This window comes from Pseudomonas sp. JL2 (assembly GCF_031570495.1).
In the GTDB taxonomy this organism is placed as follows: domain Bacteria; phylum Pseudomonadota; class Gammaproteobacteria; order Pseudomonadales; family Pseudomonadaceae; genus Aquipseudomonas; species Aquipseudomonas rhizophila.
Map to the genome: position 1 here is coordinate 285,302 of NZ_JAKUDH010000003.1, position 57,671 is coordinate 342,972.

At 62.1% G+C, this 57,671-nt stretch carries 39 protein-coding genes (2 of these 39 running past the window's edge); 20 read left to right on the forward strand and 19 right to left on the reverse strand.

Annotated features, from left to right (window positions below; translation table 11 throughout):
* Positions 1–9,410, forward strand: partial view of a non-ribosomal peptide synthetase gene (locus tag MKS85_RS07045; RefSeq protein ID WP_310662780.1) — the 3' portion only. Its footprint begins 3,577 nt before the window's first position; the window shows 9,410 of its 12,987 coding nt (coding positions 3,578–12,987); its start codon lies off the left edge, out of view; it ends in the stop codon at positions 9,408–9,410.
* A 199-nt stretch (positions 9,411–9,609) separates the two neighbouring features.
* A complete protein-coding gene (locus MKS85_RS07050) occupies positions 9,610–10,416 on the forward strand; it encodes an alpha/beta fold hydrolase (protein ID WP_310662781.1) in 807 nt (268 codons plus the stop codon).
* Positions 10,417–10,538: 122 nt separating this feature from the next.
* Here the strand turns inward: MKS85_RS07050 and dsbG are convergent, their stop codons facing one another.
* From dsbG to dsbD, 3 genes are read right to left on the reverse strand one after another with little or no spacing between them, the layout of a single operon-like run.
* Positions 10,539–11,306, reverse strand: a complete 768-nt coding sequence (gene dsbG / locus MKS85_RS07055) for a thiol:disulfide interchange protein DsbG (RefSeq protein WP_310662782.1) — start codon at positions 11,304–11,306, stop codon at positions 10,539–10,541.
* Positions 11,282–12,151: a TlpA disulfide reductase family protein gene (locus MKS85_RS07060; RefSeq protein WP_310662783.1), complete on the reverse strand. Its 870-nt coding sequence runs from the start codon at positions 12,149–12,151 to the stop codon at positions 11,282–11,284. The genes dsbG and MKS85_RS07060 overlap by 25 nt, the downstream gene beginning before the upstream one ends.
* Complete coding sequence (gene dsbD / locus MKS85_RS07065) at positions 12,151–13,878, reverse strand: protein-disulfide reductase DsbD (protein ID WP_310662784.1); 1,728 nt, start codon at positions 13,876–13,878, stop codon at positions 12,151–12,153. The genes MKS85_RS07060 and dsbD overlap by 1 nt, the downstream gene beginning before the upstream one ends.
* Before the next feature lie 175 nt (positions 13,879–14,053).
* Here dsbD and MKS85_RS07070 point away from each other — a divergent pair, with 175 nt between their 5' ends.
* The 5 genes from MKS85_RS07070 to MKS85_RS07090 all read left to right on the forward strand — a co-directional run bounded on the left by MKS85_RS07070 (position 14,054) and on the right by MKS85_RS07090 (position 18,522).
* Positions 14,054–14,734 (forward strand): response regulator, encoded by a 681-nt coding sequence (locus tag MKS85_RS07070; protein WP_047227135.1) that lies wholly within the window; start codon positions 14,054–14,056, stop codon positions 14,732–14,734.
* Entirely contained in the window at positions 14,731–16,056 is a 1,326-nt protein-coding gene (locus tag MKS85_RS07075) for an ATP-binding protein (protein ID WP_047227136.1), read from the forward strand. Before MKS85_RS07070 ends, MKS85_RS07075 begins: the two co-directional genes overlap by 4 nt.
* Positions 16,057–16,172: 116 nt before the next feature.
* Complete coding sequence (locus MKS85_RS07080; protein WP_310662785.1) at positions 16,173–16,679, forward strand: GNAT family N-acetyltransferase; 507 nt, start codon at positions 16,173–16,175, stop codon at positions 16,677–16,679.
* A gap of 118 nt (positions 16,680–16,797) precedes the next feature.
* The gene (locus tag MKS85_RS07085; protein ID WP_047227280.1) at positions 16,798–18,210 is read left to right on the forward strand and encodes an aspartate aminotransferase family protein; all 1,413 of its coding nucleotides are present in this window, start codon (positions 16,798–16,800) and stop codon (positions 18,208–18,210) included.
* Between the two features lie 84 nt (positions 18,211–18,294).
* A complete protein-coding gene (locus MKS85_RS07090; protein WP_310662786.1) occupies positions 18,295–18,522 on the forward strand; it encodes an MbtH family protein in 228 nt (75 codons plus the stop codon).
* 199 nt (positions 18,523–18,721) lie between these two features.
* On the opposite strand, the gene MKS85_RS07095 is transcribed toward MKS85_RS07090, so the two are convergent.
* Complete coding sequence (locus MKS85_RS07095; RefSeq protein WP_003199510.1) at positions 18,722–19,540, reverse strand: pyruvate, water dikinase regulatory protein; 819 nt, start codon at positions 19,538–19,540, stop codon at positions 18,722–18,724.
* Positions 19,541–19,719: 179 nt separating this feature from the next.
* Between MKS85_RS07095 and ppsA the strand changes: the two genes are divergently transcribed.
* The 8 genes from ppsA (at position 19,720) to MKS85_RS07135 (ending at position 27,843) form a co-directional block, all read left to right on the forward strand.
* Entirely contained in the window at positions 19,720–22,095 is a 2,376-nt protein-coding gene (ppsA, locus tag MKS85_RS07100; protein WP_047227140.1) for a phosphoenolpyruvate synthase, read from the forward strand.
* Between the two features lie 158 nt (positions 22,096–22,253).
* Positions 22,254–23,243 carry an alpha/beta fold hydrolase gene (locus tag MKS85_RS07105; RefSeq protein WP_310662787.1) on the forward strand — a complete coding sequence of 330 codons (990 nt, stop codon included), beginning with the start codon at positions 22,254–22,256 and terminating at the stop codon, positions 23,241–23,243.
* Between the two features lie 127 nt (positions 23,244–23,370).
* Entirely contained in the window at positions 23,371–23,862 is a 492-nt protein-coding gene (rraA, locus tag MKS85_RS07110; RefSeq protein ID WP_047227142.1) for a ribonuclease E activity regulator RraA, read from the forward strand.
* A gap of 25 nt (positions 23,863–23,887) precedes the next feature.
* Entirely contained in the window at positions 23,888–24,883 is a 996-nt protein-coding gene (locus MKS85_RS07115; RefSeq protein WP_047227143.1) for a zinc transporter ZntB, read from the forward strand.
* Between the two features lie 63 nt (positions 24,884–24,946).
* Entirely contained in the window at positions 24,947–25,192 is a 246-nt protein-coding gene (locus MKS85_RS07120; RefSeq protein ID WP_014337331.1) for a hypothetical protein, read from the forward strand.
* A 2-nt stretch (positions 25,193–25,194) separates the two neighbouring features.
* A complete protein-coding gene (locus MKS85_RS07125; RefSeq protein WP_047227144.1) occupies positions 25,195–26,019 on the forward strand; it encodes a mechanosensitive ion channel family protein in 825 nt (274 codons plus the stop codon).
* A 91-nt stretch (positions 26,020–26,110) separates the two neighbouring features.
* Entirely contained in the window at positions 26,111–26,701 is a 591-nt protein-coding gene (sigX, locus tag MKS85_RS07130; RefSeq protein ID WP_042729583.1) for an RNA polymerase sigma factor SigX, read from the forward strand.
* Positions 26,702–26,808: 107 nt separating this feature from the next.
* Positions 26,809–27,843, forward strand: coding sequence for an OmpA family protein (locus tag MKS85_RS07135; protein ID WP_047227145.1), 1,035 nt, complete (start codon positions 26,809–26,811; stop codon positions 27,841–27,843).
* 203 nt (positions 27,844–28,046) lie between these two features.
* Here the strand turns inward: MKS85_RS07135 and cobA are convergent, their stop codons facing one another.
* The 8 genes from cobA to MKS85_RS07175 form a co-directional block, all read right to left on the reverse strand.
* Complete coding sequence (cobA, locus tag MKS85_RS07140) at positions 28,047–28,802, reverse strand: uroporphyrinogen-III C-methyltransferase (protein ID WP_047227146.1); 756 nt, start codon at positions 28,800–28,802, stop codon at positions 28,047–28,049.
* A gap of 10 nt (positions 28,803–28,812) precedes the next feature.
* Positions 28,813–31,530 carry a molybdopterin-dependent oxidoreductase gene (locus tag MKS85_RS07145; RefSeq protein WP_310662788.1) on the reverse strand — a complete coding sequence of 906 codons (2,718 nt, stop codon included), beginning with the start codon at positions 31,528–31,530 and terminating at the stop codon, positions 28,813–28,815.
* Positions 31,530–31,847, reverse strand: coding sequence for a nitrite reductase small subunit NirD (gene nirD, locus MKS85_RS07150; protein WP_047227148.1), 318 nt, complete (start codon positions 31,845–31,847; stop codon positions 31,530–31,532). The genes MKS85_RS07145 and nirD overlap by 1 nt, the downstream gene beginning before the upstream one ends.
* The gene (gene nirB, locus MKS85_RS07155) at positions 31,844–34,297 is read right to left on the reverse strand and encodes a nitrite reductase large subunit NirB (protein ID WP_310662789.1); all 2,454 of its coding nucleotides are present in this window, start codon (positions 34,295–34,297) and stop codon (positions 31,844–31,846) included. The genes nirD and nirB overlap by 4 nt, the downstream gene beginning before the upstream one ends.
* Positions 34,298–34,723: 426 nt before the next feature.
* Positions 34,724–36,394, reverse strand: coding sequence for a bifunctional protein-serine/threonine kinase/phosphatase (locus MKS85_RS07160; protein WP_139050741.1), 1,671 nt, complete (start codon positions 36,392–36,394; stop codon positions 34,724–34,726).
* 9 nt (positions 36,395–36,403) lie between these two features.
* Positions 36,404–37,615 (reverse strand): NarK/NasA family nitrate transporter, encoded by a 1,212-nt coding sequence (locus tag MKS85_RS07165; protein WP_047227151.1) that lies wholly within the window; start codon positions 37,613–37,615, stop codon positions 36,404–36,406.
* Positions 37,616–38,002: 387 nt separating this feature from the next.
* Positions 38,003–38,578 (reverse strand): ANTAR domain-containing response regulator, encoded by a 576-nt coding sequence (locus MKS85_RS07170; protein WP_025212689.1) that lies wholly within the window; start codon positions 38,576–38,578, stop codon positions 38,003–38,005.
* Positions 38,579–38,592: 14 nt separating this feature from the next.
* Positions 38,593–39,804 carry a CmpA/NrtA family ABC transporter substrate-binding protein gene (locus tag MKS85_RS07175; protein ID WP_310662790.1) on the reverse strand — a complete coding sequence of 404 codons (1,212 nt, stop codon included), beginning with the start codon at positions 39,802–39,804 and terminating at the stop codon, positions 38,593–38,595.
* A gap of 238 nt (positions 39,805–40,042) precedes the next feature.
* Between MKS85_RS07175 and MKS85_RS07180 the strand changes: the two genes are divergently transcribed.
* Positions 40,043–41,062, forward strand: a complete 1,020-nt coding sequence (locus MKS85_RS07180; RefSeq protein WP_047227154.1) for a quinone-dependent dihydroorotate dehydrogenase — start codon at positions 40,043–40,045, stop codon at positions 41,060–41,062.
* A gap of 307 nt (positions 41,063–41,369) precedes the next feature.
* Here the strand turns inward: MKS85_RS07180 and rmf are convergent, their stop codons facing one another.
* Positions 41,370–41,585, reverse strand: a complete 216-nt coding sequence (gene rmf, locus MKS85_RS07185; RefSeq protein WP_003223300.1) for a ribosome modulation factor — start codon at positions 41,583–41,585, stop codon at positions 41,370–41,372.
* A gap of 531 nt (positions 41,586–42,116) precedes the next feature.
* Between rmf and rlmKL the strand changes: the two genes are divergently transcribed.
* Positions 42,117–44,387: a bifunctional 23S rRNA (guanine(2069)-N(7))-methyltransferase RlmK/23S rRNA (guanine(2445)-N(2))-methyltransferase RlmL gene (gene rlmKL, locus MKS85_RS07190; protein WP_076385654.1), complete on the forward strand. Its 2,271-nt coding sequence runs from the start codon at positions 42,117–42,119 to the stop codon at positions 44,385–44,387.
* Positions 44,388–44,530: 143 nt separating this feature from the next.
* Entirely contained in the window at positions 44,531–46,915 is a 2,385-nt protein-coding gene (locus MKS85_RS07195) for a GGDEF domain-containing protein (RefSeq protein WP_047227156.1), read from the forward strand.
* 125 nt (positions 46,916–47,040) lie between these two features.
* Here MKS85_RS07195 and dacB read toward each other — a convergent pair whose 3' ends face one another.
* The gene (dacB, locus tag MKS85_RS07200) at positions 47,041–48,507 is read right to left on the reverse strand and encodes a D-alanyl-D-alanine carboxypeptidase/D-alanyl-D-alanine-endopeptidase (protein WP_076385650.1); all 1,467 of its coding nucleotides are present in this window, start codon (positions 48,505–48,507) and stop codon (positions 47,041–47,043) included.
* Between the two features lie 232 nt (positions 48,508–48,739).
* Between dacB and MKS85_RS07205 the strand changes: the two genes are divergently transcribed.
* Complete coding sequence (locus tag MKS85_RS07205; RefSeq protein WP_047227158.1) at positions 48,740–49,084, forward strand: YggL family protein; 345 nt, start codon at positions 48,740–48,742, stop codon at positions 49,082–49,084.
* 159 nt (positions 49,085–49,243) lie between these two features.
* Here MKS85_RS07205 and MKS85_RS07210 read toward each other — a convergent pair whose 3' ends face one another.
* On the reverse strand, positions 49,244–50,434 hold the full coding sequence (locus MKS85_RS07210) for a benzoate/H(+) symporter BenE family transporter (protein ID WP_047227159.1): 1,191 nt from the start codon (positions 50,432–50,434) through the stop codon (positions 49,244–49,246).
* A gap of 240 nt (positions 50,435–50,674) precedes the next feature.
* Between MKS85_RS07210 and MKS85_RS07215 the strand changes: the two genes are divergently transcribed.
* The gene (locus tag MKS85_RS07215; protein WP_003183531.1) at positions 50,675–51,439 is read left to right on the forward strand and encodes a GntR family transcriptional regulator; all 765 of its coding nucleotides are present in this window, start codon (positions 50,675–50,677) and stop codon (positions 51,437–51,439) included.
* Between the two features lie 131 nt (positions 51,440–51,570).
* Here the strand turns inward: MKS85_RS07215 and guaD are convergent, their stop codons facing one another.
* The 4 genes from guaD to xdhA form a co-directional block, all read right to left on the reverse strand.
* The gene (gene guaD, locus MKS85_RS07220; RefSeq protein ID WP_076385648.1) at positions 51,571–52,875 is read right to left on the reverse strand and encodes a guanine deaminase; all 1,305 of its coding nucleotides are present in this window, start codon (positions 52,873–52,875) and stop codon (positions 51,571–51,573) included.
* Between the two features lie 19 nt (positions 52,876–52,894).
* Positions 52,895–53,737 (reverse strand): xanthine dehydrogenase accessory protein XdhC, encoded by an 843-nt coding sequence (xdhC, locus tag MKS85_RS07225; RefSeq protein WP_310662791.1) that lies wholly within the window; start codon positions 53,735–53,737, stop codon positions 52,895–52,897.
* A 124-nt stretch (positions 53,738–53,861) separates the two neighbouring features.
* Positions 53,862–56,261, reverse strand: coding sequence for a xanthine dehydrogenase molybdopterin binding subunit (gene xdhB, locus MKS85_RS07230; protein ID WP_310662792.1), 2,400 nt, complete (start codon positions 56,259–56,261; stop codon positions 53,862–53,864).
* Positions 56,254–57,671 carry the 3' portion of a xanthine dehydrogenase small subunit gene (gene xdhA, locus MKS85_RS07235; RefSeq protein WP_310662793.1) on the reverse strand. The gene runs 37 nt beyond the window's last position, so 1,418 of the gene's 1,455 nt are visible here — the last part of the coding sequence; the start codon falls outside the window, past its right edge; it ends in the stop codon at positions 56,254–56,256. Before xdhA ends, xdhB begins: the two co-directional genes overlap by 8 nt.

The following is a 57,671-nucleotide window of genomic DNA, read 5'->3' on the forward strand; positions in this document are numbered from 1 at the left end:
TGGCGATCCTCAAGGCCGGCGGCGCCTACGTGCCGCTGGATGCCGATTACCCGGCCGAGCGTTTGGCCTACATGCTCAAGGACAGCGGCGTCGATCTGCTGCTGACGCAAACTGCATTGCTTGAACGCTTGCCCCTCTGCGAGGGCGTCAGCGTCATCGCCATGGATGCCTTGCACCTGGAGCAATGGCCGAGCAACCCGCCGGGCTTGCACCTGGATGGCGATCACCTGGCCTACGTGATTTACACGTCCGGCTCCACCGGCCAACCCAAAGGCGTCGGCAACACCCATGGCGCCCTGGCCGAGCGACTGCAATGGATGCAGGACACTTACGGGCTGGACGAAACCGATGTGTTGATGCAAAAGGCGCCGATCAGTTTCGACGTGTCGGTGTGGGAGTGTTTCTGGCCGCTGATCACCGGTTGCCAACTGGTGCTGGCCGGCCCTGGCGAACACCGTGACCCGCACCGCATCGCGCAGTTGGTCCAACAATTTGGCGTGACCACGCTGCACTTCGTGCCGCCGCTGCTCAGCCTGTTTATCGACGAGCCCCTGAGCGCCCGCTGCACCAGCCTGCGCCGGGTCTTCTGTGGCGGTGAGGCCTTGCCGGCCGAACTGCGCAACCGCGTGCTGGCGCAGCTGCCGTCGGCGCAATTGCACAACCGTTATGGCCCGACCGAAACCGCCATCAACGTCACCCACTGGCATTGCAGCGTCGCCGACGGCGAGCGCTCGCCCATCGGCCGGCCGCTGAGCAATGTGGTGTGCCGCGTGCTCGACAGTGAACTCAACCCCGTGCCCGCCGGTGTGCCGGGTGAATTGTGTATCGGCGGCCTGGGGCTGGCTCGGGGTTACCTCGGGCGTCCGGGTTTGAGCGCCGAGCGCTTTATCGCCGACCCGCTGGGCGTGGCGGGCACGCGGTTGTATCGCAGCGGTGACCGGGTGCGCTGGAGCGCCGATGGCGTGATCGAATACCTTGGCCGTCTCGACCAACAGGTCAAGCTGCGCGGCTTCAGGGTCGAACCACAGGAAATCGAAGCGCGGCTGCTGGCCCAGGACGGCGTGGCCCAAGTGGCGGTGCTGGTACGCGAGACCTCGGCCGGCCCGCAACTGATCGGCTATTACACCGCTTGCGATGTCGGGCAAGATCAGGACCTCCAAAACGCCCGACTCAACGCCGCCCTGGCCGCCGAACTGCCGGACTACATGGTGCCCGCGCAATTGCTGCGCCTGGACGCCATGCCCCTGAGCCCCAGCGGCAAACTCGACCGTCGTGCCTTGCCCGAACCGCACTGGCAAGTACGTGAACACGTCGAGCCGGTCAGTGCCCTCGAGCAGCAGGTCGCTGGCATTTGGCGCGACGTGCTGGGGCTCGACCGCATCGGTCTGCGGGACGACTTTTTTGCACTGGGCGGTCATTCGCTGCTGGCGACCCAGATCATTTCCCGCACCCGCCAGGCCTGCGATATCGAGCTGCCGTTGCGCACCTTGTTCGAGGCCAGCGAGTTGGGTGCGTTCGCCGAACAGGTGCGCTTGATAAAGGCCAGCGGCCAGACCAACCGGCAACCGCCGATCGAGAAGGTCGATCGCAGCCAACCGGTGCCGTTGTCTTATTCCCAGCAGCGCATGTGGTTCCTCTGGCAAATGGAGCCCGACAGCCCGGCCTACAACGTCGGCGGCATGGCGCGGTTGCGCGGGGTGCTGGATGTCGGGCGTTTCGAGGCGGCGTTGCAGGCGTTGGTCCTGCGCCATGAAACCCTGCGCACCACTTTCCCCAGCGTCGATGGCGTGCCCCGGCAACAGGTGCACGCCAACACCGGCCTGCGCATGGACTGGCAAGATTTCTCGACGTTGGCCGTCGATATTCGCCAACAGCGGGTGCAGCAACTGGCCGACAGCGAAGCCCACAAACCCTTCGACCTGGAAACCGGGCCATTGCTGCGGGTCTGTCTGGTCAAGACCGCCGAGCAGGAACATTACCTGGTGCTGACCCTGCACCACATCGTCACCGAAGGCTGGGCAATGGATATTTTTGCCCGGGAACTGAGTGCGCTGTACGAAGCCTTTATCGACGACCGTGAATCGCCACTGGAACCCTTGCCGGTGCAGTACCTGGACTACAGCGTCTGGCAGCGCCAGTGGCTGGAGTCTGGCGAGCGTCAACGGCAACTGGACTACTGGACCACACAACTGGGTCGCGAACACCCGTTGCTCGAATTGCCGGGCGACCGTCCGCGTCCGCTGGTGCAAAGCCATTGCGGTGAATTGTTCCGATTCGACCTCAGTGATGATCTCGCCTCCCGAGTCCGCGCCTTCAACGCGCAACAGGGCTTAACCCTGTTCATGACCATGACCGCCGCCCTGGCCGTGCTGCTTTATCGCTACAGCGGCCAGACCGACCTGCGCATCGGCGCGCCGGTGGCCAACCGCATCCGTCCGGAAAGCGAAGGGCTGATCGGTGCGTTCCTCAATACCCAGGTACTGCGCTGCCAGCTCGATGGGCAAATGTCGGTGGCTGAGTTGTTCGAGCAAGTGCGTCAGACGGTGATCGAAGGCCAGTCCCATCAGGATTTGCCGTTCGATCATCTGGTCGAAGCCCTGCAACCACCGCGCAGTGCCGCGTACAACCCGCTGTTCCAGGTGATGTGCAACGTGCAGCGCTGGGAGTTTCAGCAGAGCCGCACGCTGGCCGGGATGAGCGTCGAATACCTGGCCAACGACGCCCGGGCCACCAAGTTCGACCTGAATCTGGAAGTCACCGACCTGGACCATCGCCTGGGTTGTTGCCTGACCTACAGCACCGACCTGTTCGACGAACCGCGCATCGCCCGCATGGCCGGACACTGGCGCAATCTGCTGGAGGCACTGCTGGCCGGTCCGACCCAGCGGCTAAGCGAATTGCCGTTGCTCGATGCCCGCGAGCAGCAACAGATGCTCGACAGCCTCGGCGTCGAACCCGGCGAACACCGCCTGGATCAATGCATCCATCAACTGTTCAGCGAACAGGCCCTGGCGCGCCCCGACGCACCGGCCCTGACCTTTGCCGGGCAGACCCTGACTTACGCCGAACTCGAACGCCGTGCCAACCGCCTGGCCTGGATGCTGCGCGAGCGCGGCGTCGGGCCGCAGGTGCGGGTGGGCCTGGCCCTGGAACGGTCGCTGGAGATGGTCGTTGGCCTGTTGGCGATCCTCAAGGCCGGCGGCGCCTACGTGCCGCTGGACCCGGAATACCCGCTGGACCGTTTGCATTACATGATCCAAGACAGTGGTCTCGGTCTGCTGCTCAGCGACCGGGCGATGTTCCAGGCCCTGGGCCCATTGCCGGCCGGTGTAGAGGGCTGGTGCCTGGAGGACGATAGCCCGGCCCTGGCCGGCTACCCGGACCAGGCACCGCCGCTGATCAACCTGCCGCAGCATCAGGCCTACCTGATCTACACCTCAGGTTCCACTGGCAAGCCCAAGGGCGTGGTGGTGTCCCACGGTGAAATCGCCATGCACTGCCAGGCGGTGATCCAGCGTTTCGGCATGCGCCCGGACGATTGCGAGCTGCATTTCTATTCCATCAACTTCGACGCCGCCACCGAGCGCCTGCTGGTGCCGCTGCTCAGCGGTGCCCAGGTGGTGCTGCGCGCACAAGGGCAGTGGGACGCCGAACAGATCTGCGGGCTGATTCGCGAACAGCGCATCAACATCCTCGGCTTCACCCCCAGCTACGGCAGCCAGTTGGCGCAATGGCTGGCGACCCAGGGACAAACCCTGCCGGTGCGCATGTGCATCACCGGTGGCGAAGCCCTGACCGGCGAGCATTTGCAACGCATCCGGGCGGCGTTCAAGCCGCGCCTGTTCTTCAACGCCTATGGCCCGACCGAAACCGTGGTCATGCCACTGGCGAGTCTGGCCCCTGAGCAACTGGAAGAGGGCGCGGCGAGTGTGCCGATTGGCAGCGTGGTCGGCGCGCGGGTGGCCTATATCCTCGATGCCGACCTGGCCCTGGTGCCCCAAGGCGCTACCGGGGAGTTGTACGTCGGCGGCGCGGGATTGGCCCAGGGCTATCACCAGCGTCCGGGCATGACCGCCGAACGCTTCGTCGCCGATCCGTTTGCCGCCGATGGTGGACGGCTGTACCGCACCGGTGACCTGGTGCGCCAGCGCGTCGATGGTCAGGTGGAGTATTTGGGGCGGATCGACCATCAGGTGAAGATCCGCGGTTTCCGCATCGAACTGGGGGAAATCGAAAGCCGCCTGCTGGAACATGACGCCGTGCGCGAGGCGGTGGTATTGGCGCTCGATATGCCAGGCGGCAAGCAACTGGCCGGCTACCTAGTGACCGACGTCGTTGAACAGGACACCGAGCAACAAGCGGCCCTGCGCGAAGCGCTGAAAAATCACCTCAAGGCCCAACTGCCGGACTACATGGTGCCCACCCACCTGATCCTGCTGGCGAGCATGCCGCTGACCGCCAATGGCAAGCTCGACCGGCGTGCCTTGCCAATGCCGGATCCTGAGCTCAATCGCCAACATTACCTGGCACCGAGCAGTGCCCTGGAGCAGGCCCTGGCGGCGATCTGGTGCGAGGTACTGAACGTGAAGCAGGTCGGCCTGAACGACAACTTCTTCGAACTGGGCGGCGACTCGATCCTGTCCATCCAGGTCGTCAGCCGTGCCCGGCAACAGGGCATTCACTTCACGCCCCGCGACCTGTTCCAGCACCAGACCGTGCAGGCCCTGGCCTGTGTTGCCAGCCACAGTCAGTCAGTGAGCGCTGAGCAGGGGCTGCTCGCCGGTGAGTCGGCGCTGACGCCGATCCAGCATTGGTTCTTCGATAGCAGGATTGCCAACCGTCACCACTGGAACCAGGCGTTGTTGCTGGAGCCGGCCATCACCCTGCAACCCTCCGTGCTGGAACAGGCATTGCGCAGCGTTTTCCAACAGCACGATGCGTTGCGCCTGGGCTTTGCCGACATGGCCGGGCATTGGCGCGCCGAGCACCGACCATTGTCCGAAGCGGCGCTGTTGCGGCAGGTGGACGTGGAGAGTGAGCAGGCCTGTGAAACGGTGTTTGCCCAGACGCAGCGCAGCCTGAATCTGTCGAGCGGGCCTTTGCTGCGCGCGGTGCTGGCGCAGTTGCCCGATGGCCGCCAACGTCTGCTGATCGTGATCCATCACCTGGTCGTTGATGGTGTGTCGTGGCGGGTGTTGATGGATGACTTGCAAACGCTCTACCGCCAGATCAGCGCCGGGCAAACCGCAGACCTGCCGGCCAAGACCAGCCCGTTCCGGGATTGGGCCGCGCGCTTGCAGGCCTACGCCGGCAGCGAGTCGCTGCGCGAGGAACTGGGTTGGTGGCAAGCGCGGTTGAGCGGCCCGGATGTGGCGCTGCCCTGCGCCCATCCTGACGGCGGGCTTGAGGAACGTCACGCCGAAACCGTCAGCGTGCGCCTGGACGCCGAGCGCACCGGGCAACTGTTGCAACAGGCACCGCGGGCCTACCGCACCCAGGTCAACGACTTGCTGCTCACCGCCCTGGCCCGGGTGCTGTGTCGCTGGAGCGGCCACGAATCGGCGCTGATCCAGCTCGAAGGGCACGGCCGTGAGGCGCTGTTCGATGACATCGACCTGACCCGTACGGTGGGTTGGTTCACCAGCGTTTATCCGCTGCGCCTGAGCCCGGCGGGTGACGACTTCGGCACCTCGATCAAGGCCATCAAGGAACAACTGCGCGCGGTGCCTCACAGGGGCCTCGGTTACGGCGTGCTGCGCTACCTGGCTGACGCCGCGACGCGCCAGGCGATGGCCGGCCTGCCGCACGCGGCGATCACCTTCAACTACCTGGGGCAGCTCGATCAGACCCTGGGCCACGACGCGCTGTTCCAGCCGCTGGACGCTGCGTTGGGGGCGATCCACGACCCCGATGCGCCGCTGCCCAACGAGCTGAGTGTCGACAGTCAGGTCAGCGGCGGCGAGCTGGTGCTGCGCTGGACGTTCAGCGCTGAGCGGCACGACCGCCAGGCCATCGCTGCGCTGGCCGATGCCTACCTCGATGAGCTGCAGGGCCTGATCGAACATTGCCTGACGGACGCGGCGGGCGGCCTGACGCCCTCGGACTTCCCCCTGGCGAAACTGACCCAGGCCCAACTCGACAGCCTGCCGGTGCCGGCCGCGCAGATCGAAGATGTCTACCCGCTGACGCCGATGCAGGAGGGCATGCTGCTGCACACATTGCTGGAGCCAGGCACGGGCCTGTACTACATGCAGGACCGCTACCGCATCAACAGCGAACTGGATCGGCAACGTTTCGCTCAAGCCTGGCAAGCCGTGATCGCTCGTCATGAAGCCTTGCGCGCGTCGTTCTGCTGGAATGTCGGCGAAGAAATGCTGCAAATCATCCACAAGCCTGGCAGCACGCCAGTGGATTATCTGGACTGGTGTGAAGTGCCCGAGGATCAGCAGGACGCCAAACTCCAGGCGTTGCTCAAGCACGAGCGCGAGGCCGGTTTCGATCTGTTGAACCAGGCGCCGTTCCACTTGCGCCTGATCCGGGTTGGCGCGGCGCGTTACTGGTTCATGATGAGCAACCACCACATCCTGATCGATGCCTGGTGCCGTTCGTTGCTGATGGAGGATTTCTTCGAGATCTACACCGCCCTTGGCGAACACCGCGAACCGCGACTGGCCGAGCCGCCGCGTTATCGCGATTACATCGGCTGGTTACAACACCAGAGTCTGGCCGAGGCGCGGCAATGGTGGACGCGCAACCTGCAAGGTTTCGAACGGACCACGCCGATCCCCACCGACCGGCCGTTGCTGCGTGAACACGCCGGTGACAGCGGCGGCATGATTGTCGGCGACTGCTACACCCGTCTCGATGTCCACGACGGTGCCCGGTTGCGCGAACTGGCCCAGGCTCATCAACTGACGGTCAACACCTTCGCTCAGGCCGCGTGGGCGCTGGTGCTGCGGCGGGTGAGCGGCGATCGGGACGTGCTGTTCGGCGTCACCGTGGCCGGACGCCCGGTGGAACTGCCGCAAATGCAACGCACCGTCGGCCTGTTCATCAACAGCATCGTCTTGCGCGTGCGGATGCCCGACGATCATCAGCGTTGCAGTGTGCGCCAATGGCTCAGTGAGTTGCTCGACAGCAACATGCAACTGCGCGAGTACGAATACCTGCCATTGGTGAGCATCCAGGAAGTCAGCGAACTGCCCAAGGGCCAACCGTTGTTTGACAGTCTGTTCGTGTTTGAGAACGCGCCGGTGGAAGTTTCGGTGTTGGATCGCGCCCAAAGCCTCAACGCCACCTCTGACTCGGGCCGCACCCACACCAACTTCCCGCTCACGGCGGTCTGCTACCCGGGGGATGACTTGGGGTTGCATCTGTCCTACGACCAGCGTTACTTCGATGAATCCACTGTCCAGGGCTTGCTGGGTGAGTTCAAGCGCTTGCTGCTGGCACTGATGGAAGGTTTTCACGGTGACATGGCCGAGCTGCCGCTGATTGGCGCCCAGGAGCAGGACTTCCTGATCGAAGGCTGCAACCAGAGCGAGCGTGCCTATGCGTTGGAGCAAAGTTACGTCGAGCTGTTCGAGGCCCGGGTCGCGGCCCATCCGCAACGGGTGGCCGCCACCTGCCTGGACAGGACGTACAGCTACGCCGAGTTGAATGCACGGAGCAACCGCCTCGGCCATGCCTTGATCGCGTCGGGCGTGGGCCTCGATCAACCGGTGGCGTTGCTGGCCGAGCGCGACCTGGACCTGCTCGGCATGATCATCGGCAGCTTCAAGGCCGGTGCCGGTTACCTGCCGCTGGACCCGGGCCTGCCAAGTCAGCGTCTGAGCCGCATCCTTGAGCTGAGCCGCACGCCGCTGCTGGTCTGCACCCAGGCCTGTCATGCCCAGGCGCTGGCGCTGCTGGACGAGTTCGCCTGTTCCGGGCGGCCGAAGTTGCTGGTGTGGGAAAGCGTCCAGGCCAGCGATGTTTCGCAGCAAAACCCTGGCATCTACAGCGGCCCGGACAGCCTGGCGTACGTGATCTACACCTCGGGCTCCACCGGGTTGCCCAAAGGCGTCATGGTGGAACAACGCGGCATGCTCAACAACCAGCTCAGCAAAGTGCCGTACCTGGCCTTGAGCGAGACTGACGTGATTGCCCAGACCGCCTCCCAGAGTTTCGACATTTCCGTGTGGCAGTTCCTCGCCGCGCCGTTGTTCGGCGCCCGGGTGGACATCGTGCCCAACGTTATCGCCCACGACCCGCAAGGGCTGCTCGAGCATGTGCAACGCCAGGCCATCACGGTGCTGGAAAGCGTGCCGTCACTGATCCAGGGCATGCTCGCCCAGGAACGCATCGGCCTGGACGGCCTGCGCTGGATGCTGCCCACTGGTGAAGCGATGCCGCCGGAGCTGGCCCATCAATGGTTGTTGCGTTACCCGGACATTGGCCTGGTAAACGCCTATGGCCCGGCGGAATGCTCCGATGACGTGGCGTTCTTCCGGGTCGACATGGCCTCGACCCGTGGCAGCTACCTGCCGATTGGTACGCCCACCGACAACAACCGTTTGTACTTGCTTGATGGTGCGCTGGACCTGGTGCCGCTGGGTGCGGTGGGCGAGTTGTGCGTGGCAGGCACCGGGGTAGGGCGCGGTTACGTCAGTGATCCATTGCGCACTGCCCCAGTGTTTGTGCCCAACCCGTTTGGGGCGCCAGGGGAGCGCTTGTACCGCACTGGTGACCTGGCGCGGCGGCGTCGCGATGGCGTGCTGGAGTACGTCGGACGCATCGATCATCAGGTAAAGATTCGTGGTTACCGCATCGAACTGGGGGAAATCGAAGCGCGCTTGCATGAACAGCCCGAGGTGCGCGATGGCGCGGTGGGGGTGCAGGAAGGCGCCAACGGCAAGCATCTGGTGGGCTATCTGGTCGCCGCCGATTCGGCATTGAAGCCGACCGAACGCCTGGAACGCATCAAGCAGCGTCTGCGCGCCGAACTGCCGGAGTACATGGTACCGCTGCACTGGCTGTGGCTTGAGCGCTTGCCCCTCAACGCCAACGGCAAACTCGACCGCAACGCCTTGCCGGCCCTGGAAATCGGCCAGTTGCACAGCCAGGATTACCAGGCGCCAGGCAATGAGCTGGAGCAGACCCTGGCGGACATCTGGGCCCAGGTGCTCAAGGTCGAGCGGGTGGGGGTGCGAGACAATTTCTTCGAACTGGGCGGCCACTCGTTGCTGGCGACGCAAATCGCCTCGCGGGTACAAAAAGCCCTGCAACGCAATGTGCCGCTGCGGGCGATGTTCGAGTGCAGCACGGTGCAGGAACTGGCCGAATACATCGATGGGCTGGCGGCCAGTGAAATTACCGAGGAGAAGGTGGATCGGTTGAATGATTTGATGGCGCAATTGGAAGGATTGTAGTTCTGCGGCGTCTATAAGAGGCCTCATCGCGAGCAGGCTCGCTCCCACAATGGATTTGTGATCGACGCAAATCCCCGGTGGGAGCGAGCCTGCTCGCGATGGCGTCATTACTAACACCGCAAAGCCCACGGTTGACGCCTCGCCCTGTACGGCTCAGTCTCCCAAGGCTTTTTCTCCATTCAACACAAGGAGGTCATCAATGCCTTTTGCAACCCTTGATGGGCAATCACTTCACTACCTGGACCAAGGCCAGGGCCCGGTGGTGCTGCTGGGCAGCAGCTACCTGTGGGATCACACCATGTGGGCGCCGCAGATCGAGGCACTGTCCCGGCATTACCGGGTGATCGCCCTGGACCTTTGGGGCCACGGCCAGTCCGGGCGTTTGCCTGAGGGCATGACGTCCCTGGACGATCTGGCTCGCCAGGCACTGGCGTTGATGGATCATCTGGAGGTCGATTGCTTCAGTCTGGTGGGGCTTTCGGTGGGCGGGATGTGGGGCGCACGGCTGGCGCTGATGGCGCCCAAGCGGCTTGAGGCGTTGGTGTTGATGGACACTTACGTAGGGGTCGAACCTGAACCGACTCGCCAGTATTACTTTTCGCTGTTCGACAAGATCGAAGCCAGCGGTAGCATCCCCGAGCCGTTGCTGGACATTGTCGTGCCGATCTTTTTCCGGCCGGGCATCGATCCGCAGTCAGCGCTCTACCAGCAGTTTCGCACCACACTGGCCGCACTGCCGACCGACCGCCTGCGCGACAGCGTCGTGCCGTTGGGACGGATCATTTTTGGTCGGGACGACATCCTGCCGCGCCTGCCTGAGCTCGACGCCGGGCGCACGCTGGTGATGTGCGGCGACCAGGACAAACCGCGACCACCGTCCGAGGCGCTGGAAATGGCTGAGCTGATCGGCTGCCCGCATGTGCTGATTCCAGAGGCGGGGCATATCTCCAACCTGGAAAACCCGGAATTCGTGACCCGAGCCTTGCTGGAGTTTCTGCGCAGATGACCCGACGCCATCGCGAGCAGGCTCGCTCCCACATTTTGATCTGTGCCTGACGCTGATTTTGTCGTCGCCACACATCCCCTGTGGGAGCGAGCCTGCTCGCGATGAGGCCCTCTAGGTCGATCTCACTTCGGCCCGAGAATCTTCACCAGCTTGTCCGGCGACGGTGCGCCTTGCTGCTGTTGCAGTTCGCCCTTGTCATCCAGGTAGAAAATCGCCGGGGTGGCGGACAGTTCCAGCTCTTCCATCAATTGCAGGTTGGCGTCCAGTTTTGCCTGGATGGCCGGCGGTATGTTTTTGAGGGGTTTGAGCGCGCTGCCCTTGCCAGCCTTCTCGTGGGTTTCCAAGGCTTTCTCAGGGTCCTTGGCCGCCAGCAATGCGGCGGATTTTCCTGGGCTGTCTTCACGGATGATGCCCACCATGATGTGGCGTAACTGCACCTTGCCGGCTTTGACCCATGGCCGTGCCTGTTCCCAGAACATGTTGCAGTACGGGCAGTTCGGGTCACTGAACAGATAGACGGTGCGCGGCGCGTCCTTGCTGCCGTCGGCGATCCAGTTGCTCGCTTCCATCTTCCCCCAGATGGCCTTGGCCATTGGGGCATAGACCAGCTTTTGCAGCGGCTCGGCGCTCAGGTCCTTGCCGTCGGCGTCGTACAGGTTGCCCAGCAAGACATGCTGGCCATCGGGTGTCAGGTACAGCGCCATCCCACGGTTCTGGTATTGCGCCGCGTAACCGCGCAATCCGTCCGGCGCCTCGAACGTGCCGACGATTTTCGCGCCCTTGGCTTCGATTTTCTTGATGGCCGCGGGCAGTTCTTCGGCGTGCAGCAGCGGTGCCTGCGACAGCGTGGCGGCGACGGCCAGGGTCAGCAAGTGGCGGAGGCGGGGCATGAGGGTTTCCTTGTGGCGGAGTGGGGAGCCGATGTTGAATCCGGCGTTTCGAAGTTCTCCAGGGCGCGGGCCAGGCTCGCTTCTGACAATTCGCCCAAGTGACTGTCCAGCAGGCGGCCGTCGGCGCTGTAGAACAAGGTGGTTGGCAGTGCCATGGAACCGACGGCCTGACCGAGGCGACCGCTGCCATCAAACAGCACGTTGTCCAGGCTCAAGCCCTGGGTGGCCAGATAAGTGCTGACGCTTTGCATGCTTTCGGCCTGGTTGACGAACAGGAACGTCAGGTCCGGGCGCTGCTGCTGGGCCTCTTCCAGCACGGGCATTTCGCGCCGGCAGGGTGGGCACCAGGTGGCCCAGAGGTTGATCACCAGGGGCCCGCCCTGGTAATCGGTGAGTTTTACCGTCTCGCCGTTGGCGTTACGCAGATTGATTTCCGGCAGTCGGGTGCCTTGTTCATAGATCGTCAATGACATCGTCGCCACCAGCCAGAACAACAGACCGCTGCCCACGCCGAAACCCAACGGCCGGCGCAAGGCCGGTCGGTGCCGGCCCCACAGCAACGCGCCAATCACCAGCGCGACGATCCCCGGCCAGGCCAGAAAACCGCCGTCGCGCAGGTCGACGATCTGCCACAGGTCATCCTGGTAATGGTTCCAGTAGGCGCCGACGAAGCCGATCCGTGCGGCCAGAAGCCCCAGCAAAAACAGCACGAACAGCACCGATTCCGGGTTTTCGCCACCGCGCTTGGCTACTCGCCAGCCCACCAGGGTTGCCAGTGCCAACGCGCTGATCAGCAATAGATGGTTAAGCGCAATGGCAAAGGTGCCGAGGGTAAACGTCAGCATCAGCGCGCCTTCCGAGTCATGTTCCAGTGCTCCAGGAATTCCTTGGCATTGACTTCCCCGGTGATCCGCTGGCTGCGCCGCTCTTGACCGTCGGCGCCAATCCACAGCAGGCTCGGTGGCCCCGGCACTTGATAGCGGCCCAGCAGTTCGCGACTGGCGGCATTGTCGGCGGTGACGTCCAGACGCACCAGGCGTACGTCTTTCAAGGCGTCCAGCACATCGGTGCGGCCGAACACCTGTTTTTCCATGATCTTGCAGGACACGCACCAGTCGGCGTAGTAGTCCAGCAAGACCCATTGGCCCTGGGCCTTGGCCGCATCCAGTTCCCGCTGCAGGGCGGCAGGCTCGCTGACCGTGATAAAGGCATCATGGGCGCTAACGGCCGAGCTTTCCGAGGTGCCGGCATAGACCTTCAGGGGCTGGAAGAAATCATCGCCGCCACCCGCCGCGCCGATCACCAGCAGGCTGCCCCACAGACCGAACAGCAGCGACGCGCTGCCGCATACATAGGCTGTGCGACCGAAACCTTCGGTCTGCCGCCAGGCGCTATAGGCGGCAATCAACAACAACGTGCCCCACAGGCCGATCCACAGCGAGCCGTCGATGACCGGGCGGATCATGAGGATCGCGGTGCCCAGGAACAGAAAGCCGAACACGCCCTTGAGCACATTCATCCAGGCGCCGGGTTTGGGCAGGAAACGATTGCCCACGGTCACCAATAGCAACAGCGGCAGGCCAATGCCCACGCCCATGGCGAACAGGATCAGCCCGCCGTGCAACGCATTGCCGCTTTGGGCGATGTACAGCAGCGCACCGGCCAGCGGGGCAGTCATGCACGGGCCCACCAACAGGCCGGACAAGGCTCCGAGAATGCCGGCGCCCACCAGGCTGCCGCCGCGGCGCTGGCGTCCGGCACTTTCCAGGCGGTCGCGCAGGGCGGCCGGCAACTGCAATTCGAAGAAACCGAACATGGGTAACGCCAGCACCACGAATATCGCCGCGAAAGTGCCCAGCAGCCACGGTTGCTGCAGCAGCGCCTGAAGGTTGGCCCCCAGCAGCGCGGCGATTACGCCCATGGCGGCATACACCAGGGCCATGCTGATCACGTAGCTGATGGCCAATGCCAATCCACGCCGAGGGCTGGCGCCGCTGCCCACCACCACCCCGGCCAGGATCGGCAGCATGGGTAGCGAGCACGGCGTAAACGCCAGCAACAGGCCCAGGCCAAAGAACACCAGCAGGCTCCAGCCCAAGGCCCGTTGCTGCAGGCCGCTGGCCAAGGCCTGGTCCGGCGCCTCACCATTGGCAACCGCTGGTGCAGTGCCACCCAGGTCCACCACCTGGGTCTGGGGTGGATAGCACAAGCCCGCGTCGGCGCAGCCTTGGAAGCCGACCTTGATTTTGCCGGTGGCGCCGGCGGGGATTTTCAGTTCCAGCGCCTGACGATAAACCTGTTGATCGCCGAAAAACTCGTCGCTATGGGCTTCACCCTCCGGCAACTTCGGTTTTTGCGCCTCGGCAAGACCGTCGAATTTGAGTCGCTGCTGATACAGGTAGTAGCCGTCGGCAATCTGCCAGAACAACTGGGTTTCACCGGAGTCCAGGCGTTCGGAGGTGAACACGAAGGCTTTTTCCACCGGCAGGAAATCGGTTTTGGTCTCGAACGGATTGGCGGCCTGGGCCAGGCCCGAGATCAGGAGCAGCCACAGCAAAAACAATCGACGCATGGATAAAGCCTTAGAACGAAGCAAGTGGAATGCACGATGGCGACTGGCGATTAACCGTCGATTAACCCGGCGACGATCGGCAGGTAGCAATGATCGCCCATGTTTGCCGTACTCGTCGCATAATGTCGGCTTAATCGGCCGGCGGCCTAATGTACCTTTTTCCACGGGGCTTACCATGCACGTACTGGTCTGCGAAGACGATGAGTTGATCGCCAGCGGGATCGTCGCCGGGCTCACGGCCCAGGGCCTGACCGTCGAACACGTCGCCACGGCGTCGGCGGCGCGGGCGATGGTTGGCGTGGCCCGGTTCGACGTCATGGTGCTGGACCTGGGGCTGCCCGACGAGGACGGCCTTAAATTGTTGCGCCAATTGCGCCAGCAAGGTCTGGAAATACCGGTGCTGATCCTCACCGCCCGGGACTCGGTGACCGACCGGGTCGACGGCTTGCAGGCCGGTGCCGATGATTATCTGCTCAAACCCTTTGATCTGCGTGAACTCGCGGCGCGCCTGCACACCTTGCTACGGCGCGTGGCGGGGCGCAGCGTCAATCTGATCGAGCACGGCCGCCTGACCTACGACCCCAGCAGCCGGGAAACCACCCTCGGCGGACAGCCGGTGGACCTTTCCCGGCGTGAGCAGTCATTGCTGCAGGCGCTGTTGCACAGTCGCGGTCGGGTCCTGTCCACCGAGCAACTCAAGGACAGTGTCTACGGGTTCAATGACGAACTGGAAAGCAACGCCCTCAACGTCCATATCCATCACCTGCGGCGCAAGCTCGGCAATGGCATTGTCGAGACGGTCCGCGGGCTGGGTTATCGGCTGGGGCCGGCCGACGACGGGGAGTCCTCCAAGTGATGAGCCTGCGATTGCGCCTGAGCCTGACCCTCGGCGCGGCCTTCGCCCTGATCTGGGCCCTGGCGGCGGCGTGGATGCTCAGTGATCTGCGCAACCAGATGATGTTTTCCCTCGACCAGCGACTGGTGGCTTCGGCGCGGATGGTCGCCGGGCTGCTGGAGCAGATGCCGCCATTGCCCAGCAAAGGTGAAGGCACGCACCTGAGGACCGAGCATGTGAGCATTCCGGGGGGCATGGCTTGCCAGGTCAGCTCCTTGCGGGGGGAGATCCTGGCCCGCAGCCATGGCACCCCAGACCAAACCCTGGAAGCCGAGAAGCTGGGCTTTCACGACCAGATGATCGACGGCGCGCCCTGGCGCAGTTTCACCCTGGCCCGAGGGGATTTGCGCATCACCACCGCCGACCGCCAGATCGAACGCGAAGCCTTGAACATGTCGGTGCTGTTGGCGGCCTCGGTACCGGTCGGCGTGGCGCTGCTGGGCTGCTTGTGCCTGTTATGGCTGGGCATCGGCCAGGGCCTGGCACCGCTCAATCGCATGCGCGATGCATTGATGCGACGCAATGCCGACTCCCTGGAGCCTCTGCAGATCCATCCGCTGCCCAGTGAGCTGCGGCCGTTGCTGGAGACCCAGAACCAGCTGTTCCAGCGTATCGGCAAGACCATTGAGCGCGAGCGCCGGCTGACCGGCGATGCCGCCCATGAGCTGCGCAGCCCGTTGACGGCTATCAAGACTCACCTGCAAGTGGCGCGCATGACCGAAGGCGTCGCCCGCGATCAGTCCCTGGCCCGGGCCGAGGAGGGCGCCGACCGCTTGCACCGCACCCTCGAACAGTTGTTGCTGCTGGCCCGGGTCGAGGGCAGCCTGTCGTTCGACGATGGCGTGCAATGCAACGCCGAGCAAGTGGCGCGACTGGCGATCCAGGATGCGACCGGCGGCGCTCCCCAGCGGATCAAGCTGCACTTGGCACCCGGGGTGTCCGACGCGCCGGTGCAAATGCCGGCGGTGCTTTCCATCGCCGCCTTGCGCAATCTGCTGGACAACGCCTTGCGGCATACGCCGGACGGGACCGAGGTGCAATTGAGCCTGGAAATGATTGGCCAGCGTGTACGCTTCCAGGTTCGCGATCATGGTCCCGGCATTGATGCCGACGATATCCAGTACCTGACCCAGCGCTTCTGGCGCAATGGCCAGAGCACCGGCTGCGGACTGGGGTTGGCGATTGTCCAGGCCATCGTCCAGCGTTGTGGTTGCGGTCTGCATTTCGACAGCCGTCCGGACGGATTGCGGGTTGAATTGACGATGCCTGTACAGGTGGGTTAACCCAGGTTTACCGGGGAGCTGCATACATCCGTTGTAACGACCTGCCATTGGCGCACCCACCTCATCCGGGGCTATGTTTTTCTCAGCTCGACTCAAGGACTGAGGAACACCGCGCCATGGAACCACTCATTGAAATCAGCACCGCCACCCCCAGCGATGCCGGCATCATCAGCCGGATCGCCGAACGCTCCATCCGCCTCGGATGTGCCGCCGAACACCGTAACGACCCGCGCATCGTGGCAGCCTGGATACGCCACAACACCCTCGCTCACCTACAACCCTTACTGCTCGACCCAAGGTTGCGCCTGACCCTGGCGCGTTTGCAGGGGCGGCTGGTGGGCACCGCCATGGCCTCGGTTTCAGGCCGGATCGCGTTCTGCTATGTGCAACCGGAATGGTTTCGCCGCGGTGCCGGGCGAGCGCTGGTACGGGATATCGAGGCGTGGTTGCGCGGTCGCGGGGTCGTCCAGGTGACACTCAACAGCACACGCAGCAGCCATGGGTTCTATCGACATCTGGGGTTCAGGCAAAGCGCCGAGGCGTTCGCCATCGGCGGTGTCACCGCCATTGCCATGCACAAGCCACTGGTCGAGCCAGCGGGGGAAAGTTCGATTCCAGAGTAAATCCTTGCCGCGCCGGTGCGTTTCCACAACAGGAAACCTGCACGTGCGCCCCGACCGGATGCGCACCTGCCCGGTGTGCCATTTGGGTCACTACTACAGTGTATTGCGGGGTCGAGAGATGTCAGTCGCCAATAGTCTTATCGAAGCACAGCCGGCGCGGGTCAGTTGCGCGCCGACCGAGACGCTCTACCAATTCAACGAGTCGCCGCTGCTGGCCCGCCAGAGCCGGCAGGAGTCCAACGCCCGCAGCTATCCACGGCGCATTCCCTTGGCCCTCAAGCGCGCCAGGGGTTTGTATGTCGAGGACGTCGAGGGTCGCACTTTCATCGACTGCCTGGCCGGGGCCGGCACCCTGGCCCTGGGGCATAACCATCCGGTGGTGATCGAGGCGATCCAGCAGGTGCTGAGCGATGAGTTGCCTTTGCATACCCTGGACCTGACCACGCCGGTCAAGGATCGCTTCGTCCAGGACCTGTTCGGCCTGTTGCCGGCGGACCTTGCCGCCGAGGCGAAGATCCAGTTCTGCGGCCCCACCGGCACTGATGCGGTGGAAGCTGCTCTCAAACTGGTGCGCACGGCCACCGGGCGCAGCACCGTGTTGTCGTTTCAGGGCGGTTATCACGGCATGAGCCAGGGGGCGCTGAGCCTGATGGGCAGCCTGGGACCGAAGAAACCCTTGGGCGCCTTGCTCGGCAACGGCGTGCAATTCATGCCTTACCCCTACGATTACCGCTGTCCGTTCGGTTTGGGCGGTGCCTCGGGGGTGAAGGCCAATCTGCATTATCTGGAAAACCTGCTGACCGACCCCGAGGCCGGCGTGCAATTGCCGGCGGCAGTGATTGTCGAGGTGGTGCAGGGCGAGGGTGGGGTCATACCGGCCGATCTGGATTGGCTGCGCGGGTTGCGGCGCATCACCGAGCAGGCGGGCGTGGCGTTGATTGTCGACGAGATCCAGAGTGGTTTTGGCCGCACCGGTAAAATGTTCGCGTTCGAACACGCCGGCATCATTCCAGACGTGGTGGTGCTGTCCAAGGCCATCGGCGGCAGTCTGCCGCTGGCGGTGGTGGTTTATCGCGATTGGCTCGACACCTGGCTGCCGGGAGCCCATGCCGGGACCTTCCGTGGCAATCAAATGGCCATGGCTGCCGGTTCCGCGGTGATGCGTTATCTGGTGGAACACAACCTGCCGGCCCACGCCAGCGCCATGGGCGATCGCTTGAGCGAACACCTGCACGTCCTGCAGCGGGATTTTGCGCAACTGGGCGATATCCGTGGACGCGGGCTGATGCTTGGCGTCGAACTGGTTGACCCGGCCGGAATGCCGGATGCCTTGGGCCACCCGCCGGTAGATGCGCGCTTGGCGCCACGGTTGCAACGTGAATGCCTCAAACGCGGGTTGATCCTGGAGTTGGGTGGCCGGCAGGGCGGCGTGGTGCGTTTCCTGCCGCCGCTGACCATCACAGCGACGGAGATCGACCGGGTTGCCGAGATTTTCGGACGCGCCTTGAAGGCTGCCGTTGCCCAAGCCTAATTTTCACCCGGCTCCAAACGTTCCTTTCATACCCTGGCTGCGCATGCGCCGCAGTGAACCTCGAACAAAGATGGAGAGACACCCATGACTTCAGTATTCGACCGCGAGGACATCGTCTTTCAGGTCGTGGTCAACCACGAAGAACAGTATTCGATCTGGCCTGAGTACAAAGCCATCCCCGAAGGTTGGCGTGCGGTTGGCAAAAGCGGCTTCAAAAAGGACTGCCTGGCCTACATCGAAGAAGTCTGGACCGACATGCGTCCCTTGAGCCTGCGCAAGAAAATGGATGAGCAGGTGGCGGCAGTCCATTAATGCAGAGCATGTAAGGACGCCTCAACCCCTGTGGGAGCGAGCCTGCTCGCGATAGCGGAGGGGCAGCCCACATTAATGTAGCTGTTCCACCGCAAAAGCGAGCCGGCTCGCTTTTGCGGTGGAACAGCTACATTAATGTGGGCTGCCCCTCCGCTATCGCGAGCAGGCTCGCTCCCACAGGGTTTTGTGTTGTTGCGGGTTACTTGAACCGCCGCTCCACCCCTTTCTCCACCAGGATCTTCGCCGAAATCTCTTCCACGGAAAAATGCGTGGAGTTGATGTGGGGAATGTTCTCCCGCCGGAACAGGTTTTCTACCTCGCGCACTTCGAATTCGCACTGGGCGTAGCTCGAATAGCGGCTGTTGGGCTTGCGCTCGTTGCGGATCGCAGTGAGGCGATCCGGATCGATGGTCAAACCGAACAGCTTGTGCTGGTGGGCGCGCAGGGCGCTGGGCAGTTGCAGGCGCTCCATGTCGTCCTCGGTCAGCGGATAGTTGGCCGCGCGGATACCAAATTGCATCGCCATGTACAGGCACGTCGGCGTCTTACCACAGCGCGACACACCCACTAGGATCAAATCGGCCTTGTCGTAATAATGCGTACGGGCGCCATCATCGTTGTCCAGGGCGAAGTTGACCGCCTCGATGCGCTCCATGTAGTTGGAGTTATGACCAATGGAATGGGACTTGCCGACCGAGTAGGAGGAATGCTCGCTCAGCTCCTGCTCCAGAGGCGCCAGGAAGGTGGAAAAAATGTCGATCATGAAACCATTGGACGTTGCGAGAATCTCACGGATGTCCTGATTGACGATGGTATCGAAGATAATCGGGCGGAAACCGTCGGTTTCGGCGGCTTTATTGATTTGCTGTACCATGGCCCGCGCCTTGTCGACACTGTCGATGTACGGACGTATGAATTTGGCGAAGGTAATGTTTTCGAATTGCGCCAACAGGCTTTGGCCCAGTGTTTCGGCTGTAATGCCGGTGCCGTCGGAGATAAAGAAAGCAGATCGTTTCATTTGCGCCTTGGGCCCTAGTGAGCTAGTGACGATTCTTGGATATGATAGGCGCGATTTGCCGGCCGCCAGTGGCCCGCATTCTCACTTATTTTCCAGGTCCAGGCCATATCGCCGGTATTTGCTCCCCTGGAGCCACCGGTGCCTTGAGCTTTTCCAACACAGTTAGTGGAGAGATCACCTTGGTAGAGTACGTAGTTTCCCTCGATAAGCTCGGCGTCCATGATGTAGAGCATGTGGGGGGCAAGAACGCATCCCTGGGCGAGATGATCAGTAACCTCGCCGGTGCCGGCGTATCGGTGCCAGGTGGCTTCGCCACGACGGCTCAGGCTTATCGTGACTTTCTGGAACTGAGCGGCCTGAACAAACAGATCCACGACGCGCTCGATGCCCTGGACGTCGATGACGTCAACGCCTTGGCCAAGACCGGCGCCCAGATCCGCCAATGGATCATGGAAGCCGAGTTTCCCGAGAAGCTGAACGCCGAAATTCGCACCGCCTTCGCCAAACTGTCCGAAGGCAATCCCGACGTTGCCGTCGCCGTGCGCTCCTCGGCCACCGCCGAAGATCTACCGGATGCCTCCTTCGCCGGCCAGCAGGAAACCTTCCTGAATATCCGTGGCGTGGAAAACGTCATCCGTGCCGCCAAGGAAGTCTTCGCTTCCCTTTTCAATGACCGTGCCATTTCCTACCGTGTGCATCAGGGCTTCGACCACAAACTGGTCGCCCTGTCTGCCGGTGTGCAGCGCATGGTCCGCTCCGAAACCGGCACCGCCGGGGTAATGTTCACCCTCGACACCGAGTCGGGTTTCCGTGACGTGGTGTTCATCACTGGCGCCTACGGCCTGGGTGAAACCGTCGTACAAGGCGCGGTGAACCCGGATGAGTTCTATGTCCATAAAGGCACACTGGAAGCCGGTCGTCCGGCCATCCTGCGCCGTAACCTGGGCAGCAAGGCCATCAAAATGATTTACGGCGACGAAGCCAAGGCCGGTCGTTCGGTCAAGACCGTCGACGTGGACAAGGCCGAGCGCGCGCGCTTCTGCCTGAGCGACGCCGAAGTCAGCGAGCTGGCCAAGCAGGCGATGATCATCGAGAAGCACTACAAGTGCCCGATGGACATCGAATGGGCCAAGGACGGTGACGACGGCAAGCTGTATATCGTGCAGGCCCGTCCGGAAACCGTGAAGAGCCGTACCCAGGCCAATGTCATGGAGCGCTATCTGCTCAAGGAAACCGGCACCGTGCTGGTGGAAGGCCGTGCCATCGGCCAGCGCATCGGCGCCGGCAAGGTGCGGATCATCAAGGACGTCTCGGAGATGGATAAGGTCCAGGCCGGCGATGTGCTGGTTTCCGACATGACCGACCCGGATTGGGAACCGGTGATGAAACGCGCCAGCGCCATCGTCACCAACCGCGGCGGACGTACCTGCCACGCGGCGATCATCGCCCGTGAACTGGGCATTCCGGCTGTGGTCGGTTGCGGCAACGCCACTCAGTTGCTCAAGGACGGCCAGGGCGTCACCGTGTCCTGCGCCGAAGGCGATACCGGCTATATCTTCGAAGGCGAACTGGGCTTCGACATCAAGAAGAACTCCGTGGACGCCATGCCGGACCTGCCGTTCAAGATCATGATGAACGTCGGCAACCCGGATCGCGCCTTCGACTTCGCGCAACTGCCGAACGCGGGTGTGGGCCTGGCCCGCCTGGAATTCATCATCAACCGCATGATTGGCGTGCACCCCAAGGCGTTGCTGAACTACGACGGCTTGCCGCCGGAGATCAAGGACAGCGTCGACAAGCGCATTGCCGGTTACAACGATCCGGTCGGTTTCTATGTCGAGAAACTGGTGGAGGGCATCAGCACCCTGGCGGCTGCGTTCTGGCCGAAAAAGGTCATCGTGCGCCTGTCGGACTTCAAGTCCAACGAATACGCCAACCTGATTGGCGGCAAGCTCTACGAGCCGGAAGAAGAAAACCCGATGCTGGGCTTCCGAGGCGCTTCGCGTTACATCAGCGAATCGTTCCGTGACTGCTTCGAACTCGAGTGCCGCGCCCTCAAGCGTGTGCGCAACGAGATGGGCCTGACCAACGTCGAGATCATGGTGCCGTTCGTGCGCACCCTGGGCGAAGCGAGCCAGGTTGTCGATCTGTTGGCGGAAAACGGCCTGGCCCGTGGTGACAACGGCCTGCGCGTGATCATGATGTGCGAGCTGCCGTCCAACGCGATCCTCGCTGAAGAATTCCTTGAATTCTTCGACGGTTTCTCCATCGGCTCCAACGACCTGACCCAGCTGACCCTGGGCCTGGACCGTGACTCCGGCATCATCGCGCACCTGTTCGACGAGCGGAACCCGGCGGTCAAGAAGCTGCTGGCCAATGCCATTGCCGCCTGCAACAAGGCCGGCAAGTACATCGGCATCTGCGGTCAGGGCCCTTCGGACCACCCGGACCTGGCCAAGTGGCTGATGGAGCAGGGCATCGAAAGCGTTTCGTTGAACCCCGACTCCGTACTGGAGACCTGGTTCTTCCTGGCTGAAGGTCAGGCTGCAGTCTGATTGAGTGAAGGGGCCTCACCGGTGATGTAAGCCGGGTAACCTTTGTGGGAGCGAGCTTGCTCGCGATAGCGGAGTGTCAGCCAAGATTATTTTTGCTGATCCACCGCAATCGCGAGCAAGCTCGCTCCCACAGTCGTCTTTTTTTGTGCAAGAGCATTATGCAAAGCAGCAGCAACCTTTTTCCTGTCGCCCTGATCAGCGCCGAACGGCGTGGTGATCTGAGCGAAGACGTCTATCGTCTGAAGCCCGGCAACAGCCCGGACTACAGCGTTGAACTGGCCGTCACCCGACTGGGCATGGCCGACGGCAGCGAGGTTCGTGGCGTTCCCGTGATCCTGCTGCACGGCAGTTTTTCCAACCGGCGCTTCTGGTATTCGCCCAAGGGCCTGGGGTTGGGGGCCTATCTTGCGCGGCTGGGCTTTGACGTGTGGATTCCAGAAATGCGCGGCCATGGCCTGTCCCAGCGCAATCACGACTACCGCAAGAATCGCGTGGCCGATTACGCTCGTTACGACCTGCCGGCCATCGGTGCCTTCGTGCGTGAGCAGAGCGGGCAGGTGCCGCACTGGATCGGCCACTCTTTGGGCGGCATCACCCTGGCGGCGGCGTTGGGCGGCCACTATCTGGGCGAGCCGGCGGTGGCTTCGGCGGCGTTTTTTGGCACCCAGGTCAGCCGCACCTATTGGCCGCTGAAGATCCCGCCGGTGGAATGGAGCGGACGTTTCATTCTCAAGCGTTTTGCCCAGTTGTCCGGTTCGCGGCTCAAGCGCGGCCCGGAGGACGAGCCCATCGGCCTGGCGCTGGAGAGCATGCGCTGGTATGGCCTGTTCGGGCGTTTCGGTGATGCGCAGAAGAACTGGTGGGCGGGTCTGGCCGATGTGCAGGTGCCGATACTGGCGGTGAGCGCGGTCGGCGACCAGCAGGATCCGACCTGGGCTTGCCGCAAACTCTTCGAGCAGGTCGGCTCTGCGCACAAGCAGTTTGTCTGCCTGGGCCGGGAGCAGGGCTTTACCGACGATTTTGGCCATGTCGAGATGCTGGTCAGCAAAGCGGCCCATGCTGAGGTCTGGCCGCTGGTGGCGCGTTGGCTGGCAGATCAGCATGCACCGCTACTGGCGGATCCATCCAGTCTGGCCGAAGCGGTTTGAAGCGAAGGCTCTGACAAGGGCATTTCGCTCTTGTCGGCTTGCGGCTAAGATATGACGCGATACGCGGTTCCGGTCACAAACGGTTGCTCACTCAGCCTGACGTTCCAGCCTTTACAGGAGTTGTTCAATGAACCATTACCTCACGCCCGACCTGTGCGACGCCTACCCGGAGTTGGTGCAAGTGTTGGAGCCGATGTTCAGCAATTTCGGTGGCCGCGATTCCTTCGGCGGCGAAATCGTGACCATCAAGTGCTTCGAGGACAACTCCCTGGTCAAGGAGCAGGTGGAACTCAAGGGCAACGGCAAAGTGTTGGTGGTCGATGGCGGCGGCTCACTGCGCCGGGCATTGCTGGGTGACATGCTGGCCGAAAAAGCCGCGAAAAACGGCTGGGAAGGGCTGGTGATTTACGGTTGCATCCGCGACGTCGACGTCATCGCCCAGACAGACCTTGGTGTCCAGGCCCTGGCCAGCCATCCAATGAAAACCGACAAGCGTGGCATCGGCGATCTCAATGTCGCGGTGACCTTTGCCGGCGTGACGTTTCGTCCAGGCGAGTATGTCTATGCGGACAACAACGGCGTGATTGTGTCGCCCAGCCCGCTGAAAATGCCTGAATGAAGCGTCAAAGCCATAAGGGATGAGGATGTTCGAGGAAGAAAACGCGCAATGGGGGCTGGTGCATGCCCTGGTGCTGGACGGTAATGGTGGCGCGCGTTCGATAGCCCGGACAGAACTCGACGATTTGCAGTTACAGGCCCACGAAAGCTTGTGGCTGCACTGGGATCGCAGTCATCCGCAAACCCACACCTGGCTGCGCAAGTCCAGTGGCCTGAGCGAATTCAACTGCGACCTGCTGCTGGAGGAGAACACCCGGCCGCGCCTGTTGCCGCTGCCCAACGCCGAACTGCTGCTGTTTCTGCGCGGCGTCAACCTCAATCCGGGCGCAGAACCGGAGGACATGGTGTCGGTGCGGATCTTCGCGTCCCCCCAGCGAGTGATCTCCCTGCGCCTGCGTCCGTTGCGCGCCACCGATGAACTGTTGACGCAACTGGCCGAGGGCGAGGGGCCAAGGACTGCGTCGGAACTCATCCTTTATATGGCGCAGTACCTGACCAACAAGGTGCAGGATCTGGTCACCCAGCTCTCGGAAATCGTCGATAGCGAAGAAGAAAAGATTGATACCGACGAACGGTATACCCCCGAGCATGATGCCATTTTGCACATTCGCAGAAGGGCGGCCGGGCTGAAGCGGTTCCTGGCCCCCCAGCGGGATATTTTCGGCCAGATGACACGGCTCAAACTGCCGTGGTTTGTCGAGGATGATGGCGATTACTGGAATGAATTGAACAACAGCCTGACCCGCTACCTCGAAGAGCTGGAATTGACCCGAGAGCGCGTGGGGCTTGTGCTGGAGGCCGAGGACCGGCGTCTGTCGGTGCGTATGAATCGCACCATGTACCGCTTCGGCATCATCACCGGGATTTTTCTGCCGATGAGTTTTCTCACCGGTCTTTTGGGCATCAACGTCGGCGGTATTCCGTTCTCCGAAAGCCCTTATGGTTTCCTGGTTGCATGCCTATTGATGGTCGGCGTGGCCCTCGGTCAGTGGTGGCTGTTCCGCCGTTTGCGCTGGGTTTGACGGGGCGCCATGTGACCTGCCGAAATTTGATCGCGTCTTTCACAGACATCACGAGAGGTGCGTATGCACGATCCGTTTGAACAGTCTTTGCGCGACATGCTCAAGGCTTCGCCGTCCAGCCGGGACGACGATGCATGCCTGGGACGTGTACTGAAAACCGCCAACCGCCAGGTTGGCGCTGGCGATCTGTTCAGCCTGCTGGGCCGCTGGTTGCCCGCGCTGATGATCGCCCTGAATAACGGGTCGGCCCATGTTTCGCCGGTTTCCCGTCGTAAACCTGTTACTCGCACCGCTGATAAGGCTGATTGAATATGGAACTTGATCTCTGGACCCAGAGCCTCGTCACGGCAATGACCGCGTTGTGGACCAAGGTGGCTAATTTCATCCCCAACCTCTTCGGCGCCCTGGTGGTGCTGTTGTTGGGGTTCGTGGTGGCCAAGCTGCTGGACACCCTGCTTTCAAAACTGCTCGCCAAATTGGGGCTCGACCGCCTGATGGGCGGCACCGGCCTGACCAAGCTGCTGTCGCGCGGTGGCATTCAGGTTCCGATCTCGACCTTGGTCGGCAAGATCGTCTACTGGTTCGTTCTGCTGATTTTCCTGGTTTCTGCCGCTGAATCCCTGGGCCTTGAGCGAGTTTCAGCTACGCTCGATATGCTTGCGCTGTATTTGCCGAAGGTTTTCGGTGCCGCGCTGGTATTGCTGGTGGGCGTTCTGCTGGCGCAATTGGCCAACGGGCTGGTGCGCGGCGCGGCCGAAGGTGTCGGGCTTGACTACGCCCAGGGCTTGGGGCGAATTGCCCAGGGCTTGGTGATCATCATCAGTATTTCGGTCGCGATCAGCCAGTTGGAGGTCAAGACTGACCTGCTCAACCATGTGATCGTCATCGTATTGATTACCGTTGGTCTGGCGGTTGCGCTGGCAATGGGGTTGGGAAGCCGGGAAATCGCCGGCCAGATTCTTGCGGGAATCTATGTGCGTGAATTGTATGAGGTTGGGCAACAAGTGCGTGTTGGCGAGGTCGAAGGCCAGATCGAAGAGATCGGCACGGTGAAGACCACATTGCTGACCGAGGAGGGTGAATTGGTATCGCTCTCCAATCGGATCCTGCTGGAACAGCATGTGAGTAGCCGCTAACCCGGCAAACCCTGCTAATGTATGCCGCCGCAAAATGCCCGTTAACGCAGGCTGCGGCGCACATTGACCTAGACTGTCGGCCCGACTTGTTTTGAACAAACCCCAATCGCTATCCACGCGCTACGACCCCCGTGATCTCTCCGATGAGGAGTTGGTCGCGCGCGCGCATACGGAACTTTTCCACGTAACGCGTGCTTACGAAGAATTGATGCGCCGTTACCAGAGAACATTATTTAACGTTTGTGCGCGTTATCTGGGGAACGATCGTGATGCTGACGATGTCTGTCAGGAGGTGATGTTGAAGGTGCTGTATGGCCTGAAGAACTTCGAGGGGAAATCGAAGTTCAAGACATGGCTCTATAGCATCACGTACAACGAATGCATCACGCAGTACCGCAAGGAACGGCGAAAGCGTCGCTTGATGGATGCTTTGAGCCTGGACCCTCTGGAAGAAGCGTCTGAAGAAAAGGCGCCCAAACCAGAGGAAAAGGGCGGGCTGGATCGCTGGCTTGTCCATGTGAACCCGATCGACCGGGAAATTCTGGTGCTACGATTTGTCGCAGAGCTGGAATTCCAAGAGATCGCAGACATAATGCACATGGGGTTGAGCGCGACAAAAATGCGTTACAAGCGCGCTCTTGATAAATTGCGTGAGAAATTTGCGGGTATTGCTGAAACTTAGTTCGGCGCAAATATCTCTTACGTGTAGGCAAGTTCTGATAGACTTGTCGCCGAGTTGTCCCCCGGTTTGCGGGACTGCTTTACAATCACCAGATGGGGATTTAACGGATGAAACTGAAAAACACCTTGGGCTTTGCCATTGGTTCTTTGATTGCTGCCACTTCGTTCGGCGCTCTGGCACAAGGCCAAGGCGCAGTTGAAATCGAAGGCTTCGCCAAGAAAGAAATGTTCGACAGCGCTCGCGACTTCAAGAACAACGGCAACCTGTTCGGCGGCTCGATTGGTTACTTCCTGACCGACGACGTAGAACTGCGTCTGGCCTACGACGAAGTGCACAACGCACGTGCCGAAGACGGTCGTAACATCAAGGGCTCCAACACCGCTCTGGACGCTCTGTACCACTTCAACAACCCAGGCGACATGCTGCGTCCTTACGTATCGGCTGGTTTCTCCGATCAGAGCATCGGTCAGAACGGCCGTAGCGGTCGCAACGGCTCCACCTTCGCCAACGTTGGCGGCGGTGCCAAGCTGTACTTCACTGACAACTTCTACGCCCGTGCCGGCGTTGAAGCTCAGTACAACATCGACCAGGGCGACACCGAGTGGGCTCCAAGCGTCGGTATCGGTGTGAACTTCGGTGGCGGCTCCAAGCCTGCTGCTGCTCCAGTTCCAGCTCCGGCTGAAGTCTGCTCCGACAGCGACAACGATGGCGTGTGCGACAACGTCGACAAGTGCCCTGACACCCCAGCCAACGTAACCGTTGACGCTGATGGCTGCCCAGCTGTTGCTGAAGTCGTACGTGTTGAGCTGGACGTCAAGTTCGACTTCGACAAGGCGGTCGTTAAAGATAACAGCTACGGCGACATCAAGAACCTGGCTGATTTCATGAAGCAGTACCCATCCACCACCACTACTGTTGAAGGTCACACTGACTCCGTCGGTCCTGACGCTTACAACCAGGCTCTGTCCGAGCGTCGTGCAAACGCCGTTAAGCAAGTCCTGACCAACCAGTACGGTGTTGAATCGTCCCGCGTTCAGTCTGTTGGCTACGGCGAATCCCGCCCAGTTGCCGACAACGCTACTGACGCTGGCCGTGCTGTTAACCGTCGCGTAGAAGCGCAGGTTGAAGCCGAAGCTAAGTAATTAGCCCACAGCTTTGGAAAAGCCCGGCTTAGGCCGGGCTTTTCTTTGCCTGCGATTTATGAAAATCAGGGGCGGGGCTGGAGAAACACAAAAAACTGTGGGAGCGAGCCTGCTCGCGATGGCGGTGTGTCAGTCAGCATCAATGTTGCTGATCCACCGCCATCGCGAGCAGGCTCGCTCCCACAGGTTTGCTGGTGTCTGTGCTATAGCGCCGAAGCCTGGACCCAGGCCGGTTGCGCGCCTGCCAGCTCAGCAGCTCTGGCCACCTCGCCAATCACCAGGATCGCCGGGCTCTTGAGTTGAAATGCGCCTGCATCGGCCTCCATCGAGGTCAGGTCACTGCGACAGTCGCGCTGATGGGGCAGAGAGGCATTTTCAATCATCGCCACCGGCGTGTCCGCCGCCAGGCCTCCGGCCAGCAGTTGCTCGCGGATCTCGCTCAGTTTCGCCACCCCCATGTACACCACCAAGGTGGTCCCGCTTTGTGCCAGGGCTTGCCAGTTCAGGCTGCTACCGTCCTGGGTGTGGGCGGTGACCAGCGTCACGCCCCGGGCAATCCCACGCAGCGTCAGCGGAATATCACATTGCGTCGCACCCGCGAGGCCGGCCGTAATGCCATTGACCAGTTCCACTTCGACGCCATGCTCGCGCAGCCACTGCGCCTCTTCGCCGCCTCGGCCGAAGATGCACGGGTCGCCGCCCTTGAGGCGCACCACGCATTTGCCCTGGCGGGCATAACGCAGCATCAGCCGATGGATAAAAGCCTGTGGCGTGGAACGGCATCCGCCGCGCTTGCCGACGGCGATGATCCGCGCGCCAGGGCAGTGCTCCAGCACCGCATCGTTGACCAGATCGTCGATCAACACCACGTCGGCTTCGCCCAAGGCGCGCACGGCTTTGAGGGTCAGCAATTCAGGGTCGCCAGGACCTGCACCCACCAGCCAGACTTTTGCGTTCATAGTGTTTTCCTCACGAGACAGCGGCCACCGGTTGCGCGGTGGCAACCAGCAGGCGTTTGATTTCCGGTACACAGGAGCCGCATTGCGTGCCGCAGCCCAGTTCCTGTTTCAGCCCCTGCAAGTCCAGGCCACGTTCAATGCCGGCGCAGATCGCACGCTGGCTGACGTTCATGCAGTTGCACAGTGTTTTGCTGCCGCCAACGGCGGCACCGGCATTGCCTGGTGGGGCGCTCAAAGGCGCCAGCAGCCAGCGCCGCAATTGCTCATCGGCGCGGCCTTCCAGCCAGAGGTTTTGCAGCCAGTGGCGGGCCAGGGTTTCGCCGGCCAGGCGAATGGCGGTGATGCGACCGTTCTCGATTCGCACCCGTTTACCGATGGAACGACGTGGGTCCTCATAGGCCAGCACCGGCCCTTCGATCAGCCCCAATTGCTCGTCGATCGCCTGCAGCAACTGCGGTTCGGGGGCGACGGCGCTGGCCGCGCGAATCAGCAACGCGGGACGTTCGCGCCCAGTCAGGCTCAGGCTGACGTAGGCAAACGCCTCACACAGTGGTCGCAAAGTCTCCAAGTGCTGTTGAACATCGCCTTCGACCAGGGCGAAAAGCTGCCAGGGCAGGTTCACCGGTTCCAGGCGCACGCCGCTGTGTTTGAGTTCCGGCTGTTTTGACAGGGGGTCGAAGGCCGGTTGAGTCAGGGTATTGACCCCACCCTTGAGAAAGCGGTCGCCCCAGTGCATGGGCAGAAACGCCTGCCCGGGGCGCACGCTGTCGTCGCTGTCCACCGCCACGATCACGGCGCCACGACGGCTCTTGAGGCTGACCAGGTCACCGGCTTGCAGGCGATGGCGAAGCAGTTCGTCAGGGTGCAGGCTGAGCACGGCTTCGTTCACATGGCCGAACAATTGCGCGGCGGTGCCGGTGCGGCTCATGCCGTGCCATTGGTCCCGCAGGCGACCCGTGTTGAGGGTCAATGGGTAGCGGGCGTCGCGCAACTCTTTGGCGGCGCGATACGGTTCTGCGACAAACCGCGCGCGACCATTGTCGGTAGGAAAAATCCCGTCCAGATACAGGCGCGGTGTTCCGCTGCTGGCGCCTTGCGGGAAGGGCCATTGCTGAGGACCGAGTTGATCGATCAGGGCATGGCTGATACCGGACAAGTCCAGGTCGCGGCCACGGGTCAGTTGCTTGTATTCATCGAACAACTGGGCCGGGGTTTCAAAGGCGAACAGGCTGGGTTGACCCGGGCGCAGGCGTTTCTCCAGGCGTTGGGCGAAATCCACGGTAATTGCCCAGTCCGGCCGTGCCTCACCCGGTGCGGCAATCGCCCGGCGGACGTGGGAAATACGCCGTTCAGAATTGGTCACCGACCCTTCTTTCTCGCCCCAACTGGCCGCTGGCAGCAGCAGGTCGGCAAACGCGGCGGTTTCGGTGGTCCGGAAGGCCTCTTGCAGCACCACGAATGGACAGGCTTGCAGGGCTTCCCGGACCGCCGTCTGGTCAGGCATCGACTGCGCGGGGTTGGTGCAGGCAATCCACAGTGCCTTGATCTTGCCACTTCGAACCTGTTCGAACAGTTCGATGGCGCTCAAACCCGTGGTCGCGGGCAATTGTTCAACACCCCAGTAGCGGGCGACTTCGGCGCGATGTTCGGCGTTGGCGGCGTCGCGATGACCCGGCAGCAGGTTCGACAAGCTACCGGTTTCCCGACCGCCCATGGCATTGGGCTGACCGGTCAGAGAGAAGGGCCCGGCGCCCGGCCGGCCGATTTGGCCGGTGGCCAGGTGCAGGTTGATCAACGCGCTGTTCTTCGCACTGCCGGCGGTGGACTGATTCAAGCCCATGCACCACAACGACAGGAAGCTGGGCGACGTGCCGACCCATTCGGCGCACTGGTGCAGTTGCTCGACGCTGATGCCGCAGATCTGGGCGACCATGGCCGGGGTGTAGTCGCGCACCAGGTTCTTGAGGTCCGCCAGGCCTTCGGTGTGGGCCTTGATGAAGCCGCGGTCGACCCAGTCTTCCCACAACAACAGGTGCAAAATCCCATGGAACAAGGCGACATCGGTGCCCGGCAGGATCGCCAGATGCAGGTCGGCAAGGTCGCAGGTGTCGGTACGCCGTGGGTCGATGACGATGATTTTCATCTGTGGTCGGCGGGACTTGGCGTCCTCGAGGCGGCGAAACAGGATCGGATGGGCGTAGGCCATGTTACTGCCGACAATCATCACACAGTCGCTCAGCTCCAGGTCTTCATAGCTGCAGGGCGGGGCGTCGGCACCGAGGCTGCGCTTGTAGCCCACCACCGCCGAGGACATGCACAGCCGGGAATTGCTGTCGATGTTGTTGGTGCCCACCAGTGCCCGGGCGAGTTTGTTGAAGGCGTAGTAGTCCTCGGTCAGCAGTTGCCCGGAGATGTAGAACGCCACGCTGTCGGGGCCGTGTTCGGCGATGGTATCGGCGAAGATGCTGGCCGCGTGATCCAGCGCGCTGTCCCAATCGGTGCGGGCGCGGGACAGGCCCTTGCCCAAGCGCAGTTCGGGATACAAGGCGCGCGCGGCGAGGTCGCCGGTCAGGTGCAGGGTCGAACCCTTGCTGCACAGTTTGCCAAAGTTGGCCGGGTGGGCGGGATCGCCACTGACGCCGAGGATGCGCTCGTCGTCATGTTCGATCAGCACGCCGCAACCGACCCCGCAATAACAGCAGGTCGAGGCGGTGGTTTGACGGCTCATCAGCTTGCTTCCCGCAATGCCAGCATCACCCGGCCGTTTTCGACCCGCGCCGCATGATGATGAGCGCAACCCACATCCGGGGCCTGGGCCTGGCCGGTTTCCAGGTCGATCTGCCAGTTGTGCAGCGGGCAGGCCACGCGCTTGCCATAGATCAACCCCTGGGACAGCGGGCCACCCTTGTGCGGGCAGCGGTCATCGAGTGCGAAAACCTCATCGTCGCTGGTACGAAAAATCGCGATATCGCCTTTCGGGCCATTGATGATGCGCGAGCCCAGGGCGTTGATCTCTTCCAGTGCGCAGATATCCAGCCAGTTCATGCCGGTACCTCCAGGTTTTTCACGGTGATGACTTCAAACTCTTTCTTCAACTGGGGCTGTTCCAGGCGTTCTTTCCATGGGTCCTGTTCCAACGACAGGGAGAACTTCAGGCGGTCATGCAAGGCTTTGCGTCGTTGCGGATCTTCAAGTACCGCTTTCTTGATGTGCTCCATGCCGACCCGTTGCATGTAGTGCACGGTGCGTTCGAGGTAGAAGGCTTCTTCGCGGTACAGCTGCAGGAATGCGCCGTTGTATTCGCGCACTTCTTCGGCGGTCTTGAGTTTGACGAAGAATTCGGCGACCTCAGTCTTGATCCCGCCGTTACCGCCGATGTACATCTCCCAGCCGGAATCGACGCCGATAATGCCGACATCTTTGATGCCCGCTTCCGAGCAGTTGCGGGGGCAACCGGAAACGGCCAGCTTCACTTTGTGGGGCGACCACATGTTGAAGAGGTCGTGCTCCAGCTCGATTCCCAATTGGGTGGAGTTCTGCGTGCCAAAGCGGCAGAACTCGCTTCCTACGCAGGTTTTTACGGTGCGGATGGATTTTCCATAAGCGTGGCCGGACGGCATGTCCAGGTCTTTCCAGACTCCGGGCAGGTCCTGCTTTTTGATCCCTAGCAAGTCGATACGCTGGCCGCCGGTGACCTTGACCATCGGCACGTTGTATTTGTCGGCCACATCGGCAATGCGCCGCAGCTCAGACGGATTGGTCACGCCACCCCACATCCGCGGGACGACGGAGTAAGTGCCATCTTTCTGGATGTTGGCGTGGGCACGCTCGTTGATCAGGCGCGACTGCGGATCGTCGTGCGCTTCGCCGGGCCAGGTGGAAATCAGGTAGTAGTTGAGCGCCGGGCGGCAGGTGGCGCAGCCGTTCGGGGTGCGCCAGTTCAGGTAGCTCATGGTTGCGGCGATGGTCAGCAGATGCTGGTCGCGGATCGCCTGGCGAATCTGCCCGTGGTTGAGATCGCTGCAACCGCAGATGGCTTTTTCGCTTTTCGGTTTGACGTCCGCCGCGCCGCCCACGGTGTTGATCAGGATCTGCTCCACCAAACCGGCGCAGGAGCCACAGGAACTGGCGGCCTTGGTGTGTTTTTTCACATCATCGACGCTGAACAGCCCATGCTCCTGGATCGCCTTGACGATGGTGCCCTTGCACACGCCGTTGCAGCCGCAGACTTCGGCGGTGTCGGCCATGTTCATGGCTTTGTCCTGGCCCTGGTGTCCTACGTCTCCCAGGGCGTTTTCCCCAAACATCAGGTGATCGCGGATCTCGCTGATGGCGTGGTTCTCACGGATCTGGCGGAAATACCAGCCACCGTCTGCCGTATCGCCGTACAGACAGGCGCCGACCAGCACGTCATCCTTGATCACCAGTTTTTTGTAGACGCCACCAATCGGGTCGGAAAGGGTGATGGTCTCGGTGCCTTCGCCGCCCATGAAGTCCCCGGCGGAGAACAGGTCGATGCCGGTGACTTTGAGTTTGGTCGAGGTCACTGAACCCTTGTAGGTGGCGAAGCCCAGTTGCGCGAGGTGGTTGGCACAGACCTTGGCTTGCTCGAACAGCGGTGCCACCAGGCCGTAGGCGGTTCCACGGTGGCTGGCGCATTCACCGATGGCATAGATGCGCGGGTCGTAGGTTTGCATCGTGTCGTTGACCAGAATCCCGCGGTTGCAAGGGATGCCGGACTTTTCCGCCAGTTCGGTATTGGGGCGGATACCGGCGGCCATCACCACCAGATCGGCCGGGATGATGTCACCGTTCTTGAATTGCACCGAGCCGACCCGGCCATTGCCGGCGTCGTGCAGGGCTTGCGTTTGTTCGCTCAGGCGGAATTTCAGCCCGCGATTTTCCAGGGCGGTTTGCAGCAACTGACCGCTGGTCTTGTCCAACTGACGCTCCAGCAGCCATTCACCCAGGTGCACCACTGTCACGTCCATGCCCCGCAGTTTCAAGCCGTTGGCGGCTTCCAGGCCGAGCAACCCGCCGCCGATCACCACGGCGTGTTTGTGGGTCTTGGCGGTGTTGATCATCGCCTGGGTGTCGGCGATGTCGCGGTAGCCAATGACGCCCTCCAGGGTGTTGCCGGGAATCGGCAGGATGAATGGCGTGGAGCCTGTGGCGATCAGCAGACGGTCGTATTCGGCTTCGCTGCCGTCCTCGGCGATGACCCGGCGCTTGACTCGGTCGATCTCCACGACCTTGCGGTTGAGCAGCAGCTTGATGTTGTTGTCCAGGTACCAGCTCAGGTCGTTGAGCACGATCTCTTCAAACGTCTGCTCCCCGGCGAGCACGGGCGAGAGCAGGATGCGGTTGTAGTTGGTATGAGGCTCGGCGCCGAACACCGTGATGTCGTATAGCTCATTGCTCAGCTTGAGCAGTTCTTCGAGGGTTCGAACCCCGGCCATGCCGTTGCCGATCATCACCAGTTTGAGTTTCTTCATCAGGGTTCTCCACAAGCTCAGGCCCGGTTCATCACGGTGCTCGGACTGGCTCGATACTTTTACGAAAACAAAAAAAGGCGTCCCGCTAGTTGCCTAGCGAGGACGCCTTTGTCCTTGTCCCGTTCTCTCGGGAAGCACCGCCCTCATCGTTGGAGGCGTTGCTTTATGTATGGTGAGAGAGGTTATGCAGTGGTTGTGCCAACTGGCTTGAGGGCGCGGATTTATTGGAGGGGAGGCGGGTTGCACGGATGAGAGCGGGATTTATTGCACCGAATCAAAGCGTGTTGCCCGGTAATGGAGCGTCCCGCAGGCGCAGTTGCAGGGACCATCAGGCCGCCATCGCGAGCAGGCTCGCTCCCACATTGGATCTGCGGTGGACACAAAACCTGTGGGAGCGAGCCTGCTCGCGATAGACGCGACTGGGTTTCAGCCATGAAACGCTAAATACAGCAGCACCAGATTCACCACCAAAGACACCAGCGCCAACGTGCGCCAGACCTTCAGCGGCTCCCTTTCCAGTAGCGGCCGAGGCCTGACGCTCAAGCTGCGCCGTTCGCCCTGTTCCAGCAGTAACAGCCATTCCTCGGCGGTTTCAAAGCGTTGCCCAGGATCCGCCGCCACGGCACGCTCCAGGCTTTGCCCAAGCCATTCGGCCAGGTCCGGTCGATAGCGATGGGCACTGACCGGTATGCCAAAGCGCGGTCGCTGGAACGCCTCGATTTCGCCGTAGGGATAGTGTCCGGTGAGCAGGAAATACAAAGTCACGCCGACCGCATACAAGTCTTGTTGCGCCGTCGGCGGCGCACCCCCGAAGGCTTCCGGGGCGATATAGCTGGGCGTGCCGGGCAGCACGTTGGCCTGGTCTTCGGACAATCCCGGGCAGTACGCCAGTCCGAAATCCAGCAAGCGCAGTTCCCCATCCTCGCCCAGGTGCAGGTTCTCCGGCTTGATATCGCGGTGAAAGATCTGTCTTCGATGCAACAGGCCCACCGCGTGCACCAGCCGCTGCGCCAGGTCCTGCCACTGGGGCAGAGGCAACGGGCCGCCCTGGTTGAACAGCTCGGCCAGGGTCTTGCCCGAATATTCCCGCATGACGTAGTACAAATGCTGACGCTGGGGAACGCCGTGGACTTCCGGAAACTGCCGCCCGGCGACCCGCCTGAGGAACCACTCTTCCGACAGCAACGACTGCCCGGCCTGAGTATCGTCCCGTAGATGCCCCGGCAAGGTTTTCAGCAACCACGGTTGGCCCTGGCCATCGTGTACCCGGTAGAGCAACGATTGCTGGCTCTGGCCGAGCAGGCTTTCGATCTGCCAGCCCTCGAACACTTGCCCCGGTTTCAATGCCGGGGGAAGGGGCCATTGCTGCAACTGGGCCAGCGCATCGCCAATGCTCGCTTCGCCCACCGCATCGACCCGCACCAGCAGTGCGCTGGCGTTGTCCTGGCTGCCGGCCAGGTGCGCAGCGTTGACCAGGGTTTGCGCGGCAATGTCCAGGTCCGGCTGGTCACGAAGGATACCGGCGATGGCCGTGTCCCCCAAAACCGCCCAGACGCCATCGCTGAGCAGTACGAAGGTCTCGTCGGTGCGCAGTTCGCCATCGAGGAAGTCCAGGATCAGGTGCTGATCCAGCCCCAGGGCACGCTTGAGCACGTGCTGCATGCCCTGTTGTTCCCAGACGTGATCCTCACTGACCCGCTGCAGATGATTGTCGTGCCAGCGGTAGACTCGGCAATCGCCCACGTGGGCCAGGGTGAAGCGCCGGCCCCGCAGGACCAGCGCGCTGACGGTGGTGAGCAGCGGTTGCCCGCCACCGTTGGCTTGCAGCCAGCGATTCTGGGCCAGTAACAGCCGGTCCAGCGCCTGGGCCACGCCCCAGGTTTGCGGCGTGGAATAGTAGTCCAGGGCCAGGGCCTGCAAGGTCGAACGGGCGGCCAGCCCGCCATCGGCGCATTGGCTCACACCGTCGGCGATGGCGAACAGGTACCCCTTGCTCGCGGCCAGGGCCGGCGCCGGGGTCACCAGGCGCAGGGCGTCCTGGTTTTCTTCCCGAGGGCCAATGGCACTGGCTTCGGCAAAACTCAGTTGCAGGCTCATGGAGGCTATTTATACCCGAGCCGCGGTGACAGCGGCCGAACCCCAGGTGGTCCTCCAGCGACGCTTGACGCCGTACAGGCCGAACCAGGCCAGGACGCCGAGGCTGGCGAACAACCACAGTGCCAGTTGATAGCTGCCGGTGCTTTGCTTGATCGCGCCCATGCCTGCCGCCAGGGCGAAACCGCCGATGCCGCCGGCCATGCCGATCAATCCGGTCATCACGCCGATCTCGCGACGGAAGCGTTGTGGCACCAGTTGGAATACCGCGCCGTTGCCCGCACCCAAACCGAGCATGGTGCAGACGAACAGGGCCAGGGCCGCGTAGGAGCTTGGCAGGTTGAAGCCCACTGCCGCGATGCAGACAGCGGCCACGGTGTACATGCCCAACAGGGTGCGAATGCCACCGAAACGATCCGCCAGGGCGCCGCCCAGTGGACGCATCAGGCTGCCCCCGAAGACGCAAGCGGCGGTGTAGTAACCGGCGGTCACCGGGCTCAGGCCGTACTGGTCGTTGAAGTAGCCGGGCAGTGCGCTGGCCAGGCCGATGAAGCCGCCGAAGGTCACACTGTAGAAGAACATGAACCACCAGCTGTCCCGGTCGCCCAGGGCCTTGAGGTAGTCGCCCATGGATTTGGCTTTTGGCCGCTCGGGAGCGTTCTTGGCCAGCCAGGCGAAGAGGATCAGGGTCACGATCAGCGGGATCAGCGCGAAACCGAACACGTTGCTCCAGCCGAATGCCACTGCCATTACCGGTGCGATCAGCGCAGCCAGTACGGTGCCCGAGTTACCAGCGCCGGCAATGCCCATGGCCTTGCCCTGGTGCTGTGGCGGATACCACTGGGAGGCCAGCGGCAGGGCCACGGCGAATGACGCACCGGCCACGCCCAGGAACAGCCCCAGCAGCAAGGCTTGTTCGTAGCTGTGGATGCCCAGTTTCCAGGCACAGAACAGTGCACCGATCACAATCACCTGACCGACCATACCGGCGGTTTTCGGTGAAATCCGGTCGGCCAGCAGGCCCATGAACAAGCGCAGTACGGCACCGGCCAGGATCGGCGTAGCCACCATCAGGCCGCGTTGCTGGGTGGTCAGGTGCAGGTCGGCAGAGATCTGCACCGCCAGTGGACCGAGCAGGTACCAGACCATGAAACTCAGGTCGAAATAGAGGAAGGCCGCGAACAGTGTCGGGGTGTGGCCGGATTTCCAGAAGCTTGAATTCATCGCGCACCTCAGCTGTAAAAGTCTCGAGAAATGAGTCAGTGCCTTGAAGCAGTGCGCCGCCTGTGGCTGCACCACCGACCCCGGACTGTGGGATCAAAACAAAAAAACGCCGCAACCCGAATCGCCAGGGGGCGAGGAGGGTGTGCGACGTCTTTGTCGTAGGTGGGGCAACCGCCGTTGGTTACCTGTGGCTTTGCTAAAGCGAGAACTGTGCCAACAGGGGAGCAGTGTGAGACCTATCGCGAGCAGGCTCGCTCCCACAGTGGATCTTCAGTGGCCATGAAACCTGTGGGAGCGGGCCTGCTCCCACATTGGAGTTCCAGTGGCCACAGGATCTGTGGGAGCGAGCCTGCTCGCGATAGCGCCGGGCCAGGCGCTGCAAGGCTTTCAGCCGAGCAACTCATTCATCGCAATGATCTGCTCGGCCACCTGGATCAGCTTCTGCTGGCGACTCATGGCCTGGCGGCGCATCAGGGTGTAGGCCTGTTCTTCGTTGCATTCTTTCATCTTCATCAGCATGCCTTTGGCCAGTTCGATGCGTTTGCGTTCGGCCAGTTGCTGGTCCCGGGCCAGGAGCTGGGCGCGCAGGGCCTGGTCGCTTTCGAAGCGCGCCATGGCCACGTCGAGGATCGGTTGCAGGCGCGCGGCGTGGATGCCTTCGACGATGTAGGCGCTCACGCCCGATTTGATCGCCTGGCGCATTACATCCGGGTCGTGCTCGTCGGTAAACATGACGATCGGTCGTGGCTGGTCGCGGCTGACCAGCACCACTTGCTCCATGACATCGCGTCCGGGTGACTCGGTATCGATCAGGATCACGTCCGGACGCACTGTTTCGACGCGTGCCGGCAGGTCGATGGTCAATCCGGATTCATCGATGACTTCGAACCCGGCCTCAATCAGGGCCGCTTTGAGACGGCCGACTTTTTTCGCGGTGTCGTTGATCAGCAGGATACGCAGCATGGTCGTGGCTCCTGTCAGCGGCTGGCGAAGAGGGGAGCCGCATCGCTCAAAGCGTGCAGTTTGAAGCTTTTGGCATAAGCGGCCGGATCCGAGCCGTCCCAGATGGTGCCGTCGATCAATTGGCTGCTGCGCATGTCCTGGCGGGGGGCGGCGATGTCCAGTGCCGCGCAGGCTTGACGGTATAGCGTGAGTTGCTGGACTTGCCGCGCCACGGCCAGGTAATCCGGGTCTTCGCGCAACAGGCCCCAGCGGCGGAACTGGGTCATGAACCACATGCCATCGGACAGGTAGGGCAGGTTCACTTCGCCGTTGCCGTGGAAACGCATCGCGTGAGGGTCCTGCCAGCTGTTGCCCAGCCCGTCGGCGTAAATCCCTAACAGGCGCGGCTCGATGCAATCCAGCGGCGCGTCCAGGTATTCGGGGGCACTCAATAGTTGTGCGGTGCTGCGGCGGTTCTCGGGGCTTTGCTCAATGAAGCGACTGGCTTGCAGGATCGCCATCACCAGTGCGCGGGCGGTATTGGGGTATTGCTCGACGAATGCACGGGTGCAGCCGAGGACTTTTTCCGGGTGATCGGGCCAGATGGTTTGAGTCGTCGCCAGGGTGAAGCCCAGGTTCTGTTTGACCGCACTGGCGCACCACGGCTCGCCCACGCAGAACCCGTCGATCCGTCCGGCCTGCAGGTGGGCGATCATTTGCGGCGGCGGTACCACCACGCTGTCGACATCCGACAGCGGATGGATGCCTTGAGCGGCGAGCCAGTAATAGAGCCACATGGCGTGGGTGCCAGTGGGGAAGGTCTGGGCGAAAGTCAGTTTCGGGCGAGTTTGGTGCACATGCTGTTCCAGTGCCTCAGGACTGGTCACGCCTTGGGCCTGCAAGCCATGGGAAAGGTTGATGCTCTGGCCGTTCTGATTCAGCCCCATCAACACCGCCATGTCGGTCGGCGCGACCCCGCCGATACCCAGGTGCACCGCGTAGATCAGGCCATACAGGCTGTGGGCGGCATCGATTTCACCACTGACCAGCTTGTCCCGCAGGTTGGCCCAGGACGCTTGGCGCTTGAGGTTCAAAGTCAGCCCGTAAGGCTGGGCGAAGCCCTGGGTGGCGGCCACCACCAGCGGCGCGCAGTCGCTCAAGGCCATGAAGCCAAGATTGATCGCGCTCTTTTCCGGGGCATCGCTGCCATTGACCCAGGCCAGGGGGTTGGCTGGAATTTCATTCATCGCGCATCACCTTTCCACAAAAAAAGGCGCCGTATCCGGACGCTTGCAAGGCCGGATGACGACGCCGTTGTCCTTCAAATACAGTGTGGCACTCATTCCGTCGTTGGCATGGGTGCCGATGAACGCAAGTGGTGCAAGGCATATGCCATCGCCGCTGTTTTGTGCAGGCGCCTCGCGTGCGTCGTCGTAGCCCGGCTATAATCGCCGCCTCATTTCGTCGCCCGAGTCCAAGCCGCCCATGTACACCCTGGCCCGTGAACTGCTGTTCAAACTTTCCCCGGAAACCTCCCACGATCTGTCCCTGGACCTGATCGGTGCGGGTGGACGTTTGGGTCTCAATGGTCTGCTGTGCAAGGCGCCGGCTAAATTGCCGGTGAATGTGATGGGGCTTGAGTTCCCCAACCCGGTCGGGCTGGCGGCGGGCCTGGACAAGAATGGCGCGGCCATCGACGGTTTTGCCCAGTTGGGGTTCGGTTTCGTGGAAATCGGCACCGTCACCCCGCGTGCCCAGCCGGGCAACCCCAAGCCACGGATTTTCCGCCTGCCGCAAGCCGAGGCGATCATCAACCGCATGGGCTTTAACAACCTGGGCGTCGACCATTTGCTGGGGCGTGTGGCTGCCGCCAAGTACAAGGGCGTGCTGGGCATCAACATCGGCAAGAACTTCGACACACCGGTGGAGCGCGCGGTTGACGATTATCTGATCTGCCTGGACAAGGTCTACGCCCACGCCAGTTATGTGACCGTCAACGTCAGTTCCCCGAACACTCCGGGGCTGCGCAGCCTGCAATTTGGTGATTCGCTCAAGCAACTGCTGGCTGACCTGGCTCGACGTCGCGCCGAATTGGCGGTGATCCATGGCAAGCATGTGCCACTGGCCATCAAGATCGCCCCGGACATGACCGACGAAGAGACCGCACAGGTGGCCCAGGCCCTGATCGACACCGGAATGGACGCGGTGATTGCCACCAACACGACGCTGGGTCGCGAAGGCGTCGAAGGGGTGGAACACGCCGACGAGGCGGGCGGGCTGTCCGGTGCGCCGGTGCGGGACAAGAGCACCCATACCGTGAAAGTGCTGGCCGCCGAACTGGCGGGGCGCTTGCCGATCATCGCGGCGGGAGGCATCACCGAGGGCAAGCATGCTGCCGAAAAAATCAGCGCAGGCGCGAGCCTGGTGCAGATTTATTCGGGCTTTATCTATAAGGGGCCGGCGTTGATTCGGGAATCGGTGGATGCGATTGCTGCACTGCGTTGATTCTCAAGGTGCAACGCGATTCAACTGTGGCGAGGGGATTTATCCCCGCTGGGGCGCGAAGCGGCCCCAAACAGCTCACTCGTTAAACCTGACACTCTGAGGGGCTGCTGCGCAGCCCAGCGGGGATAAATCCCCTCGCCACAACTGTATTCACAGCCCAGCTTTTTGCAGTGTTCATGAAACCCAGGCATTAAAAAGGGCTCCTCGAAGGAGCCCCCTGGGCCGAAGCCCGCCGTCCGGATGGGACGTGCGTGGTTAAATCGATGTGAGTATCAAATTGTCGAGTTCTTGAGTGTTAAGCCCTGTGTCAGCCGACGGCGTGAAGTTCGTTGAGTCTATGGATACCCGCAGTGCCGGTCATACCGTCCCAGTTGTCGCCGCGTCCTTCTCGCCAGCCATTGATCCAGGCTTGACGTACCGACGGTAGAGTAAAGGGGCAAAGCTCACGGGATTTACCACCAACGCCATATTGGTAACCGCGTAAAAATGCTCTTTCCAACGGATCACGCTTAAGTCTTCTCATAGGGTGTTGCCCTCACTTGTTGACTGTTGCTTAGCGTCGACCTCTATCGAGGCCGGGGCAGAATCATTCTGCCGTTGGCGGCTCGTTGCCGGCGTGACGAGCCAAGGTGTTGACGCCGTTGCGACGTCAACCTGTGTTGAGTTCTAACCAAAGCGTCACATGGATGGAATGATCGTTTTGTCATAAGCACGTAACAATAAAGATGTTAGGGCGATAAGTAACATGATGTTCGTCACCCGCTTTCAGGCAAGACCCCTGTATGATCGGCCCTGCATCGAAGGGTGCAGCCCTTAGGCGAATGAGAATGTCCCCCCGTTGCACTCGGGTACTATTCGACGAAAGGGTCGAGTTTTCACAATTTGTTGCACAGAATTTTTTATCTGCCCTCGCCTCTAAGCTCTTTTAACCTGAGCGGCGAGGGCGGCACGGCACACTTTCGTGCCACACGGGTGCTCTTGAGAAAAGCACCTGATTGAACCCGGCCCGGCAATGCGTTGCCCGGTCCACTTAGCCAAAGGCTCTGGAAATCCCATGTCCGATCGTTTCGAACTCTTCCTCACTTGCCCCAAAGGTCTTGAAGGCCTGCTGATCGAGGAAGCCGTCGGGCTTGGCCTTGAAGAGGCGCGTGAGCACACCTCGGCCGTGCGCGGCATGGCCGACATGGAAACGGCTTATCGCCTGTGCCTGTGGTCGCGCCTGGCCAACCGCGTATTGCTGGTGCTCAAGCGCTTCCCGATGAAGGACGCCGAAGACTTGTATCACGGCGTGCTGGATGTGGATTGGCAAGACCACATGCTCGCCGATGGCACCCTGGCGGTGGAGTTCAGCGGCCATGGCTCGGGTATCGACAACACCCACTTCGGCGCCTTGAAGGTCAAGGACGCCATCGTCGACAAGCTGCGTACCCCGACAGGCGAGCGGCCATCCATCGACAAGCTCAACCCGGACCTGCGCATACACCTGCGCCTGGACCGTGGCGAAGCGATCCTCTCCCTGGACCTCTCTGGCCACAGCCTGCATCAGCGTGGCTATCGCCTGCAGCAAGGCGCCGCGCCGCTGAAGGAAAACCTCGCTGCCGCCATCCTGATCCGCGCCGGCTGGCCGCGTATCGCCGCTGAAGGCGGGGCGCTGGCCGACCCGATGTGCGGCGTGGGCACGTTCCTGGTGGAAGCCGGGATGATCGCTGCCGACATGGCGCCGAACCTGCGCCGCCAGCAGTGGGGCTTCACCGCCTGGCTTGGTCATGTGCCGGCGCTGTGGAAGAAGCTCCACGAAGAAGCCACCGAGCGTGCCGCTGCCGGCCTGGCCAAGCCACCATTGTGGATTCGCGGCTACGAAGCCGACCCACGGCTGATCCAGCCGGGCCGCAACAACGTCGAGCGGGCGGGCCTGAGCGAGTGGATCAAGATCTATCAAGGCGAAGTCGCCACCTTCGAGCCGCGTCCGGACCAGAACCAGAAAGGCCTGGTGATCTGCAACCCACCGTACGGCGAGCGTCTGGGCGACGAAGCCAGCTTGCTCTATCTCTATCAGAACCTCGGCGAGCGCCTGCGCCAGGCCTGCCTGAACTGGGAGGCCGCAGTGTTCACCGGCGCGCCGGACCTGGGCAAGCGCATGGGCATTCGCAGTCACAAGCAGTATTCGTTCTGGAACGGCGCCTTGCCGTGCAAATTGCTGCTGATCAAGGTCCTGCCCGATCAGTTCGTCACCGGCGAGCGTCGTACCCCGGAACAGCGCCAGGCCGAGCGTGAGCAGGCTGAGTACGATCAGGCGCCGGAAGTACCGCAAGAGCGCCAGTACAACAAGAACGGTAACCCGATCAAGCCGGCACCGGCTCCGGCTCCTGTGGTCGAGCAGGCCCGTTTGAGCGAAGGCGGGCAGATGTTCGCCAATCGCCTGCAAAAAAACCTCAAGCTGCTGAGTAAATGGGCCAAGCGTGAAGGCGTGGACTGCTACCGGGTCTACGATGCCGACATGCCGGAATACTCCATGGCCATCGACCTGTACCACGATTGGGTTCACGTCCAGGAATACGTCGCGCCAAAATCCATCGACCCGGAAAAGGCCTCGGCCCGGCTGTTCGACGCCCTGGCGGCGATTCCCCAGGCACTGAACGTCGACAAGAGCCGCGTGGTGATCAAGCGTCGCGAGCGGCAGAGCGGCACCAAGCAGTACGAGCGCCAGAGCACCCAGGGCAAGTTCACCGAGGTCAACGAAGGCGGCGTGAAGCTGCTGGTCAACCTCACCGACTACCTGGACACCGGGCTGTTTCTCGACCACCGGCCGATGCGCCTGCGGATCCAGAAAGAGGCGGCCGGCAAGCGCTTCCTCAATCTGTTCTGCTACACCGCGACCGCCAGTGTCCACGCTGCCAAGGGCGGTGCGCGCAGCACCACCAGTGTCGACCTGTCGAAAACCTACCTGGACTGGGCGCGGCGCAATCTGTCGCTCAATGGTTTTTCGGACAAGAATCGCCTGGAGCAGGGCGACGTGATGGCTTGGCTTGAAGCCAGTCGTGACGAATACGACCTGATCTTCATCGATCCGCCGACATTCTCAAATTCCAAGCGCATGGAAGGGGTGTTTGACGTGCAGCGCGACCACGTCCAACTGCTGGACCTGGCCATGGCCCGCCTGGCGCCGGGTGGTGTGCTGTACTTCTCCAACAACTTCCGCAAGTTCCAGCTCGAGGACAATCTGGCGGAGCGTTACGCGGTGGAGGAAATCACCGCCAAGACCATCGATCCGGATTTTGCCCGCAATGGCAAGATTCACCGTGCCTGGAAAATCATGGCCCGCTGACCTATAGCCGATTGGATCCATGGAAGCCTTGAAACTCAAGGCTTTCAGGCGTTTTTGTGCTGGTCAAAGTGATGGCTAATAGCTATAACTTAAGCCTGTGGACAGGGCAGTACCTACTGCCTGCCCCTTTCTGAGTTGTATTTATGGCATTGCATCAGGTACGCCCCAGAATCCTGGGTTTTATCAGCGAAGATGTGTCGGCCTGGCTGGTGGCTTCGCTGGTGCTGCTGGCCGGTGCGTTCCTGACCGGTTTGCTGACCTGGGCGATGGCCAATCTGTTTGACCAGCAATTGCGCCAGCGCTTTGAACTGCAAGCCGATGAACGCTTTAGCCGCATCGAGGAACGTTTTCAGGACCAGGAGCAACGTCTCGACAGCCTGAGGCGTTTCTTTGCCAACTCGGCCGGGGTTTCCGAGAGGGAATTCCATGGCTATGCCGAAGCGTTGCTGCGGCGCACCCAGGCGTTCGCCTGGGCGCCTCGGGTGCTGCGCGACGAACGATCATCGTTCGAACAACAAGCCCGCACCGAGGGGGGCGATACGTTTTCCATCCGTGAGCCTGACGACTCCGGTGGCTTGCGTCTGGCCGCCGAACGGGACGAATACGTGCCGGTGTTGTACCTCCAGAATCAACCTTCCTTCAAGGCTCCACGGGGCTTGGACCTGCTCGCCCATCCCTTGCGCCGTGCCACCCTTGAGCGCGCTCGCCATCGGGAGACCATAGTGGTATCGCAACCTTTGGACCTGGCGGGAGAGGCCGCCACCGCCACCCGCGGGGTGTTGCTGGTCGCGCCGGTCTCCAAGGCGTGGTCCAAGGAACCTTTCGGTTACGTCGTGGCTGCCGTCAGCATGCGCCAGTTAGTGGGTGATGGCCTGCCGGCGCCCGGTCAGGACAACCTTTCGATGCGGGTCATGGACCTGTCCACGGACGATCGGGAGGAAGTGCTGTTCGAGTCACTCGATCCACCGGGCGAAAGTGACTTGTCGGCGACCCGCCTGTTACGCCTGGCCGATCGTGACTATCGGATAGAGTTGCGGCCCAGTCGTATGTTCCTGTCCACCAACCCTTCCTCGGTGGCCAGCCTGGTGGTATTGGGGGGCTTGCTCAGCCTGCTCCTCAGTGCGCTGCTGTATGTGCTGGTCAGCCAGCGACAGCGGGCCCTGCAGTTGGTCGAGCTGCGGACCCGAGAGCTGCGCGAGCGTGAGCAGGAACTGCGGGGCACTCATGGTCAGTTGCGTGGTGTGCTGAATGCCGCGACCCAGGTTGCGATCATCGCCACGGATCTTCGCGGGGTGATCACCACGTTCAATGCGGGCGCCGAGCAGATGCTTGGCTACGACAGCGGCGAGGTTCTGCACTGCATGACCCTCGAAAGCCTTCACTTGCCGCGCGAGCTCCAGGCCCGGGCCGTACAACTTGCTGCGCGTTATGGCAAACCGATCCCCACGTGCCACGCAATGTTGGTCGAGGGCGGCGAACAGGGTGGCCAGCAGGCCCGGGAATGGACCCTGGTGCGCCGCGATGGCAGCCATCTGACCGTGAACATGCTGGCGACACCGATGCTCGATGATCAGGGGCTGTGGGTCGGGCATCTGGCGATCTGCATCGACATCACCGAACGCAAGCGCGTTCACGAGGCCCTGGCCGCCCGGGACCTGTTGCTGAAAAAGCTCAGTGCCCACGTGCCTGGGGGCATCTACCAGTTCAAGATGGATTTCAATGGGCGTTTCAGCGTGATTTATGCCAGTGATGGCATTCGCGATATCTATGAACTGGAGCCCGAGACACTGGTGCGCAACGCCGAATCGATTTTCTCGCGCATCCATCCGCTGGACAGTGCGCGCGTGCGCAGATCGATCCGCACTTCGGCCGACACCCTGAGCCCATGGCGCGAGGAGTATCGCCTGCAACTGCCGCAGCGTGGGTTGCGTTGGGTGCGCGGCGAGGCCACGCCTGAGGAGCTGCCAGGCGGTGGGGTGTTGTGGCACGGTTATATTTCCGACATTTCCGATCTCAAGCGGGTGGAGGAGGAACTGCGAGCCTTGTCAGTGACCGACGCCCTGACAGGTATTCGCAACCGGCGCTATTTCCAGGAGCGCCTGACCACGGAGATGGCGCGGGTGGAGCGGGGCACCGGCGAGTTGGCGGTCATCATGCTCGACATCGATCACTTCAAGCGCATCAACGATCAGCATGGCCATGCTGTGGGCGATCGGGTGTTGCAGGCGGTTTGCCAGCGCATCACCCAGCGGCTGCGACGGACCGACGTGTTCTGTCGGCTGGGCGGTGAAGAGTTCGTGGTGTTATGCCCGGACACCGACGGCGAAAGTGCCCAGGCCTTGGCCACGGGGTTGTGGGAAGGGCTGCGCAGCGCGCCGATCGAGGACGTGGGCGTCATCACGGCCAGCTTCGGTATCGCCACCTGGCGGGTCGGGGAGGGGGCGGATGCGCTGCTGCTGCGGGCCGACTCGGGGGTGTACGCGGCCAAGCAGGCCGGACGGGATCGGGTTGAGGTGCAGTTGGGGTAGGCGTTCGCGCCGGTGATCGATGTGGGAGCGAGCCTGCTCGCGATAACGGTGTGCCATTCAACATCGCTGTTCACTGGCTGACGCATCGCGAGCAGGCTCGCTCCCACATTCAATTTGGTACGGGTTTAGAGCACCGAAGCCGTCTGCGGCAGTTTCGGCTGGCGGTACAGGTCCAGCAGCACCTGGTCCAGCACCGACGAAGCGCCCCATGGCCGCGGATCGTTGAGAATCGCCACGACGGCCCAGGTGTTGCCGTTGATGTCACGGCTGTAGCCCGCGATGGCGCGAACGGTGTTCAGGGTGCCGGTCTTGACGTGCGCTTCGCCGGCCATGGCGGTGGTCTTGAGACGTTTGCGCATGGTGCCATCGGTGCCGGCGATGGGCATCGAACTGATGAATTCGGCGGAGTACGGGCTGCGCCACGCGGCTTGCAGCATTGCCGCCATTTCCCGGGCACTCACCCTTTCGGCGCGGGACAGGCCGGAGCCGTTTTCCATGACCAGGTGCGGCGCGGTGATGCCTTTCCTGGCCAGCCACTGGCGTACCACCCGCTGTGCCGCTTTGGCGTCGTCACCGTCGGCTTCGTTGCGGAACTCTGCGCCCAGGCTCAGGAATAATTGCTGGGCCATGGTGTTGTTACTGTATTTGTTGATGTCGCGAATGATCTCCGCCAGGTCCGGCGAGAACGCCCGGGCCAGCACCTTGGCGCTGCTCGGGGTCGCCGCCAGGCGATCCTTGCCCTGAATGCTGCCGCCCAGTTCCTTCCAGATCGCCCGCACCGCTCCGGCGGTGTAGGTGGGGTGGTCCAGCAGCGCCAGGTAAGTCTGGGAGCTGCAACCGTCACCGAGCTGGCCGCCGACGGTCACGGTCACGCTGCCGTCTGCCTGGGGCACCGGGTTGTAGCGCACGCCACCGGTGCATTGCTTGGAGTTGAGTGCCTTGACCTGGTTTTCGATGCGAATGCTGGCAATCGGCGGCTCCACCGACACCAGCACCCGGCCGGCGTCATTGCGGGCAACAAAACGCAGGGCCTTGAGGTTGACCAGCAAGGAGTCGGGCTTGACCAGGAACGGTTTGTTTTTGTCGTTGCCGTCGTCGTTGAATTCAGGCAACTGCGGTTTGATGAAAAAACCACGGTCCAGCACCAGGTCCCCGGTCACCTGTTGCACGCCATTGGCCCGCAGATCGCGCATCAGCAGCCAGAGTTTTTCCATGTTCAGCTTGGGGTCGCCGCCACCCTTGAGGTACAGGTTGCCGTTGAGAATCCCGCCGCTGAGGGTGCCGTCGGTGTAGAACTCGGTTTTCCACTGGTGATTGGGCCCCAGCATCTCCAGGGCGGCATAGGTGGTCACCAGCTTCATGGTGGAGGCCGGGTTCACCGAGACGTCGGCGTTGTACAGGGTCGGGGTGCCAGGGCCGTTGAGCGGGATCATCACCAGGGACAAGGCGTTGTTTTGCAGCTTGCTGTTCTTGAGGGCCTTTTGCACATTGGGCGTCAGGGCCGTGTTGATAGTGGCGGCGCTGGTGGATGCGGGCAGGGCCAGGGGAAGAAGAAGGCTGGCCAAAAGCAGTGGACGCAAAGATCTGATCATTTGAAATAAAACCCTACGGGCGAGGGGGGGAAAAACGAGGACATGAAAATGAACGCCCTCAACGTCATGAAAGTGTCGGCATTATGCCCCAAGGTGCAACGGCTTGTGCCGTGCCTGAGCCCTTCAGGGCGCTATTTTTTACCGACGGTAGGCCCACACACCCGATCAGGCGGGCAAACAGTGCACCAAACTGGTAGAGTGCCGGCCGTTATTACTTATGAGGATTGTTCCAATGGCGACTAACCGTTCCCAGCGTCTGCGCAAAAAACTGTGCGTGGATGAATTTCAAGAGCTGGGTTTCGAACTGAACCTGGATTTCAAAGAAGATCTGGCCGATGAGGCCGTTGACGCTTTCCTCGACGCTTTCCTGAAAGAAGCCATGGAAGCCAATGGCCTGGGCTATGTTGGCGGCGACGACTACGGTCTGGTTTGCCTGCAGAAGCGTGGCTCGGTGTCCGAAGAGCAGCGTGCGGCCGTTGAAGCCTGGCTCAAGGCGCGTCCTGAGCTGACCAGCGTTGAAGTCAGCCCGCTGATGGACGTCTGGTACCCGGAAAAGCCGATCAATCCGGTCGCTTGATGGTCTGAAACCGGCAGCCCGTTTGGGTGCCGGTTTTTTTGTGCCTGTCGGTTGGGTAGGTGTTGCCCTTCAGGCTGCCATCGCGAGCAGGCTCGCTCCCACAGGATTGTTGTGAACGACACAGATCCTTCTGTGGGAGCGAGCCTGCTCGCGATGCCTTCAGGCGTTACGCCAGTTCAGGATCACCAAGGTCAACACCCCCGCCACAATCCCCCAGAACGCCGAACCGATGGAAAACAGCGTCAACCCCGATGCCGTGACCATGAAGGTGATCAGTGCTGCTTCCCGTTCCCGGGCTTCGCTCATGGCGATGCTCAAGCCATTGATGATTGAGCCGAACAGCGCCAGCGCCGCGATGGACAGTACCAACTCCTTGGGCAGCGCCGCGAACAACGCCGCCAGTGTCGCGCCGAACACCCCGGCAAGCCCATAGAAAACCCCGCACCAGACTGCTGCCGTATAGCGTTTGTTACGATCCTCATGGGCGTGGGGCCCAGTGCAGATGGCCGCACTGATGGCCGCCAGGTTAATGCCGTGGGAGCCGAACGGTGCCAGCAGCAGCGAGGCGATGCCGGTGCTGGTGATCAGCGGCGAGGCCGGTACGTTGTAACCGTCGGCCCGCAGCACCGCGATGCCAGGCATGTTTTGCGAAGTCATCGCCACCACGAACAATGGAATGCCGATGCTGATGGTGGCCGCCAGGGAGAAATGCGGCGTGGTCCATACCGGTGTGGCGACTTCCAGGGCAAAGCCGCTGAAGTCCAGCAGCCCCATCAAGCCTGACAGAGCTGTACCGATCAGCAGCGCAGCCAGCACTGCGTAGCGCGGCGACAGGCGCTTGACGATCAGGTAGGTGAAAAACATCCCCAGCACCAGACCGGTTCGATGCTGGGCGGCGACGAAAATCTCGCTGCCGATCTTGAACAGGATCCCCGCCAGCAACGCCGCCGCCAGCGAGGCCGGAATGCGCTTGACCAGACGCTCGAAGCTGCCGGTCAGGCCACAGATCGTCACCAGCACCGCGCAGGTGATGTAGGCGCCGATGGCCTCGCCATAACTGACCCCGCCCAGGCTGGTGATCAGCAGCGCCGCGCCGGGTGTCGACCAGGCGATGGTGATCGGTGTGCGATACCGCAACGACAGGCCAATGGAGCACACGGCCATGCCGATGGAAATCGCCCAGATCCACGAAGAAATCTGCCCGCTGGTCAGCCCTGCCGCCTGCCCGGCCTGGAACATCAACACCAGTGAGCTGGTGTAGCCGGTCATCATGGCGATGAAACCGGCGACGATCGCCGATGGCGATGTATCGGCCAACGGACGAAGTGGCGTGGTCGTGACTTCGGTCATGGTGGGCGGTGGTCCTTGTTATAAATTGCAGGAGGGCGGGGGCCACAGGTTTGGGGTTTAAGCCTAAACTCAACCCCGTTGCCGATTGCAATACAGCCACGTCCGCAAACAGCCGTACAGTCGTGTTGCCATCAGAGGTTGTGTACAATCGACGTATTATTTACGTGATACTTGTCAGCGACCCGCTGAGGCGTATTACAGTCACGGTCAATTCGCCGCAGTTCTCCGACTCGAGTGCCCATGAACGAACAGTTGCAGCCCCTCAAGAAACAACCGCGAGCAGGCAAAGCCGGCCGCAGCGGAACCCAGGACGATATTGTCTATGCGCATATTTTCGAGGCCATCCTCGAACAGCGCCTGGCGCCCGGTACAAAGTTGAGCGAAGAGGCGTTGGGGGAGATTTTCGGGGTCAGTCGCACCATCATTCGCCGTGCGTTGTCGCGCCTGGCCCACGAAGGCGTGGTGCTGTTGCGGCCCAATCGCGGCGCCGTGGTGGCCAGCCCGAGTGTTGAAGAGGCCCGCCAGGTATTCATGGCCCGGCGTCTGGTGGAGCGGGCCATCACCGAACTGGCCGTGCAGCACGCCACCGCCGAGCAGCTTGCCGAGCTGCGGCAGATGGTCAGCGACGAGCGCGACAGTTTTTCCCGTGGTGACCGTGGCGCCGGCATCCGCCTGTCAGGCGAGTTCCACCTCAAGCTGGCCGAGGCGGCGAAGAACGCCCCGCTGATCAGCTTCCAGCGCAGCCTGGTGTCGCAGACCTCGCTGATCATCGCCCAGTATGAAAGCGGCAACCGCTCCCACTGTTCCTACGACGAACACACCCAATTGATCGACGCCATCGAGGCCCGCGATGCCACCCTGGCGGTGGACCTGATGATGCACCACATGGACCACATCGACAGCAAGCTCAACCTCGACGAAGAAAGCGCGTCGGATGATTTGCATGCGGTGTTTTCGCATTTGTTGCAGAGCAAGAAGCCAGGGCGGTCGACGGCCAAGCTTTGATGGGTTGAGTCAGACGTACCGAGTTGCCTTCATCGCGAGCAGGCTCGTTCCCACAAGGGTTATGTGACTGACACAAATCCACTGTGGGAGCGAGCCTGCTCGCGATTGGCGGTCTGACAGTCGCTAGAAATCTAGCGCTGATGCACCAATCGGCCCGCCGCAAAGGTCTGCGCCACCGTCCGGTCATCCCCCAGCGTCATCAACACAAACAACTTCTCGGCAATGTCCCGGGCCTGCTTGAGGCGATAGCTCAACAGCGGCGTGGCGTTGTAGTCCAACACCAGAAAGTCCGCATCGCTGCCCGGCTGTAAAGTCCCGATCCGGTCTTCCAGGCGCAAGGCCCGGGCGCCGCCAAGCGTGGCCAGGTACAGTGACTTGAACGGGCTCAGGCGGGCGCCCTGCAACTGCATCACCTTGTAGGCTTCGTTCAGGGTTTGCAGCAACGAAAAACTGGTTCCGCCCCCCACATCCGTACCCAACCCCACGTTCACTTTGTGCTTCTCGGCCATTGGCAGGTTGAACAGGCCGCTGCCGAGGAAAAAGTTCGAGGTCGGGCAGAACGCGATGGCCGAACCGGTCTCGGCCAGGCGCGCGCATTCGTCGTCACACAGGTGCACGCCGTGGGCGAACACCGAGCGTTCGCCGAGCAGTTGGTAGTGGTCGTAGACGTCCAGATAACCTTTGCGCTCGGGGAACAGTTCCTTGACCCATTGCACTTCCTGCAGGTTCTCACTGATGTGAGTCTGCATGTACAGGTCGGGATATTCCCCCAGCAACTGACCCGCCAGGGCCAGTTGCTCCGGCGTGCTGGTCGGCGCAAAACGCGGGGTCACGGCGTAATGCAGGCGGCCCTTGCCATGCCAGCGCTCGATCAGCGCTTTGCTTTGGGTGTAGCTGGATTCGGCGGTGTCGGTCAGGTAGTCCGGGGCGTTGCGATCCATCATCACTTTGCCGGCGATCATCCGCAGGTCGAGTTTCTCGGCCACCTCGAAAAACGCGTTCACCGATTGCGGGTGCACACTGCCGAACACCAGCGCGGTGGTGGTGCCGTTGCGCAGCAGTTCCTTGACGAAAATATCGGCGACGGCGTCGGCATGGGCCTTGTCGGCGAACTGACTTTCGCAAGGGAAGGTATAGGTGTTGAGCCAGTCCAGCAATTGCTCGCCGTAAGCCCCGACCATGCCGGTCTGCGGCAGGTGGATGTGGGTGTCGATGAAGCCGGGCGTGATCAGCGCGTCCTGGTAATGAGTGATCTCAATGTCGGCCGCCAGGGTCGGCAGCAACTCGCTGGCGTGGCCGATGGCGCTGATCTGGCCGTTTTCCACCACCAGCAGGCCGTCTTCAAAATATTCATAGGACGCTTCAATGCCGACTTCGGCGGGGTCGGCAAGGCTGTGGAGCAGGGCGGCGCGGTAGGCTTTACGTGTCAGGGGCATGGGAATTCTCAACGATTGTTCAACGGTTCGCCTGGCTGCGGCGCGAGGCCGGCAGCAGCTTGGCAATCGGTTCGGCGCGCGTGGTGTGCTGGCCGAAATCCGCGTTATAGGTGGCGATGATTTCACCGGCGATGGAGATGGCGATTTCCACAGGCAACTTGCCTTTGACGTCGCCAATGCCCATCGGGCAGCGCATGCGCTGCAAGGCGCTGCTGTCGAAGCCGCGCTCGCGCAGGCGATGTTCGAACTTGACCCGTTTGGTTTTCGAACCGATCAGGCCGAAGTAAGCGAAGTCGTTGCGCTTGAGGATCGCGGCGCTCAGTTCCAGGTCGAGCTGATGGTTGTGGGTCATGACGATGCAGTAGCTGCCGGCGGGCAGTTCGTCGATTTCATCCAGCGGCTCCTCGCTGACGATCTTGCGCACGCCGTGGGGCAGGTGTTCAGGAAACTCCGCTTCCCGGGAGTCGATCCAGCGTACCTTGCAGGGCAGGCTCGCCAGCAGCGGCACCAGGGCGCGGCCGACGTGGCCGGCGCCGAATACGGCGATCTGCGCCTGGACCTGGCCCATGGGTTCGAACAGCAGCACGGTCACGCCGCCGCAGCACTGGCCCAGGCTGGCACCGAGGCTGAAGCGCTCCAGATGGGTGCTTTGCTGGCCGCTGGCGAGCATCTGCCGGGCGAGCGCCATGGCTTTGTATTCCAGGTGGCCGCCACCGATGGTGTCGAACGTCTGGCTGGCGCTGATCACCATCTTCGAACCGGCATTGCGCGGGGTCGAGCCGAGTTCTTCGATGATCGTCACCAGCACGCAGGGTTCACCGCGATCTTGCAGGTCGGCGAGGGCGCTGATCCAGTTGTACATATTCACCTCGACATCTCTGTTGTCTGTTCCGGCCTCATCGCGAGCAAGCTCGCTCCCACATTGGGTCGGTGTTCACAAATCCCCTGTGGGAGCGAGCTTGCTCGCGATTGGCCGCGCCGCGGTCTTAGAGCGAAGCCAACTCGGTTTCAGCTTCCCCAACCTTCGCCACCCGCAACCCACGCATCTGCTCACACCCCCACAACACCCGCTCCGGGGTCGCCGGTGCATCGATTTTCGGCTGGTGCTGGTAATTCCCCAGGCTCGCCACGGCATCCTTGATGGCGCACCACGCGGCGATGCCGAGCATGAACGGCGGTTCGCCCACGGCTTTGGAATGGAACACCGTGTCTTCCGGGTTCTTGCGGTTTTCCACCAGCTTGACCCGCAGATCCAGCGGCATGTCGGCCACCGCCGGAATCTTGTAGCTGGCCGGGCCGCAGGTCTGTAGCTTGCCTTTGTCGTTCCATACCAGCTCTTCCATGGTCAGCCAGCCCATGCCCTGGATGAAACCGCCCTCGACCTGGCCGATGTCGATGGCCGGGTTCAGCGAGGCGCCGACGTCGTGGAGGATGTCGGTGCGCAGCATCTTGTATTCGCCGGTCAGGGTGTCGACGATCACCTCGGCGCACGCCGCGCCATAGGCGTAGTAGTAGAACGGCCGGCCCCGGGCCTGGCTGCGGTCGTAATAGATTTTCGGGGTCTTGTAGAAACCGGTGCTCGACAGCGAGACCTGGGCGAAATACGCCTGCTGCACCAGCGCCTCGAACGTCAGGATGTGATCGCGCACCCGCACATGGCCGTTGTGGAACGCCACGTCTTCTTCGCTGACCTTGTACTGCCGCGCGGCGAACTCCACCAGGCGCTGCTTGATGGTTTCGGCGGCATTCTGCGCAGCCTTGCCATTGAGGTCTGCACCGCTGGAGGCAGCGGTGGGCGAGGTGTTCGGCACCTTGTCGGTGTTGGTCGCGGTGATCTGCACCCGGTCCATCTCCACCTGGAACACTTCGGCCACCACTTGCGCGACTTTGGTGTTCAAGCCCTGGCCCATTTCCGTGCCGCCATGGTTCAGGTGGATGCTGCCGTCGGTATAGACATGAATCAGCGCCCCGGCCTGGTTGAGGAAACTGGCGGTGAAGGAAATACCAAATTTCACCGGGGTCAGCGCCAGGCCTTTTTTCAGGATCGGGCTATTGGCGTTGTAGCGGCGGATCGCTTCGCGGCGCTCGGCATACTGGCTGCTTTGCTCGAGTTCGGCGGTCATCTCCTCGAGCATGTTGTGCTCGACGGTCTGGTAGTAGTGGGTGACGTTACGCTCGGTCTTGCCGTAGTAGTTGGCCTTGCGCACCGCCAGCGGATCCAGCCCCAGATGCCGGGCGATGGCGTCCATCACCTCTTCGATGGCGACCATGCCTTGCGGCCCGCCGAAGCCACGGTAAGCGGTGTTCGACGCGGTATTGGTCTTGCAACGATGGCCGTTGATGGTTGCATCGCCCAGGTAGTAGGCGTTGTCGGCATGGAACATCGCCCGGTCGACAATCGAGGCCGACAGGTCTGGCGAGCAACCGCAGTTGCCGGCCAGCTCCAGGGCAATACCGTGCAGGCGCCCGGTACTGTCGAAGCCGACGTCGTATTCGATGTAGAAAGGGTGGCGCTTGCCGGTCATCAGCATGTCTTCGACCCGGGGCAGGCGCATCTTGGTCGGCTGGCCGGTGAGGTGGGCGATGACCGCGCACAGGCACGCCGGGCTGGCGGCCTGGGTTTCCTTGCCACCAAAGCCACCGCCCATGCGGCGCATGTCCACCACGACTTTGTTCATCGAAACGTCCAGCACTTCGGCCACCAGTTTCTGCACTTCGGTGGGGTTCTGCGTGGAGCAGTAGACGATCATGCCGCCGTCTTCGGTGGGCATCACCGAGGAAATCTGGGTTTCCAGGTAAAAGTGTTCCTGGCCGCCAATGTGCAGCGAGCCCTGGATGCGATGCTCGGCACTGGCCAGTGCCGCCGCCGAATCACCGCGCTGGTGGGTGTGGCTATCCAGCACGAAATGCCGCTTGCGCAGGGCCTCGACCACGTCCAGCACCGGTTCCAGGTCTTCATATTCGATGATGGCCGCCATCGCTGCCTTGCGCGCGGTTTCCAGGTCCCTGGCGGCAACCGCCAGCACCGGTTGGCCGACGAACTGCACGTCATCGATGGCCAATAGCGGGTCACCGGGCAGCAGCGGGCCGATGTCCTTGAGACCCGGCACGTCTGCATGGGTGATGGCGATGCGCACGCCTTCGAAGGCGTAGCAGGGCGCGGTATCGATACGGATGACCCGTGCGTGGGCGCGGTCCGACAGCCGGGCATAGACGTGCAACTGGTTCGGAAATTCCAGGCGATCATCGATGTACTGGGCTTCGCCGGACACATGCTTGGCGGCGCTGTCATGCTTGACGCTGCGGCCCACGCCAGTGGTCAGGTCGCGGGCGAACAGTTCGGCCAGCTCGGCTTGAGTCTTCTCTACGGCGTGATGGTTAGACATAAGCGGTCACCCGAGTCTCGATGTGCGGCGTTTGCAGTTCGATGAAGTATTTGCGCAGCAGGTTGCGGGCGCTGAGCAGGCGGTATTCCTTGCTGGCGCGGAAGTCCGACAGCGGTGTGAAGTCCTCGGCCAGGGCGGCGCAGGCACGTTCGACGGTGCTGTCGTTCCACGCGGCACCGATCAACGCGGCTTCACAATGCTTGGCGCGCTTGGGCGTCGCGGCCATGCCGCCGAAGGCCACCCGGGCGTCCTGGACCACGCCATGCTCGATACGCAGGTTGAACGCCGCGCACACGGCGGAAATGTCATCGTCCAGGCGCTTGGAGACCTTATAAGCGCGGAACGCCTGCTCAGCGCTGGCCCGGGGCACGATGATCTTCTCGATGAATTCGCTTTCCTGGCGGGCGGTGACCCGGTAATCGATGAAATAGTCTTCCAGCGCCAGGGTGCGACGGGTCTGGCCCTTGCACAAGACGATCTGCGCGCCGAGGGCGATCAGCAAGGGCGGCGAGTCGCCAATCGGCGAGGCGTTGCCGATGTTGCCGCCCAAGGTGCCCTGGTTGCGGATCTGCAACGAAGCGAAGCGCTGTAGCAGTTCGCCGAAGTCCGGGTATTCAGCCTGCAAGGCTTCGTAGCAGTCGGAGAGTGCGGTGGCGGCGCCAATCTCCAGGCGATCGTCGAAACGCTCGATACGCTTGAGCTCAGCGACGTTGCCCACGTAGATCATCACCGGCAGGGTGCGATGGAACTGGGTGACCTCCAGGGCTAGGTCCGTGCCACCGGCCAGCAGGCGCGCCTGGGGATACGCGTCGTAGAGGTCGGCCAGATCGGCCACGGTCAACGGCACCAGACAGCGTTTGTCGCCGCTGTTGAGTTCACCCGTGTCAGTCGGTGCGATGGCCTTGAGGCGAGCGATGGTCTCGGCTTCGCGGTCGTCGAACTGGTCCGCTTGCCTGGCGCAGCAGACCTGCTCGGCGGCCGCCAGAATCGGCCGGTAGCCGGTGCAGCGACATAGATTGCCGGCCAAGGCTTCGTGGGCTTTATGGGCGTCGGGCTGTTCGCTGTTCTTTTGCAGGGCGAACAGGGACATCACGAAGCCCGGTGTGCAGAAGCCGCATTGCGAACCGTGGCAATCGACCATCGCCTGTTGGACGCTGTGCAACTGGCCCTGGTGCTTGAGGTCTTCGACGCTGATCAGTTGCTTGCCGTGCAGGGACGAGACGAAGGTCAGACACGAATTGAGGCTGCGATAACGAATGCGTTCACGGCCGTCCTCGTCGGTCTGCAACTCGCCCACCACCACGGTGCACGCACCACAGTCGCCGCTGGCGCAGCCTTCTTTGGTGCCGGATTTGCCGAGGTGTTCGCGCAAATAGTTGAGCACGGTCAGGTTCGGGTCCAGGGCGTGCT

Bases quoted from the DNA above. Each gene is read 5' to 3' on its own strand.
- MKS85_RS07050 (WP_310662781.1), top strand. From the start codon at position 9,610: ATGCCTTTTGCAACCCTTGATGGGCAATCACTTCACTACCTGGACCAA.
- dsbG (WP_310662782.1), bottom strand. From the start codon at position 11,306: ATGCCCCGCCTCCGCCACTTGCTGACCCTGGCCGTCGCCGCCACGCTG.
- MKS85_RS07060 (WP_310662783.1), bottom strand. From the start codon at position 12,151: ATGCTGACGTTTACCCTCGGCACCTTTGCCATTGCGCTTAACCATCTA.
- dsbD (WP_310662784.1), bottom strand. From the start codon at position 13,878: ATGCGTCGATTGTTTTTGCTGTGGCTGCTCCTGATCTCGGGCCTGGCC.
- MKS85_RS07070 (WP_047227135.1), top strand. From the start codon at position 14,054: ATGCACGTACTGGTCTGCGAAGACGATGAGTTGATCGCCAGCGGGATC.
- MKS85_RS07080 (WP_310662785.1), top strand. From the start codon at position 16,173: ATGGAACCACTCATTGAAATCAGCACCGCCACCCCCAGCGATGCCGGC.
- MKS85_RS07085 (WP_047227280.1), top strand. From the start codon at position 16,798: ATGTCAGTCGCCAATAGTCTTATCGAAGCACAGCCGGCGCGGGTCAGT.
- MKS85_RS07090 (WP_310662786.1), top strand. From the start codon at position 18,295: ATGACTTCAGTATTCGACCGCGAGGACATCGTCTTTCAGGTCGTGGTC.
- MKS85_RS07095 (WP_003199510.1), bottom strand. From the start codon at position 19,540: ATGAAACGATCTGCTTTCTTTATCTCCGACGGCACCGGCATTACAGCC.
- MKS85_RS07105 (WP_310662787.1), top strand. From the start codon at position 22,254: ATGCAAAGCAGCAGCAACCTTTTTCCTGTCGCCCTGATCAGCGCCGAA.
- rraA (WP_047227142.1), top strand. From the start codon at position 23,371: ATGAACCATTACCTCACGCCCGACCTGTGCGACGCCTACCCGGAGTTG.
- MKS85_RS07115 (WP_047227143.1), top strand. From the start codon at position 23,888: ATGTTCGAGGAAGAAAACGCGCAATGGGGGCTGGTGCATGCCCTGGTG.
- MKS85_RS07120 (WP_014337331.1), top strand. From the start codon at position 24,947: ATGCACGATCCGTTTGAACAGTCTTTGCGCGACATGCTCAAGGCTTCG.
- MKS85_RS07125 (WP_047227144.1), top strand. From the start codon at position 25,195: ATGGAACTTGATCTCTGGACCCAGAGCCTCGTCACGGCAATGACCGCG.
- MKS85_RS07135 (WP_047227145.1), top strand. From the start codon at position 26,809: ATGAAACTGAAAAACACCTTGGGCTTTGCCATTGGTTCTTTGATTGCT.
- cobA (WP_047227146.1), bottom strand. From the start codon at position 28,802: ATGAACGCAAAAGTCTGGCTGGTGGGTGCAGGTCCTGGCGACCCTGAA.
- MKS85_RS07145 (WP_310662788.1), bottom strand. From the start codon at position 31,530: ATGAGCCGTCAAACCACCGCCTCGACCTGCTGTTATTGCGGGGTCGGT.
- nirD (WP_047227148.1), bottom strand. From the start codon at position 31,847: ATGAACTGGCTGGATATCTGCGCACTGGAAGAGATCAACGCCCTGGGC.
- nirB (WP_310662789.1), bottom strand. From the start codon at position 34,297: ATGAAGAAACTCAAACTGGTGATGATCGGCAACGGCATGGCCGGGGTT.
- MKS85_RS07160 (WP_139050741.1), bottom strand. From the start codon at position 36,394: ATGAGCCTGCAACTGAGTTTTGCCGAAGCCAGTGCCATTGGCCCTCGG.
- MKS85_RS07165 (WP_047227151.1), bottom strand. From the start codon at position 37,615: ATGAATTCAAGCTTCTGGAAATCCGGCCACACCCCGACACTGTTCGCG.
- MKS85_RS07170 (WP_025212689.1), bottom strand. From the start codon at position 38,578: ATGCTGCGTATCCTGCTGATCAACGACACCGCGAAAAAAGTCGGCCGT.
- MKS85_RS07175 (WP_310662790.1), bottom strand. From the start codon at position 39,804: ATGAATGAAATTCCAGCCAACCCCCTGGCCTGGGTCAATGGCAGCGAT.
- MKS85_RS07180 (WP_047227154.1), top strand. From the start codon at position 40,043: ATGTACACCCTGGCCCGTGAACTGCTGTTCAAACTTTCCCCGGAAACC.
- rmf (WP_003223300.1), bottom strand. From the start codon at position 41,585: ATGAGAAGACTTAAGCGTGATCCGTTGGAAAGAGCATTTTTACGCGGT.
- rlmKL (WP_076385654.1), top strand. From the start codon at position 42,117: ATGTCCGATCGTTTCGAACTCTTCCTCACTTGCCCCAAAGGTCTTGAA.
- MKS85_RS07195 (WP_047227156.1), top strand. From the start codon at position 44,531: ATGGCATTGCATCAGGTACGCCCCAGAATCCTGGGTTTTATCAGCGAA.
- dacB (WP_076385650.1), bottom strand. From the start codon at position 48,507: ATGATCAGATCTTTGCGTCCACTGCTTTTGGCCAGCCTTCTTCTTCCC.
- MKS85_RS07205 (WP_047227158.1), top strand. From the start codon at position 48,740: ATGGCGACTAACCGTTCCCAGCGTCTGCGCAAAAAACTGTGCGTGGAT.
- MKS85_RS07210 (WP_047227159.1), bottom strand. From the start codon at position 50,434: ATGACCGAAGTCACGACCACGCCACTTCGTCCGTTGGCCGATACATCG.
- MKS85_RS07215 (WP_003183531.1), top strand. From the start codon at position 50,675: ATGAACGAACAGTTGCAGCCCCTCAAGAAACAACCGCGAGCAGGCAAA.
- guaD (WP_076385648.1), bottom strand. From the start codon at position 52,875: ATGCCCCTGACACGTAAAGCCTACCGCGCCGCCCTGCTCCACAGCCTT.
- xdhC (WP_310662791.1), bottom strand. From the start codon at position 53,737: ATGTACAACTGGATCAGCGCCCTCGCCGACCTGCAAGATCGCGGTGAA.
- xdhB (WP_310662792.1), bottom strand. From the start codon at position 56,261: ATGTCTAACCATCACGCCGTAGAGAAGACTCAAGCCGAGCTGGCCGAA.